Origin of the sequence: Marasmitruncus massiliensis (assembly GCF_900186535.1) — a bacterium.
Classification (GTDB): Bacteria; Bacillota; Clostridia; order Oscillospirales; family Ruminococcaceae; genus Anaerotruncus; species Anaerotruncus massiliensis_A.
On record NZ_FYDE01000005.1, the window covers coordinates 401412 to 459082 of the forward strand.

Here is a 57671-nt window from a genome sequence, read left to right on the forward strand (position 1 = left end):
TAATTTTGAATCGATAGGTCAAAATAGACAAAAATATAACAATCTGCGAAAATGAGGTCATAGCTGTATCAGAACACCATAAAGCCGAAACTATCTCTTACAAAAATCTTATCGATTGATGGGACAAGCTGTTATAAAAGGTCTCGCACAAAACTGAACAGGTCCAATAAAAACCGATAGTGACAGACACCCCCTGATGTAGTTGTTTTTCTACATCAGGGGGTGTCTGCAATGACGCAGCTCGGCATCATAACACATAGCTATCGCAGCGATCCGGAATTCACCGGCGTGTGGATTGCGATTTCTTCCATAATCGGCGTTGTCACAATTCGATTTTTTATGTGGATGCCGCAGAATGTTTTTATTTACAACTGAAGCACTCGTTTCTTGCCAGGGGTCTGACTTTCAGCCAGACCTTACTTTTAGGAGTCCGAAATGAACCCGGAGTTGACGGGTTTTCATCTTTCCGGGGGGCTACTCCTTATTTTCGTTCTTTTGTTTTACATAAACGGCCAGCATCTTTAGAAGGAATGCATCTTTAAAGTCGGCTGTGGGATCAAGGCCGGTCAGATTTTTTAATTTTGCCAGTCTGGCGCTGATTGTATTCCGGTGCAGCTGTGTCCGGGCTGAGGCCGCTGAAAGATTCATGCAGCTGTCGACAAACGCCTCACAGCAGCTGATTAATTCCATGGGCAATGAGCCGTCCTTACGGAGCAGCTTCCGCAGCGCCGGTTCCAACAGCTTATTTACGATTTGTGATTGCAGGTGGCGGCATACGGTTTCAAACAGCAGCGTATCCAGACTGTAAAACGGGGACGGCTTCCCTGCCTGCCGGCCTGCTTCGATCGTCTCCTCCGCCTCATGCCAGCTTTTCGCAGTTAAGCGTACCCCCGGGTAGAGGTTGCCGTAGGCAATGGAAAACGAAAACGCTGAAAAGTGGTTCAGCGTGTCGGCAAAATCACGGCAAACCACATCAAGTGCGAGATAGCTGCGGGAAAGGTCCTCTGTGGGCAAAAAAGACTTGATGATGAGAATCGTGTTCCGATCCGCCATATAAACGAGGTCTTGGGTGCTAAGATAGCGGTTGTGGCGGATACGGTTCACAACTTCTTCCCGGAGCTGTTCAATTGACGACTGGTATCCCAGGTTGAGGCTGATATTGAAATAACTGGTTTTGTGGTAGTGCAGCCGGATACAAATAACGGTGCGAAGCAGACTGGGCTCCAATTCATGACGATACATCAGTGGCAGCAGGACATCCATATCAATCGTCTGTGCCAGCATAAGTGCCGCAATTTGATCGATTGTGTCTAATGGAGTGGCTGACTGCTCTTTTGTGTAGGACTGATAGTCCAGCGCAGTTTCCAATGCCGTTTGCAGGGTATTTCCCAACTGTGCGGCCAAGGGCACAGGCGCATGCACAATAACGGCGCCCCAGAGCTGGCCGTTTTCAAGGATAGGTGTGCCAAAGGTAACAAAGTTTGCCGCCTCGTCCACGCCGGTAAATCTCCCGTTGTCGATGGTAGCCTGCCGGCGGATGCCGATGATATATTCCGCTGTACGCCCCACTGTCCCGACACGTTCCTCCTCTGTTGCGGCAAGTATGCGGGTGCTTGCATCGGTAATGTAAATGCGTGCCGAACCAGCACGGTATTTTTCCAGCAGCTGGTTGAGAAATTGAACATCCATCCTATTCCGCCATCCTTTTCCACGACTTTTAATATGTAGATTTTGCACTTATTTTTGCTTTAATTATAGATGATACAGGCAAAAAGCACAATTATTTTTTTAATTTCCCATATCGGGAAATAATTATGTGCATTTCGCACCGATTTATTTTCTTCTTATCAAATAAATAACATATATTATACATAAATTCAATTGATTTTTAAATTTTTTATGTGTATATTATACATGTCGACAATGTGGCCATATTGAAAGTGATTTACGTGTGATGGAAAAGGAGGCTTATTCATGTATTCGGTATTCCTGTTGATACTCAGTGTTGTGATCCTGATGGTGCTGATCTCTAAAATGCATCTGCATGCATTTCTCTCGCTGCTGTTGGTTTCCCTCCTGCTGGGTGTTGCCAGCGGCCTTCCGCTGGGGGACGTCGCTAATCTGGTCGCCGCGGGCTTCGGCGGCACGATGCAGAATATCGGCATCGTGATTGTTTGCGGCGTCATAGTGGGCGAAGTTCTGGAAGCCACTGGCGGAGCGCAGAAAATTGCAGATTCCATTTTAAAACTGGTGGGAATTAAACGAGCCACCCTTGCGACCGCCCTGACCGGCGGCGTCGTTTCGATCCCCACTTTTTGCGATTCCGGATTTGTTATTCTGAATCCTGTAATCAAGGCACTGTCGCGTACCGGAAAAATTCCCTACATGTGTCTCGTAACCGCGCTGATGTGTGGCTTGCTGACCACTCACTCGCTGGTTCCGCCTACTCCGGGGCCCATCGCCGCCGCCGGAATTCTTGGCGCGGACGTCGGAAAGGTGATGGTTTACGGCTTAATCGTTTCAGTCCCTGTTATTCTGATTACGCTTCTGTGGTGCAATTCCAAATACCTCAAGAACAAATATCCTGAAATAGCGCCTAACGACGACGATGATCTTCTTGCGAATAAAAAATTCCAGGAGGTTGTTGCGCACGCGCCATCCACATTTATGTCTTATCTGCCGATTGTGGTCCCCATTATCCTGATTGTGACGCGCTCATTTGTAGGCCAGTACGCCAATCAGGAGACGGCTGTCGCCCAGTTTGTCAACTTTATCGGGACGCCTTATATCGCGCTGCTGCTTGGTACCCTGCTGAGCTTCCTGCTGCCAAGCAAGCTGACTGCCGAGGTGACCGATACATGGGTCACCCGCGCGCTGAAAAACAGCTGTGAAATCCTGCTGATCACCGGCATCGCCGGCAGTTATGGAAAAGTTCTGCAGAATATGGGCGTGGGCGACGTTTTAGCCGGAATTATCTCGAATACAGGGCTGCCCAGCGTTCTTCTTCCGTTTATGATTTCCGCCATTGTACTGATTGCGCAGGGCTCCGCTACCGTCGCGTTGACGACTACCGCCGGTATTGTGCTGCCGCTGCTTCCTTCACTGGGAATCTCGCCGGAGCTTGCCGTTATCGCAATCGCGGGCGGCTCATTCTGTGGAGTGCTTCCAATGGGCAGTTATTTCTGGTGCGTTACAAAGCTGGCCGGGTATGACATTAAAAAAGGATATGTGGCCGTAACCGCTACCACCTTTATTATGGGCGGTGCAGCTTTGATTTCCATTCTGCTGCTTTCTCTATTTGTACATTAGACGGTTTCATGCATCGGCGGGACGGCATCCCGCCGATGGTTCGACCATGCACATAGCCATTCAAACCAAAAGGAGCCTGTTTATGATTGATATTGCAAACCAAGAGGTACTGGAAAATTACATGCTGGACCGCGAACTGACCGGCCCCGGCGACGGACATTCGATCCATTACTGTAAAGGGGGTGTTTCCGGAACAGTTGTATTCATTGAACGCCCGGGAAAGACCCCGCTCATTATTAAACAAGCTCTGGCGCAATTGAAAGTTGCTGAGACTTGGACGTGTGATCCCAACCGCATGGGGATCGAATATGACAGTAACAAGATTTATCATGAGCTCATGCCGGAAAATGCCCCGGAAGTATATTTCTATGATCAGGAAAACTACATCTACGGACGTGAGGCCGTACCAGACAACTGTGAAATGTGGAAAGCGGACTTGATGAGCGGCCTTCTTGATTTCGAAGTGGCGCGCAAATCCATCGAGACACTGGTTGTCGTGCATAACAAATGTGCGCGGAATACGCAAGTGGCGGAACGCTTTGCGGACAAATCCATCTTCTACGGCCTGCGCATCAGCCCATACATCGAGTTCATTATGCACAAACACCCACAGCTGAAAAGTGCCGCCGATCAGGTGATCCATGAGCTGATGGAAAGCAGCATTACCCTGGTTCATGGCGATTACAGCCCGAAAAATATTATGGTTGTGGGGCGCGGCATCAGCGTGCTGGATTATGAAGTGGCTCATTACGGCCATCCTGCTTTTGACCTTGCCTTTTTCTCCAATCATTTCATTTTGAAGTCCATCAAATTTCCTGAACTTGCCGGCGCTTTCTTAAATATGCTGCGCTATATGACAGATTTTTATCTGGACCATATGGACTTTATGGATAAAAAGAAATTTGAGGACTGCACAATCCGAACACTGGCACTGCTTATGATTGCCCGCGTGGATGGAAAGTCGCCCGTGGAATATCTGGTGGGAGATCCGGAAAAGCAGCAGATGGTACGTGATATCGCGTTTGACCTGCTGGATCAGAAGGCGGATTCTTTTTCAAAGGCGATTCCCATCATTGCATCCCATCGGCGGGCGTAATGTTTTCCTGCTGCAAGATTTGTTATTGATTTAAAAGCATAGGGAGGTTTTCAAACAATGAACGATTATGAGATTGTCAAAGTACAGGCGCGGCAGGTTTTTGACAGCCGGGCCAACCCGACCGTCGAAGTGGATGTCACACTTGCCTGTGGCGCCGTAGGACGGGGCACTGTGCCGAGCGGTGCTTCTACCGGCATTTATGAGGCATTGGAACTGCGTGACGGGGGAAAGGAGCTGGGAGGCAAAAGCGTACGCAAGGCCATCAAAAATATTGAAACCGAGCTGGCTCCCGCCCTGCTGAACCGCAACGCGCTGCACCAGGCGGAACTTGATCAGATGATGATTGCCTTGGACGGAACGCCCAATAAAAGCCGCCTTGGCGCAAACGCAATACTGGGATGCTCCATGGCCGTGGCCCATGCGGCTGCCAACGCGAAAGAAGAGCCGCTGTTCCGCTATCTGGGCGGGGCAAATGCAAAAACAATCCCTGTCCCGATGATTCAAATCATCGGAGGCGGCGCCCATGCGGTCGGTTCCATTGATATTCAGGATTTTCTGGTTATCCCGCTTCGGTTCAAAAGTTTTGAAGAGGGCTTTGCAGCCGTAGTCAATGTTTACAACGCTGCAAAAAAAGTCTTCACAAAGACAGGCCGGCCGCTGGCAATCGCGGATGAAGGCGGCTTCTGGCCTACAAATTTCACTTCAAACGAAGAAGGTCTTGCCCTGCTGACAGAAAGTATTCGTCTTGCAGGTTATGAACCGGGTGTCGATATAGGCATCGCGCTCGATATTGCATCGAGTGAGTTTTATGATAAAGACAAAGGAACCTACAAGCTCAGTCTGGAAAATCTGGAGCTGACCAGCGCCGAATTCGTGGACCTGCTGTGCGGCTGGGTGGAAAAATATCCGATTATCTCCATTGAAGACGGCTGCAGTGAGCTGGATTGGGAAGGCTCCGTGCTTCTTACCCAGAAATTAGGCAGGAAAATCCAGCTGATCGGGGATGACCTGTTTACCACCAATATTCAGCGTATCCGCACCGGCGTGGAGCGCGGCGCGTGCAATTCCGTCCTGATTAAAATGAACCAAATCGGGACCATCACAGAGACGCTGGACGCGATTGAGTACACCAAAAACAGCGGATACCTGCCTGTCATCAGTGCCCGCAGCGGGGAGACCGAAGATTCCACGATCGTACATCTTGCAATCGCCACCAATGCGGGCCAGCTGAAAGTCGGCTCAGTAGCACGCAGCGAACGCACTGTGAAGTGGAACGAGGCCATCCGTATGGAGGAACTGCTGGGTGACGAGGGCGTTTATCTCGGCGGGGATATTTTTAACCGGGTCATTAAATCATAATTACATGCAAAAAAGATGCGCAGGATTGCGCCTCTTTTTTGCATTTATGGTATAATAACCGCAAAGCGGCTATTATACCGGATTATGGCCAGGGCGATGCGTTCGCAAAGCTCGCTCCCGCCCCAATGGCCAATTATACCATATCTACAGCGTGGATATGGTATAATAACAATCATAAAACTGCTGCAGAAATACAAGTGGAAATGGGGGATTTTGTGCGGATACCGGAAATGACCAGCACCGAGCGTGTGATGGCAGCGATCAATGGGACTCCTTTTGACGTTTATCCGGCGATCAGCGTCACGTCTGTCGCCACAATTGATGGAATGAACCAAAGCGGGGCCTATTTCCCTTCTGCTCATACAAACGGCGCCGAAATGGCGGACCTGGCAGCTGTCGGTCACGATGAATACGGCTTTGATTCCGCAGCGCCCTATTTTTCAATCCACCTGGAGGCGGCGGCGCTGGGCGCGGATGTGGATTGGAGCGATCGTTTCGGCACACCGAGCGTAAGGGGAATCCTGCTGAGCAATCTGGACCAGCTCGACATTCCTCAGGACTTTCTGTCCCGCCCCCTGCCAATGCAGCTGCTGCGTGCCTTACGCATTCTGCATAAACGGTACAAAGGCGAAGTCCCTGTCATTGGAAAAGTGGTCGGGCCATGGACATTGGCATACCATCTGCGCGGTGTGGAAAACCTGCTGCTGGACACCATTCTGGAGCCTCAGAAAACAAGCAGCGCCATTGCCGCGCTGGCCGAAATATCCGTTCAATTTGCACAGGCACAATTTGAAGCGGGGGCGGATATTGTCGTATGGGCGGACCATGTCACTTCCGACCTCGTAAGCGCTCAGATTTATCGGGAGATTGTCTTCCCGGTCCATTGTATGGCAACCCGCAAGCTGGCTCCGTTGGGGCCTCTGATCCTGCATGTATGCGGAAATGTGGAGGACCGGTTTGATTTATTCGCCCAGGCGGGATTTACCTGCTTTCATATGGATTCGCGCAACAATATTCCCGCCATTGTACAGGCGGCCGGCAGGCGGATTCGTTTGGCAGGCTGCATCAACAATCCGTTCACATTGTCGCAGGGGACGCCCGGAGGTGTTCAGCGTGAGGTTGAGTATAATATGGCCTGCGGTATATCGCTGATTGCCCCTGAATGCGCTATTCCCACCAGTGTTCCGACTGCCAATCTCAAAGAGCTTGTCCGGACAGCGCATAGCCACCGGTTTGGCGGCGCGCCCAATATGCGGCCAACGCAAAAATCATCCTGAAAGCCCGCCCGGGTCAGCCAATGTACGGCCGACCCGGGCGGGCTTAAACTATTTAGATCATCTCTTTAAAGTATTCAGGATGGTCCCGCAGGATGGCCTGTTTATCCACTTTGTAGCGGGAAAGATGCAGTTCCATGTTCGCCATGGCCGCCTGTTCGTTCCCTGCGGCAATTGCTTCCAGCACGGCCCGATGATCGGCGACCGTCTTATTGTCCCTCAGGCTGGCAAGGCTCATGCGGCGCACCCGGTCAAAATGGATGGTGAAGGAATTCATCATGGCATAGGTCTGCTGCTTTTCGCAGATGGTAAACAGCGACCGGTGGAATTCATCATCCAGCTTCATCATCATGGATTCATCCGGATTTTCCAGATAAAACTCCTGCAGCTTCACACACCGCTCAAGCGCGTTGATCTCTTTCGGCTTTGCCATGGAACATGCAAGCTGTACGATTGCTTTTTCCAGCACAAGACGGGTGAAGCTGGCTTCTTCGACCATGCTGTAGTCTACCAAAGCGATCCGGCTGCCCTTTTGAGGGTAAATCTCTACAATCCTGCTTTTAGAAAGCTCAAACAGTGCTTCCCGCACGGGGGTACGGGACAGGCCCAACTGAGCTGCCAACTCGCTCTCGCTTACCATGCTGCCGGGTGCAAGTTCCAGCCAGATGATATTCTGTTTTATGATGCGCAGCGCATAATCCCGTCCGTTTTCACGAGGTTCTCTCTCGGTAACTATCATGCAGAAATACTCGCTTTCTTTTTCAGGTGATCTTAAATAATTCCATTATTTTTCCTTAGTATAGCAGAAATTCAGCTGTTTTTCATCAGGATCAGCTAAGAAAAAACAAAAATCAGGCCAAATATTTTTGCAGAGTTGCACGCACCGCGCCCGGACCTTTTAATTCTTCCACAAACATTGCTTCAATTTTATCACTCAATCCGGCTTTTACCAGATCCGTGCCGAAAATGACGTCGTTGCGCAGAATCTCTTTCAGCTGGCCGTGATAAGTTTCCGGTTTACCGACGACGATGTCTTTCAGCTTCGCCTGCAATTCATCCTTCATGGGATCGCTGCTCACTTCCATGGGCTCGCCTCTGTCATCTACTGCCAGCAGATAGCGCAGCCAGCCTGCCAGTGCCAGCGGTACGCTGACCAATTGGTTCAGGTCCTTGCCGGCGGCAATATAACTCTTAATGGTCTCGCCGAAGCGGATGCCAACCTTCTGGCTGGTATCGGTAGCGATGCGCTGGGGCGCATCCGGCATAAAGGGATTGGGCAGACGCTGTTCCACAACTTCATCAATGAAGGCCTTTGGTTGGAGAATCTTGGGATCTACCACCACGGGCAGCCCTTCCACATAGCCCAAACGTTTGATGAGGGCAACGATATCCCTGTCTTTCATTTCGTCGCAGATCAGCGTATAGCCAAGCATGCAGCCGTATACGCTCATGGCGGTATGCAGCGGATTCAGGCAGGTCGTGACCTTCATCTTTTCCGTATTATTTACGGTGTCGCGATCGGTCATGAAGACGCCTGCTTTTTCCAGGGCCGGCCGGCCGTTGGGGAACTGATCCTCTACCACGAGGTACTGCGGCCGCTCCGCGTTGACAAAGGGCGCAATAAAGGTATTCTTGCTGGTAACAATGGGAGTCATGCCGGATATGCCGGCCGCCGCCAGACTTTCTTCCACCATCTTATGGGGGCGGGGGGTGATCTTGTCGATCATGCTCCACGGGAAAGAAACCTGTTTTTCGTCCTCCAGATAGGCTACAAAACCGGCTTCCACAAAGCCGTTCCTTTCCCATGCTTTTGCGACGGTCAGCACGCTGTTGCGCAGTTTTTCACCGTTATGGCTGCAGTTGTCCATGCTGACCAGTGCAAGCGGCGCCTTATTGGCTTTATAACGATCGTATACCAGCGCGGTAATCATGCTCATGGCATGCCGCGCTTTATCGGGGCCTTCCTGCATGTCGGCAGCAACTACCGGCATCAGCTCGCCGGCCATATTGGCCAGAGCATACCCTTTTTCGGTGATCGTAAAGCTGACCATCTGCAGCTTTGGGTTCGTAAAAATCTCCTTCAGGCGGGCCATTTGACCCGCGTCGGAGCTATCGGCCCGCAGACCCTCGGCGATGCTTGCCACGATCTCCCGGCTGGTGGTGCCGTCCGGGTTCAGGGTGACGTTCAGCGTCATGTTATCGTAAGGGAGGTAAATTCGATCAATGATGTCGTAATCAAATGTTTCGGCGGCAATGATACCGCTGGCGGCAATGCCATTGTTCAAAAGCTCCTGCTGAAGACGGGCAATAAAGCCCCGGAAGATATTTCCGGCGCCGAAATGAACCCACACAGGATGCTCTTTCGTGGCGGACTTCATCTTGTCCCAGTCAAACTTTGGCAAAGTCACGCCGGCATCTGCCCAGGCTTGAGCATTGTTTTTAACGGACAGCGCGTTCAGTTCCAGCATACAATCCACTCACTTTCTTGCTTTTATAAATTTAGAAAAGAAATCACGCTTTGCAGTTTTTCACGATGGCTTCCCATAAGCCGTTCAGGTAGGTGGCACCCAACGCGCGGTCGTACAGGCCATAGCCGGGACGGCCAACCTCGTCCCAGATCATACGCCCGTGGTCGGGACGCACATAGGTATCGGGGCAGGTTTCGTAGATGGCTTTCATGATCTCGTACATATCCAAATCGCCGGTACTGGAGAGATGCGCACTTTCCCTGAAGCAGCGGTCGCTTCCCAGGTGTTTGATGTTGCGCACATGCATCGCGCCGATGCGGTCCATTTCGCCGAAATGACGGATGAGCGCCGGGATGTCATTGTTTACATTGCTGCCTAAAGAGCCGGTGCAGAGGCAAACCGTATTGCAGGGGCTGTCGTGAAGAGCAACGATTTTATCATAGCCGGCCTGATCGTGTGCCAGACGGGGCAGCCCGAAAATCGGCCAGCCCGGATCGTCCGGATGGCAGGCCATTTTTACGCCCACTTCTTCGCATACGGGAATGATGCCGTCCAGAAAATATTTGAAGTTTTCCAGCAGCTTTGCCTGGTCCACACCTTTGTACAGTTCCAGGGTTTTTTCCAGTTCGGAAAGACGATCCGGTTCCCAGCCCGGCAGAGTGAACCCGTTGCTCTGGGATGCGGTGCGTTTCACGATCTCGATCGGGGTGAGATCGCCAAGTTCCTTTTCGTCAAAATACAGACTATTGCTGCCATCTTCGGGGATTTCCCGGGCCAGATCGGTGCGCAGCCAGTCCAGCACCGGCATAAAGTTATAAATGATTACCTTAATACCGTATTTTGCCAGGTTGCGGATTGTGATTTTGTAATTTTCAATGTATTGGTCGCGTGTGGGCAGCCCCAGTTTGATATCCTCGTGAACATTCACGCTTTCAATTACTTCACATTCTAAACCGGCCGCATGTACCTCATCAACGTAGGACTTGATCTCATTTTCTTCCCATACCTCGCCGGCAGCTTTATAGTCCAGCAGACCCATAATGCCGCTCATGCCGGGAATCTGTTTAATTTGTTTCAGGGTAATTGAATCGCTGCCAGATCCATACCAGCGGAATGTCATTTTCATAGTGGGATTCTCCCTTCCAGTATTTTTTTAATAAGGCACAGAAACCGGGACCGGATTCTGCGCCTTAAAAAGCGACGAAGTCTTATCAAGCGCGAAGTTGCGCTTACGCGCCGTAAACCAGATTAGGCAGCCAAAGCACAGCCTGCGGGAACAGCACCATAAACACGACCACCAGAAGTACTGCCAGATAGAACGGCCAGCCGTATTTTACGGTCTCCTCAACCGGACAACCCATGATATCCGAGGTGGTGTATAAGGCAGTGCCCACGGGCGGGGTCATAACGCCAAAAGTAACGCAGGTCATCATGATCATTCCAAAGACGACCGGATCGACGCCAACGCTCTGCATAACGGGAAGCAGGATCGGCGTAAGGATCAGGGCGATTACGGTAGTTTCCATGAACATGCCGCAGAACAGGAGGAAAAGGATGACCAGCACCAGCAGGGCGGTGGGGTTAGAGGTGATGGCAACCAGACCGCCTGCAATTGTGGTGGTCAAATCGTCATACACTACGCCGTAGCCAAAAATACCGGAAAAAGCCAAAATAATGGTAATAACGGTAACATCCTTCACGGAATCCTTCATGGTAACCATAAAGGTTTCCCAGTTCAGCTCACGATAGACCACCACGCCCACAAACAAAGCGTACGCCACAGCGAACGCCCCGGATTCGGAAGGGCTCATAATGCCGAACCGGATCAGTGCGATGAGCATGAAGGGAAAGATCAGCGCCCAGATACTCTCGATAAGCGCCTTCCCGATTTCTTTAAAGCTGGCACGCTTTGCGTGTTCGGGCTTGTAACCGAAGTGCCGGGCAGAAAGGCTGCATGCGACCATCAAAAAGGCGCACATCAGAAATCCGGGGACCCACCCTGCCAAAAACAGACGGCCAATGGATACTTCACCCACAGTACCGTAGATAATCAGCCCCATGCTGGGCGGTATGGTAGCAACGATGAGACCGGATAAACCGTTAATGGCTGCGCTCCAGCCTTTTGCATAACCCAGGCGGTTCATCTCGGGGCCCAAAATGCGTGTTTCCATTGCGGCATCGGCCACAGCGGAACCGGATACGCCGCCCATCAGGGTTGACATGACGCAGGAAACCTGACCCAGATTGCCGTACATATGTCCGGTGCACACGTTTGCCAGCTTCATCAGCCGCTTTGTGATGCCACAGCTGTTCATCAGGTTACCCGCCAAAATAAACAGCGGAATTGCAAGCATCGTGAAGCTTTGGCTTGTGGAGATAGATTTCTGTACTAAAACGCTCATTGGCAGGTCGCGAACAACAAAAAATGTGAAGCCTGAAAGGCCAATCGAAAAGGCCACAGGCATGCCCAAAATCAAAAATACTAAAAAGACTGCAATCGCTATGCCCATTAGTTTGCCCCCCATTCGTTAACAGGTGTTTTGATGGCCTGTACCATACGGATCGCTTGCGAAACAATCATCAGCAGCGCACCGACCGGAACCGACGCGGTAACCCAGGCATAGCTGATCCTCAGTGTGGAGATGCTGCGCTGAATGCCGGTCATGACCATTGTGTAACCATATCGCACCAGTATACATAAAAACGCAAGGATGATGATTTGAAACAGAATGCTTAGCCATTTTTGAATTGTTTGGGGAAAATACTTCACGATAACATCGATTCCAATCAGGCGTGTGTTGCGAATTGCCAAATCACTGCCCAGGAAAATCATCCAGGCAAACGCCACCAAAGCGGCGTCCTGCGCCCAGTTCAGCGGATGCTTAAATGCGCGAAACATGGCAGATATGAAAACCAATGCCGCGATGCCGAAAAGAAGGACGATTGCAAATATCTGCTCAAATTTGCAGAATGTTTGATATATTTTTTTCATCTTCAATATCTCCCATAAGTAGGTTTCGGTTTATTGAATTCGAATAGAAAAAGAAAAGCCTGAACGAGCGGTAACGCCCGTCCAAGCTTTTGTTCCCTTGACTCGGGTTCCGGCAAATTTTGTTTAGGAAAACAAAATCAGGCTTCTTTGCCGATCTCAGCGTAGATCTTCTCGCGCAGCTCGGTCCAACCCATTTTCTCGTAAGCGGCCTTGGCGGCTTCCTTGAAAGCTTCTTTGTCCACTTCCACAATTTCCATACCGTTGTCTACGAGGGTTTTCTCCATCTCCGGCTGCAGGCTCTCTACCTTCTTGGCATTTTCATAAGCGCTGCCATAAGCGTCATTCAGAAGGATTTCCTGATACTCTGCGGGCAGGGAGGAGAACCAAGCTTCACCGGTAATCAGGCAGTTGACCAGATTGATGTGCTCGGTCTTATCCACGTATTTGCAGACCTCATAGATATGGGTGGAAACAGCGCTGGTGTTTTGCACTTCGCAGCCGTCGATGACCTTGGTCTGAATGCTGTTGTACACTTCGCTCCATGCGACAGAGTAAGCGGTAGCCCCCATGCTTTCGATGCTGTTGACCCAGGGATCAGCGCCGGGGGTACGGATGACCTGCCCCTTCAAGTCGGCGGGAGTGGTAGCTTTCTTGTTGGTCATGAAGGAGCGGGCGCCGTCATAAAAGTTAAAGCACAGTACGCGGATACCCTGATCTACCAACTCATCCTGCCAGCCCTGGAAAATGTCGGTATCCATTACTTTGCATGCCTCGTCATAGTTGTCGACCAGATATGCCATGTTGAAAATTCCCATGTCGTAAACATAGTTGCTCATACGGGCGGCATCGGTCAGAACAGCAATGTTCATGCCCTGCAGCGCCTGATCAATCATGTCCTCTTCCGCGCCCAGCTGGCTGGAAGGATAAATGGTGATCTTCACGCCGCCGTTGGTGTCTTCTGCAACCCTGTCAGCAATGGCCTGCAGTCCCTCTACGATAGGAGCGGTCTCAGCCTGGGTAGTGGAAACTTTCAGCTCATAGACCTTATCGGGCGCGGCATCCTTCGCGGAATCTGCGCTCTCCGAGGCGGCGGCAGAAGAACTGCCGGAAGCAGAACCGCCACAAGCGGCCAGGCTTAGTGACATCGTCATTGCCAAAACTAATGCAAGAGTCTTTTTCATGGGTAATAGTGTCCTCCTTATTCATATCTGCAAACGGCATAATGCCGAATACATCATTTAGTATGGTTTGCTGAATCCGGGTCAGTCCAGCGCAGGGGGCAGGCATTCTACCAAGTGGAAACTTTCACCTGCTAATTGGAGGTTTTGTACGCCCGCAGGTACAACCAGATAATCGCCCTGTTTCAGGGAAAGCGTTTCTTCTCCGTTGGAAGCGCTTCCGCTTCCGCTAAGTACGGCGAATGCCGAAAGCCGCTGCGGTCGTTGCAGAATGCATTTCCCTTCCACCAGCAGGCTGCGCATGGAAAACAGCTTTGTGTAACGCGCGTCAATGAGCGATGTTATGGTACAGCAGGGCAAGCTGGTTACTTGCGGCTCTACCTTCCAGCGTTTCCGGGTCTCCTCCAGTGAAAGCCCTTCATAATGGAAGCAGTCCAGCATTTTTTCAAATCCGACGCCCTGGTGGCACTGATTTAAATGGATGTGCAGGCCGCCGGGGGTCACAAGCTCGGTGCGCATGGTGTAATCGGTGGGCTCCTGCACTTCCGCCAGAAAGCATCCCTGTCCGATGGCATGGGGTACGCCGCCGCAGATGAGGTAAGAATCTCCCGGCTTCACCGGGATGCGATGCAGACATTCCAGCATACCGGAAATGTCCTGCTGATCAAACAAGGCCTTCCATCGCTGGCGGGTAATGCCCGGTTTGAAGCCAAAGTAAATGCAGGCGTCTTCGCCGCCCAGAATATACCACGCCTCGGTCTTGCCATAATCCGAATGAAATACCTGTTTTGCATAGTCCTTGTCCGGGTGCACCTGAATGGTAAGCCGTTCGCCGGCATCAATCATCTTAATTAGTATACCCAGAACACTGCCAAATTTTTCAGCATGTGCCGCGCCGAACCAGCCTTCCGGGTCTTCTTCAAACAACGTTTTCAGTTTGGGCTGTCCCGGCAGATTCAGCACCCGGCTCAGTCCTTCCGGGATTTTTTCCCGGCCGGGGTTGCTGGCCATTACCGTAGACGCAATCCAATCCTCGGGAAAGTTGCCGTCGGCTCCAGCGGAGCGGCCACGCCATTCATCAATACGCTTTCCGCCCTTGTATGTACGCCAGACGCGGGTTTCGCCCACCTGCAGCAGCTTGGTTTGCAATTGCTTCAATTTATGGGTCTCCCTTCCAATCTATAGCAGGTTATGAATGAACTATTTCAACTCTATGAACATTCTAAATAATAACACTAGTATACTAGAAAATCAATTATAAGTATCGCTAAATATCTGAATCGAGTTTTGTGCATATTATTTAAAAATTATGAGATTTACAGACCACGTGAAAATGCAGAGAATGGGTTTACAGTTTGCTTCGGGCGGATTTCCTATGAGCTTAAAAATGACATGCTTTGTCGGTTCATTTTTGTTGAAATAGTGGTAAACTGGAGTGGAGAAATCCAAAATAATGCAATCTATTTGAAAAGTGGAGGAGAACTGAGATGAATTATCAATGTACCCTGCTCGCCGTTCGTGATATGGAGCGATCAAAACGCTTTTACTGTGACCTTCTGGGTATGACGGTCACCGCTGATTTCGGAGCAAACGTCACGCTTTCAGACCGCATCGCGCTTCAGACGTTCGACACCTGGAAAAGCTTTATCCAAAGGGAAGAAAATAGTATTACCTTAGGGCATAATTCCACAGAACTATACTTTGAGGAAAGCAATATGGACGGTTTTCTGGCGCGTCTTGCCGAAACACCGGGTATTGAATATGTCCACACACCCCAAGAACATGCATGGGGACAGCGGGTGGTCCGCTTTTATGATCCCGACCGGCACATCATCGAGGTGGGTGAAAATATGGGCATGGTGGTAAAAAGGTTTCTCAACAGCGGCCTTTCGGCCGAGCAGACAGCGAAACGCATGGATGTGCCGGTGGAGTATGTGCAATCGTGCGTTGAGGGACTCTTTTAATCTGCATTCCAGGATGTCAATGAAATTTCTCCGGCTATGGCGGCTTTGTTATTTATAAGACAGCGAAGATTATCGCATACTTTGCGACCATACTATATAATATATAGAAAGGATAAGCCGGTAACATACCCGTACATACAAGATAAAAAAGGATGATGATTTCATGTATCACGCAGGGTTGTTCTGGGTTTCGGTGTTTCTTTCGTCCGCTTTTTCCTATCTGATTGGAAGCATCAGCTTTTCGATTCTGTTTACACGGCTTTTTTACAACAATGTGGATATCCGGACGCTGGGGAGCGGCAATGCGGGCCTGACCAATGTCCTGCGCTCTGTGGGGTGGAAGGCAGGCGTTTTTACATTCCTGTTTGATTTCCTAAAAGGAGCGGTTTCTGTGATTGCGGGCAGGGCGATTTTTCAGTATTATTGCCAGCAGAGCGGCGCACCCGCCTATTTTCAGCAGTACGGCGCGTTAATCGCCGGACTGATGTGCGTGGTCGGACATGTCTATCCGCTTTACTTTCATTTTAAGGGCGGAAAAGGGATTTTATCATCGGCCGCGGTAGTTGTCTTTTATGACTGGCGGCTGTTTGCGATTGTGTTCATCGTATTTGCGGCTGTGTTTATTATTTCAAAAATTGTATCTCTTTCCTCAATCATCGCGGCGTTCAGTTTTCCATTTGTGCACTGCCTGGTTCTTTCTTTCTGGGACTACCGCACCGGCAGATTTCCTTACGGAACACCCCCGATCTCTTATCTGTGGATTACGACGGCTCTGGCGGCAGGGATTTCCGGTCTGCTGATCTATAAGCACAAACCCAATATCAAGCGATTAAAGAACGGAACCGAAAAAAAGTTTACCTTGAAGCGGCAATCATAAAAGAACGGCCTGCATTATGCGGGCCGTTCTTTTATGTCTTTTCACAGGAGTTCTTTTGTCGCGATAATATTTGCCGGTGAACCGCACACGTTGGGGAGAACGACGTCCCCAAGATGTACCGGCAGGGTAACCGAGTGTCCTGCAACCTCGTTCAGGCAGTCGAAAATTTTGCTTTTATCAATCGGTTCGGAAGTCCTGACCGGAAGCGGATGGCGGCAGCCCCTCACCGGCATGAGCGCCGTAACCGTTCTTTTCGGCGCGGTCAATTCCTCCTGCGCGTATTTTTTTCCGACATTGCAGGTATACCCGCTGAGCGAATGGATTTCCCCGTTTTCCAGAACCGCGGAAATACGGCATCCGATCGGGCATCCGATACAAGTGATTTCCTTCACCATCTCATGACGCCTCCACTTTCACGGTAAGATCATCGGCATCCGCAATCTGCCTGAGCACTTCCGGCTTCAGTTTGAGGCTGACCATTTCCCCCGGTGTGAGGATGCGGCTGGTACGCCTGTAGATCTCTTTTTCACCCGCTGTCACACAGACTTTCGCGTTTTGATAGACGTTTTTGGGACGGAACATGAGGGTGATCGGCTGATCCGCGTTTCCCACATGGATTTTCTGCGGTACGGCGCCCGACACGCCGAACCCGCTGATGACCGGCACAGTTTTCAGGTCTTGGTTCAGGGTATCGGCGATATACCGCCATGCTGTCGCTCCTGCCTTTTCGGCTTCTTCCGAGACGAAATCCACCAGGTCATGCACATGCAGGACATTGCCGCAGGAGAAAATGCCTTCCACCGAGGTTTGCAGAGTTTCGTCCACCGTCGGGCCGCCGGTCGCGCCGCACAGTTCAATCCCTGCCATCCGGCTGAGCTCGTTTTCCGGAATCAGGCCGACGGAAAGCAGCAGCGTGTCGCACGCAAAATACTGTTCGGTGCCCGCAATTGGCAGTTTGGTCTCGGGGTCTACCTGCGCGACCGTTACTCCTTCCAGCCGTTCCCGTCCGGAAATATCCACCACCGTATGGTTCAGCAGGAGCGGGATATCGTAATCGTCCAGGCACTGCACAATGTTTCGCTTGAGGCCGGAGGAAAACGGCAGAAGCTCCACGCAGGCGAGCACTTTCGCGCCCATGAAGGTCATTCGTCTCGCCATAATCAGGCCAATATCCCCGGAGCCCAGAATCACAACGCGCTGCCCGGGCATGATCCCTTCCAGATTGACAAACTTCTGCGCGGTGCCCGCCGTATAAATGCCCGAACATCTCCAGCCCGGGATGGCAAGCGCCCCGCGGGGACGTTCCCTGCATCCCATTGCCAGGATGACCGCCTTCGCCTGAAAATGCTGCAGCCCGTTGCTGCGGTTGACGGCGGTCACCTGTTTCCCTTTGGTGATTTCAATGACCATGGTGCTGCACTGATAGGGTATTTGACAGGCGATGACCCGGTCGATATACTTCTGCGCATATTCGGGTCCGGTCAGCTCTTCCTGAAAGGTATGCAAGCCGAACCCGTTGTGGATGCACTGCCGAAGGATTCCCCCCAGCGTATCTTCCCGCTCCAGAATCAAGATATCCCGACAGCCCTGCTCGTAGGCGGAAACAGCGGCAGCCAGACCGGCAGGCCCGCCGCCGATAATCAGCAGATCGACATTACGCATGGCGCTGTTCCCTCCCTTCAAACAAATAGCTGTCCAGCAGCCTTGAACTTTCACCGAATTTCGTAATTTCCAGCGGCGACAGGTTCAGCTCCTCGCACAGGATCTGGACGGTCCTGGGCGTGCAGAAGCCCGCCTGGCACCGTCCCATGCCTGCCCTTGTCCGCCGCTTAATGCCGTCGACCGTCCGCGCACCCACCGGCCTGCGGATGGCTTCCCGGATTTCCGCTTCCGTCACGGTTTCACAGCGGCACACGATTTTGGCGTAATCGGGATTGGCGGCGATCGCCTTAAAGCGTTGGAGATCATCCATCTCCCTGAACTTCGGAATCGCTTTCCGGATAGGGTTGAATTTCGGGTTTTTTTTGGCCCCCAGCCGTTTCGCAACCAGATTGGAGAGGTCCAGCGCAATCGCGGGTGAGGAGGTCAGGCCGGGGGATTCAATGCCGCCCGCATTGAAAAACAGCGGCGCGTCCGGCGCTTCTCCCAGGATAAAATCGTTTTTGTCACTGTGGGCGCGGATTCCCGAAAAGGTGGTAATCACATCACGCAGCGGGATGTTCTCCCAGGTCATGCTGCCGAATTTCAGGGCTTTTGCAAGCCCTTCCGGCGTGGTGCGGCTGTCCGATCTGTCCTCAATATCCTCCGCGGTCGGGCCTACCAGAATTGTGCCGTCGACGGTCGGGCTCACGAGAATCCCTTTCCCGAGGTTGGTCGGCAGCTGGAAGACCGAGGCGTGAAACACGTCGGCGTATTTTTTATCCAGAATATAGTATTCCCCTCTGCGGGGCAGGATTTTAAAAGCATATTCGGATACCATGCTGTTGATGACGTCGGAGTAGAGTCCCGCGCAGTTGGCGACAGCTTTTGTCTCAAAGGTTCCCGCCTTGCTTTGCACAATCCAGCAGCCGTCTCCCCTTTCCATTCCGGTGACTTCGGCGTTCCGGTAAAACTGCACGCCGTTTTCCGCCGCGTTTTCAGCGTTCGCAATCGTCAGCTCATAGGGGCAGACAATCCCCCCTGTTTCCACCAGCAGCGCCGCACAGGCGTTTTTGCTGAGACCGGGTTCCCGCTTTTGCAGTTCTTCCCGGCCGATGACGCTGAGCTTTGGCACCCCGTTAAGTTCCCCCTGTTTTTTCAGCTCTTCCAGCTTGGGAATTTCATCCTCTGAAAAACAGACAACCAGGGACGTGTTCCATTTAAGCGGAACATCCAATTCGGAGCAAAGCTCCTGAAACATCCGGTTGCCCAGTACATTATATTTTGCCTTCAGTGTATGAGGCTTTGCGTCATAGCCTCCGTGCACGATCGCTGTATTTGCCTTGCTTTGTCCTTCACAGATATCGGCGGCTTTTTCCAGCAGGGCAATTTTGAGGTCATATCTGGCCATGTTTCGCGCGACAGAGCAGCCGATGACTCCGCCGCCGATCACAATGACATCTAGCATCTTCTTGAACACCACCTTTTGATTCCCCTGTTTCGGTAAAACAAAGAAATCAGATGTAAAAATTGAAAAAATTCCATAAGAATGCAGGGGCATACAGGACGATGTTTGCCCCTGCAGATTAAATCGCTTGGGTACTTACCAGGGAATGACGCTAAACAGGAGAACCGCGAGGATTCCGCCCACAATCGGGCCAAATACAGGGACAACCAGGCCGTAGCTGAAATTGGAGCTGCCTTTGTTTTTAATCGGCAGCACCGCATGCGCAAGGCGCGGGCCAAGGTCACGGGCCGGATTGATCGCATATCCGGTCAAACCGCCAAGGGACATACCAACGGATACGATGATTCCGAAAACGAGCAGGTAGTTCACGCCGACCGTGCCCGCGCCCACAACGTTTCCGGTGCCGAGGATGGCGAATACCAGCACAAAAGTACCGACCAGCTCGGAGAAGAAGTTCCGCGGGGTGTTCGGAATGGACGGGCCGGTTGAGAAGCATCCGAGGATGGTCCCCGCGTTTTCCGTCGCGTCGAAGTGATCCTTAAAGAGCAGGTAAACAATAATCCCTCCGCAGAAGCCGCCAAGCATCTGGGAAATGATGTATCCCGGTACCAGGCTCCATGCAAGGCCCCCGTTCATTGCGATTGCAATGGTTACCGCCGGATTAAAATGCGCTCCGGACGCCGCCCCGAAGATAAACGCGGGCAGCAGGACGGCAAGGCCCCATGCAAAGGTGATCTGGACAGAGCCGGCGCCTTTCATACCGGACTTTGTGAGTGTAACATTTGCAACAACACCGTCGCCGAGAATAATCAGAAGAGTCGTTCCAATAAATTCCGCAATAAATGGCAGCATGCGATTACACCTCAATTCTTGATATTTTATGGTTTACCGGGCTAACTTTTTGCCCAGCCCATTGCGCATTTGACTGCTTTGTTCCAGCCCGCAACCAGTTTGGCGCGTTCTTCTTCCTCAAGGGAGGGTTTAAAAATCCGGGAGATCTGCCAGTTCTTAATAACATCCTCTTTGCTTGCCCAGTATTTCACTGCCAAACCGGCCAGATAGGCGGCGCCCATTGCAGTTGTTTCTACGCACACCGGACGATGCACCGGCGCATTGATGATATCCGCCTGGAACTGCATCATAAAGTTATTGGCGCAGGCACCGCCGTCAACCTTAAGCGCGTTCAGCGTGATCCCCGAATCCTGCTGCATCGCTTTGAGCACGTCATGTGTCTGATAAGCCAGCGATTCCACGGTGGCGCGGATGATATGATATTTATTCACGCCTCTTGTCAGCCCGACGATTGCGCCTCTGGCATACTGATCCCAATAGGGCGCTCCAAGACCCGTAAAGGCCGGGACAACATACGCGCCGTTTGTGTCTTTTACTTTTGTTGCCATATATTCTGAATCCGGAGCGCTGTCGACCAGTTTCACCTGATCGCGCAGCCACTGGATGGCGGCCCCTGCCACAAAGATGGAACCTTCCAGCGCGTAGTTGACTTTTCCATCAAGTCCCCATGCAATGGTGGTGACCAATCCGTTTTTGGAGTAAACGGGCGTTTCGCCCGTGTTCATCAGCAAGAAGCAGCCGGTTCCGTAGGTATTCTTCGCTTCGCCCGCGTTAAAGCACGTCTGGCCGAAAAGCGCGGCCTGCTGGTCGCCCGCGGCTCCGGCGATCGGGATGGGGCTTCCGAAGAGGGACGCTTCTGTTTCCCCGTAGACACAGCTGGAGGGTTTTGCTTCCGGCAGCATGGATGCGGGGATATTCAGTTCGTTCAGGATTTCCTCGTCCCATTTGAGTTCCTGAATATTAAACAGCAGTGTGCGGGATGCGTTGGAATAGTCGGTGACATGAACTTTGCCTTTGGTCAGCTTCCAGATGAGCCAGGTGTCGATGGTTCCAAACAGCAGGTCGCCCGCTTCGGCTCTTTCACGCACACCAGGAACATTGTCAAGAATCCATTTCAGTTTTGTTCCGGAGAAATACGCGTCGATGACCAGACCGGTCTTTTGACGGAAGCTGTCGATCAGGCCTTTTTCTTTCAGGCTGTCGCAGTATTCGGAGGTGCGGCGGCACTGCCACACAATCGCGTGATAGACCGGATCGCCGGTGTTTTTGTCCCAGACAACGGTGGTTTCACGCTGGTTGGTGATTCCAATTGCCGCAATGTCCTCGGCGGATGCGCTGATTTTATGCATGGCCTCCTGCGCCACACCGATCTGTGTGGACCATATCTCCATGGCATCATGCTCGACCCAGCCGGGCTGGGGGAAATACTGCGTGAATTCTTTTTGAGCCACGCTGATCATTTCACCCTTCTCATTGAAAAGAATGCAGCGCGAGCTGGTGGTTCCTGCGTCCAAGGCCATAATGTACTGTCCCACTTTAATTCCTCCCGACATAAATTAACATTAGGATTTCGTCCAATATTTTGTGAAATTAATACAAAATATCTTGCAGAAATATCGTAGCATTGTTTAATATCGAAGTAAATGAACAATGAGGCCGTTTTGTCTATACAGTTTTCTGTTTTGTCTAATTAAAGAGCGGGGAGCCCCGATGAACAGGCTCTTTGCACAATTTAAGGTCATCTGAACGCGGTGCGGTTCATCGTTTCGTCCTATAAAAAGCGCTCATGATATGTTCGCAAATTGAAAAATAATAGAATAAGCGGCCGATCTTTTTGAATAGAATTAGAACAGAGCCGGGGTTCCCGGGATTTCACGTTCGTTTGCAGATGAATTCCGGACATACCCCCTAAGCAGGATTCCGCTGTTGGGTTCGGGTCGACAGACTGTATGCAAAAAAACAGGAGGCGAATTTTATGGACAAATCCTTTTTGGGCGCAATGGAGGCCATCACCGGTACGATTCATGAAAACAAGGAGTTCTTGACAGACTTGGACCGGGCCATCGGAGATGCCGACCATGGCCACAATATGGCGCGCGGGTTTCACGCTGTTATGGAAAAATTAAGAGCTTCGCCCCCCGCCGATCTGTCAACCGGGCTGAAAACGACAGCTATGACACTGATTTCCACTGTCGGAGGTGCGTCCGGCCCGCTTTACGGAACCGCTTTTCTGCGCTGCGCTAAGGTCATGCAGGGAAAGGACTCGATTGATAAAACCGATGCGGTGCAGCTCCTGGGTGAATCGCTGGATGGAATTGAAAGCCGCGGAAAAGCGCAGCCGGGTGACAAGACTATGATCGATGCGCTCAAACCCGCTTATGATACGTTTGCTGCCGCCTCAGAACAGAACCGGACTTTTCTGGAATGTCTGGAAGAAGCGTGCAAGGCCGCGGAAGAGGGAGTCAACTATACCAAGACTATAGCGGCCAGAAAAGGGAGGGCAAGTTATCTGGGGGAGCGGAGCATCGGGCATCAGGACCCGGGCGCCACTTCCGTCATGCTGATCCTGAAGGCGCTGACGGAATATTATAAAAGTCTGTAAGAACAAAGCCGGGATAGAAAAAACCGGCTGACAAGCGAAGTGCCGGCGAAAGCCGGCGGAATGGAGAGGCTTATGGTAGGACTTGTCATTGTGTCCCACAGTGCGAAACTTGCGGAAGGGGTTGCGGAAATCGCGGCCCAGATGGCGGGCAGGGAGCTGAAGCTGGTTGCGGCCGGCGGCTTGCAGAACGGCGGGGTCGGCACAGATGCGGTGCGTATCAGCAACGCGATTGCACAGGCGGACTCTGGGGACGGGGTGGTCATTCTGGCGGATCTCGGAAGCGCGATTCTCAGCGCTCAAACAGCGCTGGAGTTTTTGGAGGAACCGGCGCGCGAACGAGTCCGGATTGCGGATGCCCCGATTGTGGAAGGGGCGGTCAGCGCGGCGATTCAGGCAACCATCGGCTCGCCGCTCGGGGAAGTCGCGGACGCGGCCGAACAGGCGCGCACACTGCGCAAATTGTAAGGAACAGGGGCTAATGGGATGAGACAGGTTATGTTGACACTTACAAATCCGGCGGGGCTGCACGCAAGGCCGGCGGCGGAACTGGTAAAGGCGGCGGCCAGATTCAAGAGCAGAATCGTCCTGGAGGGAAACGGGAAAAAAGCCGACGCCAAGAGCATTATTCTGGTTCTGGGGCTGGGGCTCAGGCAAAACGATTCCATTACGATCCGCGCGGATGGCGAAGACGAGGAAGCGGCTGTACAGATGCTGGCGGAATTGGTAAAACAGCGGTTTCATGAATAGGAGGGCGCCGCGTCGTGAATGAACTTAAAACAATCCGTGCAGTAGGTGCTGTTGCGGGAATTGCCCGGGGGTATCTCCATTTTCTGCGCAGGGATCTTCAAAAGGAGCTGGAATCTTATCGCCAGCAGGACCCGCCGCTGGAACTGCAGCGGTTTTATTACGCGCGCGGCGTCGCCGCCGCGCGTACCGACCGACTGGTTGAAAAACTGCGGGAAGGACACCAGGAGGGGCAGGCGGCGATTCTGGAAACGCGCGGCCTGATCCTTTCAGATCCCGGTTTGGGGTCTCTGGTGAGTGAAAAAATACAAGCTTCCGGGCTGTCCGCCCCTGCGGCTGTCCTGCAAAGCTGCGAGGAGATGGCAGGCCCGATTTTGGAACTGGAGGACGCCTATCTGAGGGAACGGGCACTTGACATTCAAAATGCCGGGATACAGATTGCCGAAATCCTGCTTGGAATTCAGGAAACGGAACTCAAGACGCCCGCAATCCTGTTCGGAGAGGAAATCGACCCGTCGCTGATCATCGGCCTGTCGCAGGAGACCGCCGGGCTCATCATCGGAAGCGCCAGCATGACCTCACATGCGGTGATTCTCGCAAGGTCCAGAGGCACCCCGACACTGGTGGGAATCACAGACCTGCGCGAGCAGATTCCGGACAACACCCCGGTCATCCTGGACGGCGGGGAAGGGCTTCTGATTGCTAACCCCGATGAGCGGACGATTCAGAGCTATCAGGCAAAGATGGAGGAACAGCAGCGGGAGGAGCAGGAATACCGCCGCCTCGCGTCGGTTCCGGCCCGCACAAAAGACGGATTCAGAGTCACGCTGGCGGCCAATATCGGGTATCCCGAGGAGCTTGAACAGGCACAGCGGTACGGCTATGAAGGGGTTGGGCTCTACCGCACGGAATTTCTGTTTCTGGGGAAAGGCAGTTTCCCGACGGAGGAGGAACAGTTTCAAGCGTACCGGCGTGTCATCGAACGGTGCGAAAACCGCCGCTGCATCATCCGCACAATGGACATCGGCGGAGACAAGCAGCTTCCCTGTCTGGAAATTCCTCCGGAACGAAACCCGTTTTTAGGCTGGCGGGCGATCCGGATCAGCCTGAAGCGGACCGATCTGTTCCAAACCCAGATTCGCGCAATCCTGCGCGCCGGGGTTTACGGGAAAGCGGCGATCATGCTCCCCATGATTTCCGGCCTTGAGGAACTGCGTCAGGCGAAGCGGCTGATTTCACAGGCCGTGCATTCACTTGAGCAGGACGATATTCCGTTTGCTGAGGATATGGAAGTGGGCATGATGATTGAAACGCCCGCGGCGGCGGTTCTGGCAGGGCAGTTTGCCGAAGAATGCGATTTTTTCAGCATCGGGACCAACGACCTGACACAGTACACACTGGCTGTGGACAGAGGCAACCCTCTCATCAGCCAGCTTTACAGCTATTTTCACCCGGCGGTGCTGCGGCTGATCCGCCATGTGGTGGAACAGGCGCACAGCCGGGGGAAATGGGTCGGTATGTGCGGGGAAATGGCGGGCGACCCCGCTGCCGCAAGGCTTCTGTGCTCCTGGGGAATCGACGAGCTGAGCATGAGCCTTCCCCGGATCCCATTGGTGAAACAGGCGGTTCTCGCATGTGAAACGGACCGGCGCTGGGCCGACGCGGTACTCTCCCTTTCGGATGCGAAACAGGCGGAAGCCTATCTGAAAGCGCAAACAGAGTAAATCCGGAAAAGCAGGAACGTATGCAGAAGCAATTCACTTGCTGCTCATAAATGAAAAAAGGAAAGAGAGGCCTCTGTGATGAAGAAAATAATCAATCATCCGGCGAATGTGGTTGACGAAATGCTGGAAGGGCTTACATTGGCGTATCCCCAATATGTGCGCCGTCTGGAAGGGCTGAATGTGATCGTGCGCGCCGATGCCCCGGGCGATAAAGTGGCGCTGATCAGCGGCGGGGGCAGCGGGCATGAGCCGTCCCATGCCGGATGGGTCGGGGAAGGGATGCTGGATGCGGCGGTTGCGGGCGCGGTATTTACCTCTCCCACTCCCGATCAGATCTATGAAGCGATTAAAGCGGTGGACTCCGGAAAGGGCGTATTGCTGGTCGTCAAAAACTATACCGGCGACGTGCTGAATTTTGAGATGGCTGCGGAGATGGCCGAAGCGGACGGCATCCGGGTGGAGCAGGTCGTGGTAAATGACGACGTGGCTGTGGAAAACAGCACCTGGACCAGCGGGCGCAGGGGAATTGCGGGCACAGTGTTGGTACATAAGATCGCGGGTGCGAAAGCGCAGGCCGGAGGAACGCTGGAAGAAGTGAAAGCGGTCGCCGAAAAGGTGATTGCCAATGTGCGTTCGATGGGCATGTCCATTTCCCCGTGCACGGTGCCGGAAGCGGGCAAACCAAGCTTTGAGCTGACGGAAAATGAAATGGAAATCGGTATGGGAATCCACGGCGAACCGGGAACCCATCGCGAAGCCATCCATCCGGCGGATGAAATTACCGACCTGCTGCTGGAAAAGCTGTTCGCCGATCTTCCGCTGGGAAGCGGCGATGAGACTGCCGTTATGGTTAACGGCCTTGGGGCGACCCCGCTGATGGAGCTGTTCATTGTCAACCGCAGGGTCGCGCATGTATTTGCTGAAAAAGGAATCCGGATTGTCAAAACGTTTGTCGGAAACTATATGACTTCCCTTGAGATGGGCGGATTTTCTGTTTCAGTTGTGAAGCTGGATACGGAACTGAAGGAATTGCTGCTGGCGAAAGCAGACACACCGGCGCTTGCGCAGTTCTGATCTTATTGCTGCTGAATACCCGACAGTTCCAAGATGCCCCGGCCGGACTGGAAAACCCCGGCCGGGCAGCTGCCTGCGCCGGCGAGGCTGTGTTGTGTTCCGTTCAGCTGGAATTTAAGTGGAATCATCCGTATGACAGGGAGGATTTTCATGGTACGAGTATCTCAGACCAAAATACAGCTTGCAAATTCACTGAAAGAATTAATGAAAAAAGTACCTTTTCATAACATTACCGTGCAGAATGTCGCGGACCACTGCGGAGTCAACCGTCAGACTTTTTATTATCACTTTAAAGATATGTACGATCTGTTGGAATGGATCTATCAGAATGATATCTTCTGCGGATTTCAGGAGCTTTCGGGTAAAAACTGGCAGGCCGTGCTGCTGGATACGATAAAATACGCGAAAAAAAACAAGTCTTTTTTACGAAATACCAACCGGTCCCTGCGGAAAGAAACGATCGAAAAATATCTATATCCGTTTATCAACCAGCTGTTTGTGCTGATTTTTGACGATGTCTGCAAGGATGCCTATATCAGAACGGAAGAAAAGGATTTTATCCTCAAATTTTTTACGCATGCCTACGTTAATGTGATTATTCAATGGATTGGAAACGGCATGCAGGAGGAAGATTCCTTCCTGTTCGAAAAGGTGCAGATCCTGCGCAGGATGCTGCAGTCGTACCGCAGCTGTCAGGCAGTCCCCAACACGATTACCATTTATAACGGGCTGCAGAATATGGACATCAAAAATAGCAGGAAGACACTTCGGACAAACTATTCTTATGCTGCCGGAGGCCGTAAATAGTGACTGCAGCGGCCGCCGTAATATAGAAAAAAGCCGCCCATTTTCAGGGTGGCTTTCTTTTATCCATCGTACGTTCCGTTATTCGATCAGCCTGTGAAATTCCTGCATGATGCGAAAGAGTTCCTCCGAATCGATCTGCCCCGGCGCGGACGCTTTTTCCACCGTGCCGAAGGTCAGCGCGGACCCGGACCATTCCCCGAACAGGCGGCTGGCGACGCCCAGTTTCGTCATGGAGATTGCCGCGACCGGCCTGTCCGCGTAAATTTCACTCATTGTTACAGTGGCTTCGAGCAGCCTTAACACATCGGATTTACTGTGCGGTGTCACCGCGATTTTGCAGATGTCCGCGCCCGATTCCTGTATTTTTCTAAGACGGTCAATAATTTCCTGTGTTGGCGGAGTTCCGTCAAACTGGTGATTGGAACCGATCACTTTTGCACCGGCAGCATGAACGCTGTCGATGATTTCTTTGGCGGCTTTTCCCGACGAAAAGACCTCGACATCCACAAGATCGGGCAGGCCGGTCTCTGCGGCCGCCTGATTGATCTTCGCGTAACGATCCGGCTCAACGGCGAGGTTCCCGCCTTCTTTGGCGGTACGGACGGTAAACAGCAGCGGAATGTTCCCTAAAATGCAGGAGAGCTCCCGCAGAACGTCCGCAACCATTGAGGCGTCGGTGACAGTTTCGAACCAGTCGGCGCGCCATTCCACGATATCCGCCCTGCCATCAATGATTTTGTGCGCATCCGCAAGGATTTCCCGCTTTGTGCCCGCGACAATCGGGACGCAGATTTTTGGTACCCCATCCCCGATGATCACATGTTTGACTGTAACTGCCTGCATCTGTCTCTCCTCTTTCCTGCTCCAGTCGCTGACGGAAGCTGTCAAGGCCGGATTCCAGCACTAAAGGACATCCGGCTTGACCAATAGGAAAATTTTACTGTGATTTCGGCAGTTTGTCAATCTTCTCTGCGATTTTCAGTGCGCGTTGCTGCGCTGCGTATCCTCATCAAGGATATCGCGAAGCACAAGAAGCCCCCGCATGGTCTTCGGGAAACCGGCCGTGGGGGCAACCAGAAGCAGGGCGTGCTCGATTTCCTCGCGGGAACATCCGCTTTTCAGCGCTTTCAGAATATGCGTTGTCAGGGCATATTCGTTCTGGCAGTCGGTTGAAAGCGCCACTTTGATCAGCCAGCGCGTTTTTTCATCCAGCGGTCCACACTCTTCGTGGACCAGTCGGCCAAAATGCTCGTAAGCCTGATAAATTTCACCGTGTTTTGCAATCAGATAATCCAGATTGCGTTCGATCTCATCCCGATTGTCAAAATAATCATGCATTGTTTTTTCACCCTATTCTATCTATTTTCGGTATCAGCCGCGGCTGTTCATAGCCGCGGCTGATACCGAAAATAGTATGGGGAAAGCTCCGGCCTTATAAACTTGCCGCCAAAAAAATTCGCGCAATTTGAAAAATTGCTTGACAGATAAAATCTTTCGGAATATACTGGCTATACAGTCAATGATTTAGAGGTCAATAGTATGAAGAAGACATCCAGACAGATGCAAAAGGAACACACAAAGGAGCTTCTGCTCAAAACAGCCTATGAAGTGTTCTCCGAAAGGGGAATTATGAATACTCGCATGTCGGATATCGCGCAGGCGGGGGGCGTTTCACACGGCACGATGTTCGTCCATTTTCAGACGCAGGAAGCGCTGATTGAAGAGGTCGTTGACACCTATGCGCAGAAGATTGCCCTGCGCACCCACGAACTTGCGCAGTCGTGCGAAAGCGTGGAGGCAATTCTGCGCGCCCATCTCAGTGGCATCATGGAATTTGAGCCGTTTTACAGGCGGCTGGTCATCGAAAGCCCGCTGCTCCCGACCGGCGCAAGGGACTGTATGGTGATGATTCAGTCCGCTGTTTCCCTGCATTTCAGCTCGGCAATGCAGCGGCGGGAAAAAACAGCCGAAGAAGGCGATGTTCCTGTATCCATCCTGTTCAATATGTGGATCGGGCTGATACATTATTACCTTGTCAATAACGATCTGTTTGCGCCGGACGGTCATGTGATCGAGCGCTGGGGGGAAACCCTGCTTCAAAATTTCTTGAAGTTGCTGCCGAAAGCAGCTTTATCATAATTCAGAACGAGGAAAGGAAGCAGTTCAATGAAAACATGTATTGCCTGCGGCATGCCGATGACCAAGCCCTCCGATTTCGCGATGGGGGATGAAAGCAAGGATTACTGCGTCTACTGTGCAAGGCCGGACGGCACGATGCAGTCCTACCCCGAAAAGGTGGAGGGTACAACCGAATTTCTCATCCGCACACAGGGACTCGATCAGGAAGCGGCGCATGAAATGGCGATCAGAACGCTCGCCAAGCTGCCTGCGTGGAAAGGAATGGCGGAGGGTGCCTGCGAATAACCGCAGGCGCCTTTTTTAAAAACAGGCATAGGAAACGGCCCATATGAAAATATGGGCCGTTTCCTGTTTATGGGAGAGAGATTATTTGCCGATTTTTCCGGTTTCTTCGATTTCTTTCATCTGGTCGACGCGTACCTGATGCCGCCCGCCCTCATATACACCGGTAAGCCACTGTTCGACGATCATCTTTGCCAGATCACCGCCGACGACGCGGGAGCCCATTGCCAGCATGTTGGTATTGTTGTGTTGGCGCGAAAGCAGTGCGGAATAGGGTTCGCTGCACACAACGCACCGGATACCTTTCACCTTGTTGGCGGCAATTGAGATGCCGATTCCGGTTCCGCAGCACAGAATGCCTTTGTCACATTCTCCGCTAACCACCGCGTTTGCCGCCTTCAGCGCATATTCGGGGTAGTTGCAGCGCTCGGTGTCAAAGGTGCCGAAGTCCTTATAGGCCAGTCCCTTTTCCTCCAGATACTGCATAATCACCCGTTTGAGTTCAATCCCCACATGGTCGCTTCCCAAAGCTATCATTATCTGTAATCCTCACTTTCCAGTCGTTTGAATGCATAAATCCCCGCACCGATTACCCCGTTTTCCTGCTTCGGGATGGAATATAAAATCTCCAGATTTAGAGCAGGATAGGGTTTGCGCAGGTGGCGGTGGATGGATTCTTCCAGATACTGCATGGGGAAATCCGGCATTTGCGGGATTCCTCCGCCGATGATGACATAGTCGGGGTCGAAAATGTTGACTTCGGTGGCAATCGGGATCGACAGGCCGTCGATAAATTCCAGTATCGCAGGCTCGTCCCTGTGGCGGGTAAACATCTCCCGGATAGAAGTGTCCGGGAAAAGGTCCGACTGGATTTTCTCAAGCCGGACGCCGGAGGCAACAGTTTCGGCGCAGCCATAGTTGCCGCAGCCGCACAGGTCGGTGGCGCCGAGCATCGGTATGTGGCCAAGCTCCGCCGCAACGCCGTTTTTGCCGAGCAGCAGATTGCCGCCGATGGAAATCGCATTCCCCAAGCCGGTACCGAGATAGAATCCCAGAACAATTTTCTGATTTTCCAGATGATGGTGGAGAATGTCGTAGAGCATAAGAAAATTGACATCCCGGTTGATATACACGGGAATTTTGAATGCCCTTTCCATAAAGTCCGCCACGGCAATATTCTGGAGGGCACGGACGTTGGGGGTTGAGGTGACAATACGGCGGGTTTTATCGATTGTGGAGGGAAATCCCATAGAAATCGCGTCCGGAAGCTTTCCGTCCAGATGTTCATCGCAATACGCACGGATGCGTTCTTTGATCATGTCCATCGGGTCGGCACAGCAGAATACTTCCTGCGTCGGCTCAATGACGAAATGGGAAAGGCAGTATCTCTCATCCACCAGTCCGAAACGCATGTTTGTTCCGCCAATATCCATCCCGAGGATGAGTTTGTTCGCCATTCTCACACCTGCATTTCTTCTTTTGTTTCCGCCTGATACTGCATAAGCATCTTGTCATAGGCGGTATTGAGGTCCGCGTCCAGCCCAAACAGCCCGGAGGAGCCGAGAATGAACACATCCGCTCCCGCTTCCCGCAGGCGCCCAAAGGTTTTCACGTTACAGGACCCGTCAATCTGGATTTTGTAGTTGTATCCCTTCTTTTCCCGCAGGCGCTTTGCTTGGGCAATTTTATCAAGCATTTCCGGGATAAACGGCTGGCCCGCATACCCCACGTCCACAGTCATGATGGTAATCATGTCCAGACGGCCCATATAGTGTTCAATCGCCTGGAGCGGTGTCGCCGGATTGAGTACCACGCCTGCTTTGCATCCAAGTTCTTTAATGCGTGCCAGCACGCGAAACGCATCGGTATTGATTGTTTCCGCATGAGGCGCAATATAGGTCGCTCCGGCCTTCGCCACCGGCTCCAGCCAGTCGTTGGGGTTCTCGGTCATCAGGTGCACATCCATCGGCAGCTTTGCCGCGCGGCCGGCTGCCCGGATAAAATCCGGGGAGAGGGTAATATTTTTGCAGAAATGCCCGTCCATGATGTCTATATGGTACATATCCGCACGTTTGTTTAAGATTTCCAGCTGATTCTTGATGTCAAGAAAATCCATGCACATCAGGCTTACAGAGAATTCCGGTTTCATAGATAAATTCCTTTCATACGGCAAATGATTACTTGCGGATTTTGCTGCTGGCACCAAAGAACCGGTCAAGTGTAACGGCGACGATGATCAGCGCGCCCATCGCGATCTGCTGGTAATAGGAGGAGACTCCCACCATGTTCAGTCCGTTGTTGATTACACCGATGATCAGGCCGCCCACGACCACCTTCGGAATGACGCCCTGCCCGCCGAAGAAGCTCGTGCCGCCGATGACAACCGCCGCAATTGCGAAGGTTTCATAGCCGGTGCCCGCGTTTGGTTCCGCGGCGGCCAGACGGGCAATGTTTACCATTCCGGCAAGACCGGAGCAGACGCCCGAAATCACAAAGGCAAGTATTGTATGTTTTTTCACGTTAATGCCGGCGAACCATGCGGATTGCGAGTTTCCCCCGATTGCGTAGAGGTTGCGTCCGGCCTGCGTTTTCATCGTAAAGAATACAAGGACGAGGGCTGTCACCAGAGCGACGATAATCGGCATCGGGATGATACCGAAAATTTTGCCGCCCACTGCTTTTGTGAACGAAGCCGGCACCCCGGAAACTGTGCGCGCATTTGCCATAATCATGGTTATGCCGCGAAGAATAGACTGCGTGCCCAATGTAATAATGAATGGGGGGAGCCCTGTCAGGTTGATCAGCCCGCCGTTCACCGCGCCGATTGCCGCGCCAAGCAAAAGCGTCCCGATCAGAACCGCAACGGTGGGGTGATAACCCAGCACCATCAGCTTTGCGGTGATTACGCCGGTCAGAGCCATGGTGGAACTGACCGACAGGTCGATACCGGCAAGCAGGATGGAGAAGAACTCACCGCAGGCAAGCAGGATGGTAATGGCGCTCTGTTCCACAATTTTAACGAGGTTGGTTCCGCTCAGGAAAGCCTTGGGCTGCATTGCGCCGAATACCAGTACCATTAAAATCAAAATGGATACCGTGCTGTACTTATCCCAAAAGTCGCTGAATGTCATTTTCGTTTTTGAAGCTGAATTATTCTGCATATTCATTCCCCCCGGCTTCATTCATATCAACTGTAGCCGCCTTTACAAGTTTTTCTTCCGTTGCTTCCGCGGCGCTGAACTCTGCGCTGATTTTTCCCTCGTTCATCACGATCATCCGGTCACAGACGGAAAGCAGTTCCGGAAGCTCGGAGGATACGACGATAACACCAATTCCGTTTTCGGTGAGTGTCCGCATCAGCTTATAGATTTCCGCTTTTGTGCCCACATCGATTCCCTTGGTCGGTTCGTCAAAAATAATCAGCCTGACGCCCGCGGCCATCCATTTCCCAAGAATGACTTTCTGCTGATTGCCTCCCGAAAGCTGTGTAATTCCCTGCTCCAGGGACGCGCACTTGATCTGAATAGCGGTTCGCTGCTCCTCCGCGACCTTCTGCTCGTCTTTAAAATCCACAAGGCCCCACAGTCCGCCAAAGCCTGTATGTTTGAGCTGGCGTGCGATGGAGATGTTGCGCTTGATGCTGAAGTTATGGAAAAATCCCGTTTCCCGCCGGTTTTCCGTTACCAGCCCGATGCCGCATTTCAGCGCGTCATAGGGATTTTTAATATGCAGCCGTTTGCCCTGCAGATAGATTTCCCCCGAAGAAATGGGGTCGGCTCCAAAAATGGCGCACATTGTTTCGCTCCGCCCCGCGCCGATCAGCCCGGAAAACCCGAGCACCTCGCCTTCGCGCAGGTTGAAACTGATGTTTTTGACATATCCGTCCCGGCGCGTCAAATTTTTGACCTCAAAAATCACCTTGCCCAGTTCATGGATATCGCCGCTGCCCAGATATTTGTCCTTCAGCTCCCGCCCAACCATCATGGTCACCAGTTTGTCCATGGTAATATCTTTCACGTCATGTGTGCCCACATAGGTGCCATCCTTGAGTACGGTGACACGGTCGCCGATCTGCATGATCTCCTTGAGCTTATGCGAGATGTAAACAATCCCCTTGCCTTCGGCTTTCAGCCGTTCAATGATTTTGAACAGCCGCGCCACCTCGTCATCACTCAGGGAGGAGGTTGGCTCATCCATTACGATGACCTGCGCATTGAAGGCAACGGCTTTCGCAATTTCCACCATCTGTTTTTCCGAAATGCTCAGGCTCCCCACCAGCGCAGAGGGCTTCCGGTTCAGGTCGATGCTTTCCAGCAGTTCCCGGGTCACCTTGCGCATTGCTTCTTGATCTATTACGGTTACGCCTGCGACCTTTTTTTTCAGCATCTTTCCTACGAAAATGTTTTCCTGAATGCTCAGCTCGTTAATCACACTGAGCTCCTGATAAATGATGCTGATTCCGCTTTCCGCGGAAAGCTTCGGTGTCAGACGGTTATATTCTTTGTCATGAATGGATATGGTGCCCTCGTCCGGTTCGTAGGCACCGCTCAGAATTTTCATCAAAGTCGATTTTCCAGCACCGTTTTCGCCCAGCAGGATATGGACTTCGCCCGGCCTGATATCAAAGGAGATATCGCTGAGGGCCTTGACGCCGGGGAAGCGCTTGGTAATATGGCTCATCTTTACAAGTGTATCCATAGCATCCTCTTCTTTACATCGGATTCTTTGGGAAGCTCCTGTCCCCGGGTTCCCGGGGACAGGAGAAGGAGAAAAGAGAACAATCAGTCTTTCTTGATCAGGATTGCGTCGATTCCTTCGGTGATGGGTTCCGCGTCCTTGTCGATCTGGCCGCCCTTCTCGACTGCTTCAATCAGCATCTGCAGGCCGCGCGCACCGATCTTCGCCGGGTCCTGCGCAACAGTTGCGGCAAGTTCGCCGGCCTGAACGGATGCCATTGCATCGTCGTTACCGTCGGTGCCTACAACAAGAATGTCTTTACCTGCATTCTTGACAGCTTCCAAGGCGCCCATCGCCATTGTGTCGTTGCAGCAGTAAATACCCTTCAGGTCGGGATATTTATTGATATAGTTGGTTGCAAGGTCATAAGCCTTGGTACGGTCCCAGTCGGCAGGCTGGCTCTCAACAAGTTTCAGCCCATCGGCGGAGAATGCTTCGGTCGCACCCTGCTTGCGGTCTTCTCCGGAAGCGGCGCCGGCTTTGCCTTCGATGATTGCAACTTCGCCTTTTCCGCCGATCTGATCAACAATGTACTGCGCACCCACACGGCCGACAGCAACGTTATCGGTGGAAACAAACGAATAGACAGCGCCGCCGAGAGCTTTCAGGCCGTCCATGTTGATCTTTTCATCGATGTTTACAATATAAATGCCTTTGGAAGTTGCGTCAGCAACCGCGTTATTCAGGTTATCAGCGGAAATCGGCGCCACGGCGATTGCTTTGTAGCCTTTGGAAATGGCATTTTCCAGCAGTGTAACCTGTCCTTCTACATCGTCTTCGGTGTTTGCAGCATAGATATCCACTTTGACGCCCTGCTTTTCTGCTTCTGCTTCCACGCCTTCTTTCATAGTCTGCCAGAACTGGCTGGAAAGCACTTTCAGGACAACTGCATATTCCGCGGTCCCGCCGGCTGCCGGAGATGCTGTCTCGGAAGCAGCTGCGCTGCTTGCCGGAGCAGCTTCGCTTGGAGCGCTGCTTTCATTTTTGGATGTGGAGCCGCCGCAGGCGGCCAGGGAACCTGCCATGGCGATTGAGAGAATCGCCGCGGTCATTGTTTTTAGAACTTTACGCATTTTCATTTCCTCCTTAGATTTGTTTGTGTCAATCCTGTTTATATAAATGAAATAAACAGACATCGTTCATGCATTATTCCGGCTAGAGTAATCGTTTTCGCACTCGGCACAAAATAATAGCACTTTAGTTTCCCCAAATTTTGTGAGAAAACGCAGTTGAATAAACGAGTAAACGTTACCGCAAAGGCTATAATGTTGCTATCTGTCAAAATCAAATCAGGTTGTATCTCTGCGAATCAGTTCAACCGGAAGCAGGTACCGGTTTCTTTCCAACGGAGCCCCATCAAGGATCGAAACAAGCGTATTAGCCCCAAGCAGCCCGAATGAATTCACAGACTGCCGGATCGTGGTGAGCCGGGGGCTGCACATAGACGAATAGGAAATGTCATCGAATCCTACAATGCGGACGTCCTCCGGAACAGATTTTCCCTGCTCCCGAAGCAAATCCAACAGGCCGTATGCCAGGCGGTCGGTGGTGCAGAAAATGCCGTCTATTTCCGGATGTTCTGAAAACAGTTCCATCATCCGCTGATAGCCGCTTTCTGCGTCGGCCTGAACAGCCTGCGCGACATGAATTTCACTTTCCGGGACACCATACGCCTTTAGCCCCCGCCGGAACCCGGCAACCCGGTCCGCATGGGAGGAAATTTCAAAGCGGTACGTGAGTGCCGCGAAATGCCGCGCGCCGCTTTTCATCAGCTCATCGGCCGCATAAACACCGCCGTTTTCATTATCGCTTTCAATCAGGACAAATTCGCCTTCGCGCGAAGAGAACGGGGGCTTGCGGTCGATATAAACGGTAGGCACCTGCAGAACCTGCTGCTCATCTGCGAAGTCACCCGAGATATAGATCAGCCCGCTGACCTGCTGGGACTTGAGCATAGTGATATGCCGCCGCTCAATGTCGTATTCTTCATTGGTATTGCAGATCATGGTAGAATAGTTGAGTTCAAACAGATTGTTTTGCAGTTCAAGCGTAACCTTGGCGAAGAATTCGTTGGTAATATCGGGTACGATGATCCCCACAACCTGCAGTTTGTTGGTCCGCAGGCCGCGGGCAAGCTGATTCGGCTGATACCCATACTGTTCGATGATCTGCTTGACGCGTTTTTCAGTCTCGCTGGAAAAGCGCCCGTTCTGGTTAATTACTCTGGAAACCGTTGCAACGGAAACTCCGGAAAGCGCAGAAATTTCTTTAATGGAGATATTCCGTTTTGGCATCTGCGGTTCCTCCAATCGGCAAACAGTAAGGGTAAAGGTTTACTCAATCATACTGACTTCCCGTGGGGTTGTCAAGACTCATCCAGCAAGATTGTATAAACCACTAAATGTTCTTTTCGGCATTTAGTCAATTTGATCTCTCCGAACTCATGATATCTGTGTAAAAAAGGACGCCGCGGGTTAAAGCTGGCGAGAAAGAGCGATGGACCTATTTCTTAAAAATGCTTCGCCGGTTGACGTCAAGCTGTGCCGAAGAGATATGGATGATTGTCTCCTCCGCGGCGGATAGAAAGGCAACGGCACAGACCAGCCAAAGCAGCGAAATCTGATTCCAAATCAAAAGGATTGGCGCTGTGAAAACAAGGAATCCCGTCAGTTTGTTTCCCCATGTATGCAAAATCGCGAAGGAACGGTATTTACACGCGGCGATTGCCATGTTTACAAAGCGGACAAGCGTGATGAGCACAAGGCAAGGGACAAAACGGCGGATTTCTCCGCCGTAATGCATAACCGCCCAGATGATGACGGCCGCAAAGAAAAGCAGGTCCGCGGCGGAATCCAGCCTTGCGCCGAGCTCGCTCTGCGTCTGCGTTTTGCGCGCGATATAGCCGTCCAAAACATCTGTAAAACCGCAGAGAAGGTAAAGAAACAGGAACAGAGTCTGCCGTTGTGCCGCGAAAAGCAATGGCAGAAAAAGTACGATTCTTACAGCCGTAATGATATTTGGAATATGTTTCAATCCGATCACCTTTTTACTTGATTTTTATTTCTCTGTAATGAAACAGGACATTCTGCTGTCTGGTTTTCAATGCTATGATCATGCTGTCAAAGAAAAACAAGAAAAGAGGATAGCAGCATGCAGTATGAAATGGCGGAGTTGGATCAAAAGATTATAGTAAGGGTATGCGCCCGCACCCAAAACAGCGACCCGGCAGGCGCGGTTTCTATTGATGTGGCTGTCAAATAACGGAAGGATTAAGATACTTGAAGCGATGCCTCAAAAGGAAGAATTGGTGCGTTTCTCAACCTGTGGATAACGTTTTAAATTTCATTTTTAAGAGCGTGATACCATTCATGCTCTTTTTTCCCAGTATATCATTCATGTGGTGTTGCGAAAAGGATATTTAATTTTGTTAAATTTATATCAAAAAATTGTCATCCTGTACCAATATTTTACCTGAGGTTTGTATTTTCTTCTGATTCTTTTGAGATTTCTTGACAAACTCAAAAATAAGTATAAAATTGCATTAGTCAATCGATTGCCATAGCAAATTGTTTGACTGATAGAGGAGACACCATGAAAAACAATGTAACGATTTATGATATCGCAAAGCGATTGGGAATATCCCCCAGCACGGTTTCGCGTGTGCTGAACAATTCTTCCCATCCCGTAAAGCAGGAAGTCCGCGAGCGTGTGCTGGCCGCCGCAAAAGAGATGGACTATGTGCTCAACGCACAGGCGCGCAACCTGAAAAAACAGATGAACCCAACCGTCGGTGTGATCCTTCCCTCTATCGCAAATCCATTTTACCCTTCGATTGTGCGGGGCATTGAAGACGAGGCTATGCGGCGCAACTATTATATCGCGATTTCCAGCTGTGACAAAGACCCCCGCCGCACCGACCAGTATGTGCAGAGCATGTTGGAGCAGAATATGCGCGGGATCATAGCCATCTATCTGGAATATCTGCCGCAGAGCCTTGCCAATTATGTGCAGCGGGGGGGGCAGGTCATCAGTGTTGTAACTGACGGTGTACTGTGCGAAAACGCGCATAACATCGTGGTTGATAAGGTCTTGGAAGCGCGGCAGGCAGTGGAACACCTGATCGGGCTTGGCCACCGCCGTATTGCAAATCTGATGAATGAACTTGACAGCCAGCTCCGCCGCAAAAGGCTGGAAGGCTATTTTACCGCGCTGAAAAATGCCGGCATTGAAATCAAGAAAGATTACCTCTATATATATGGGCAGGACATCCCCGCCTTTGGGGATGAATCTGCGGAAAGTGTAAAAGTCGGCTATGAGCTGGCCCGGAAAATGCTTGAACGAACCCCTGAAGTCACCGGTATCCTGTGTATGAACGATATGATGGCGTTAGGCGTCATCAAGGCGCTGAGGGAGAACGGCAGGCAGATTCCCGAGGATTATTCGATTGTCAGCTTCGACGACCTGTTTTTTGCCGACTGTATCGAGCCGAGCCTCACTACCATGCGGGTGGAAAAATACCAGTGGGGAAAGGCGATGGCCCGCTACCTGTTTGAAATCTTGGAGAATCCCGGTGCGGAATCAGGTACTGCCATGAAGGTGCAGAAAGTTCTGACGCCTTCCGCTCTTGTTGTTCGCGGCAGCACTGCCCCGCCCAGATGCGAAAACTAGGGGTATCCTTCCGGCAGAGCGATTTTTGAAAATCTGTCGGGGTTGCTCGTAAGAAAAAAGGAAATCGATTGCCTAAATAATACTTTTGCTATTTTATTTTGAGAATGTAATTCTTTTGAGAATGTAATTCTTAAAAAAGGAAATCGATTGCCATTAATTCTGGTCCAAAGAGGCGCAAGCCTCTGGAAAATATAATTCCCCTAATCAGGGAAAGGAGAAAACGTTCATGAAAAAGCATGTATCAGTCTTTGCTATGATGATCGCACTTTCCATGCTGGCTACCGGATGCGGCGGTTCAGCCGCGTCAACCGCACCCGCGGTTTCCTCCGCGCCTGCGTCTTCTTCCGCGAATGCCGAATCCGCGGCATCTTCCGCGGATTCCAAAGCGGCTCCGCAGGTTGTCCTGATCGGCGCTCACGTCAACACGGTGGACAGTTCCTATCAGGCGGGCATGGAAGCCATGAAGGAAAAGCTGGAAGAACTCTCCGGCGGCACCATGACCATGGAGATCCACGGCAACGGCGAGCTCGGCGGGAACGAAGCCGAACTGGTTGAAAAAATGGCGACCGGTACTGTGGACATCATTGTTTCCGCGCCGAATTTCGTTGCCACGAGCGGCGTACCCGAAGCCGACCTGTTTAGTATCCCGTTTCTTTACTCCAGCCTTGACCACTGGAAAAAAGTAGTTACCGGCGAAGTAGGGCAGACCATTTCCGACAAGATCGACCAGGCAGGCGCATTCCATTCCCTCGGCTACTGGAGCTGCGGCACCCGCCAGTATTTCGGCGTAAAGCCCATTACGCAGGCTGCCGACCTTAAGGGTGTTAAAATCCGTGTGCAGGATTCCGAAGCGGTTCGTAACGTCTGGAGCGCGCTTGGCGCAAACCCCACCACGCTTGCTTACAACGAACTGTACAGCGGTTTGCAGAACAACGTCATCGACGCCGCGGAAAATGACCTTGGTAATATTCTGCTGCAGAAATTCTATGAGGCCGGCCCCTATGTCTCTTTGACCAACCATGATATTGCGACCCGCATCTATCTGATGGGCGCGAACAACTACAACACCCTCACCGACGAGCAGAGAGCATGGGTGGACGAGGCCGCGAAATACAGCTGCGAACAGGAATGGGCCTTTGATGAAAAGCTGAATCAGGATGCGCTCGAGAAGATTAAGGAGAACGGCGGTATCGTAAATGAGCTTGACACCTCCGAACTGATCAATCTCTGTGCAGATGCGCGTGCCAAAGCAGCTGAAAAGCTTGGCGTTTCCGATCTGCTCGATAAAATCAACGCGGCGGCTTAATCAGAAAAAATCTGCCCTGCAGCGGCGAAACGCTGCAGAGCAGATTTTAAAAACAGTCATTTCATTCAACACACGGATAGGAGTTGAGTTCCTTGCTGAGAAAGATCTGCAACTTGTTTGAAAAGGCAGAAATTTTCCTTGGCGCTGCTGCGATTGTATTGTTTTTCCTGTGTACCGCATGGCAGGTAATTTCCCGTCTGATCGGGGTGCCCGCGGCATTTACTGAGGAAATCGCCAACACAAGCTTTGCATGGGCGACTTTTATGGGAGCGGCTGTACTGCTGCGGCACAATGAGCATTTCAGCTTTTCCGCTTTCAGTGCCAAGCTGAATGGCAAGGCATTTCTGGTTAACGAGTCCATCATTCTGATTCTTCTGCTTGGGTTCAGCGCTTTAATTGCTGTTCACGGCACACAGCTGACCATGCAGTTTGCCACATGGAGATTTACGTCGCTGCCCAAGGTCAGCAGGGCATGGGGCTGGCTCTGCATGCCGGTATGCGGCTACACATCTGTTCTGTACTGCGTTGAGAATATCATCAAATTCGTAAAAGACCCGTCCAGCAGAAAGATTCACGATGAGCTGGAAGAAATTGAAAGCGAGGTGGCGTAACCATGTGGGTTTTAGTAATCGTATTTCTGCTGCTGCTCGCAATGGGCATGCCCATTGCTTATATCCTGGGCGTAGTAGCGGTAGTCGGCATCTCACAGCTGGGGAGCATCCCGCTCATCACGGTTGTGCAGAAGATGTTTACCGGCCTGAACAGCTTCACGCTGCTGGCGGTTCCCCTGTTTGTTCTGGCCGCCAATATTATGAACCGCGGTAAAATCAGTGAAAAGCTGATCGAATTTTCCGATGGCGTTGTGGGGCATTTTGCGGGCGGCCTTGCCTATACGAACGTGCTGGTCTCCATGCTGTTCGCAGGCATTTCCGGCTCCTCCCAGGCCGACACCGCCGGTATCGGCAAAATCCTGATCCCCGGCATGATCAAAGAGGGCTATTCCAAGGAAACCTCGGTTGGCGTTACGGCGGCGTCCTCTACCATAGGAATCATCATTCCGCCCTCCATTCCGATGGTCGTTTATTCCAGCGTGGCGGGTGCTTCCATCGGCGCGCTGTTTCTGGGCGGCATCGTCCCGGGTATCCTGATCGGTCTGGGGCAGATGTTTATCATCTGGATGGGCAATAAGAAATATCACTACCCCAAGCATGAACGCCTGACATTCAAAAAAATGCTGCGGCTGACACTGGTAAGTGTTCCTGCCCTGCTTACCCCGGTTATCATCATCGGTGGAGTGTCTGCGGGTATCTGCACCGCTACGGAAAGCGCCTGTGTCGCCTGTATCTACGCGCTGATCCTTGGTGTATTTGTGTTTAAGACCATTACGCTGAAGGATGCCAAACCGCTGCTCCTGGATACGCTCAAAGTCAGCGGCGCGTCGCTGTTTGCTTTGGCAACCGCCAATGCGCTCGGACAGCTGCTCAGCTACTACAATGTCAATCAAATGGTGGGCAGTTTCTTCACCAGCAACCTCAACAATAAATTTGCCTTCCTCATCGCGGTTATTCTCTTCTATTTATTCCTTGGGACGTTTATGGACGCAATCCCGGCCATGATCCTGTTTGTTCCGGTGCTGCTGCCTGTAGCAACATCTTTCGGAATCTCCGCCGTACAGCTTGGCCTTATCATCGTTATCACGCTGGCTGTGGGACAGGTTACACCGCCTTACGGCCTCTGCCTGCTGATCGCCGGCAAAATTGGCAATATGCCTGTACATAAAGCATTTGTGGCAGTTGCCCCCTATATTGCGGTGTCCGTGGTTGTGGTCACAATCATTGCGTTCTTCCCGGATATTGCGTTTGGTATCCCAAAATTGCTGCAGCCCACATGGTTTTAAGACAAGGAGACTCATTGAATGGAAAAAACAAAAGTTGCGGTTGTCACGCTGGGTGATACCCGCAGAGAATTTTACCAAAAGCGCGCGCAGATTGCCGAGGCGGAAATTGCCAAGGTAAAAGAGGTCTTCGGCGGCAAATACGACCTGTTTATGCCGGATATCGTATTTGATACCGAGGAATGCCAGATAGCCGCGGACCAGATCCGCAGCCGCGGCATCAGCGCTGTAATTCTGCACGTTCCGATCTGGGCAACACCCAGCCTTGCATTTCGCATTGCGTACTGCACGGAACTTCCGGTTCTGCTGCTGGGTAATAAAAAGCGCGATACGTCAAGCCTCGTAACACTGCTGGCTGTGGCCGGTATGCTGGACCAGACCGGCAAAAGCTGTATCCGTGTTTCGGGCGAGTTCTTTGACGATACCATCCAAAAGCAAGTGGACGATTATGTTGCGGCCTGTTCGCTTGTGGACGGTATCCGCCGCTCAAGCTACGGCATGATTGGGGGGCGAAGCATCGGCATCGGTACCACGGTTGCTGACCCGAGCCAGTGGCAGGCCGTTTTCGGCACGGAATTTGACCACTGCGACCAGTTTGAAATTGTCTACCGTGCGCAGACACTGGATGACGCAAGGGTGCAGCAGCATCTGGATTGGGTCAAAGCCAACATTCACACAATCGAGTTCGGCGGCCTTTTCACAAAGGACACCCTTGAACTTCAGGTGCGCAGCTATCTGGCGCTCAAGGATATGGCGGCTGAGAAACATTACGATTTTATGGGAATCAAATGCCAGCAGGACATGAGCGACCATTTTGTCCTGCAATGCCTCGGTGTGGCCCTGCTCAACAATACCTATGACGCGGAGGGTCCCAAGCAGGCAATTCCCACCTCGTGCGAATGCGACTGCGACGGCGCCATGACCATGCGCATTCTGAACCTGTGCGCAAAGGGCCAGCCATCCTGCCTGCTCGATATTAAATATTTTGACGGCAAGGAAAAAGAGTTCGTCCTGGCCAACTGTGGCAGCGTTGCCCCCTATTTCGCAGACCCCGATGATTCCGGCAGCGCCTTAAAGAAGGTTGCTCTGCTGCCCCATATTTTCGGCCTCGCGGGCGGCGCCTCCATCCAGATGATCGCCAAACCCGGAAAGGTGACTGTCGCCCGCCTGTTCCGCAGCAACGGCAAGTATGTGCTGGGATGCTTTGAGGGCGTCACTGAAATGCGTCCCCTTGAAGAACTGAAAAAAACCACCTGGTGTTATCCCCACGCGTTTGTACGCGCCGATGCGGACTATGAGAAGTTTTTCCAGACCATCAACTCCAACCATCTGCACATGGCTTACGGGAGCTATGCAAAGGTGCTGGAACTGTTCTGCCGGATGGTGGGTATCGAATATATCTGCTACAACAAATAGGCGCGTCCGCAAAAAGGAAGTAGGCTATGCAAATTGATATGCAGGTCCTGATCAGACAGCTTGAGACCTTTCTGGTTCTGATCTTGTTCGGGTTTCTGGCAAACAAAATACATCTGCTTACAGATGAACTGCACGACAAACTCAATTCGATTCTGATGCGGGTTGTCATACCGGCGCTCCTCATCTCCACCATGGCGGGCGGCAGCGGGGAGGAGAATTTTCGTCTGCTGCTCCCCATGCTGGCGGGAGGCGTTCTGCTGTTCGGTTTTCTGGCGGCTGCCGGCCTGCTCAGCGCCAAGCTGATGGGATTTTTGGGAGATAAGCGGGATGTCCAGATCGCCGTTATGTCATTCAGCAGCCTTGGGTTTTTCGGAATTCCGCTTGTGTCCGCGCTGCTTGGCGGCACCGGGACCGCTGCGTTTGGGATTTTCTCCATCGTGGATAACCTTACCGTGTGGACCATCGGGCTGGTGCTCTCGCGCGGAGAATCTGGGAAAGGAAGCGGTACGTCCTTCCGGCAGAGTTTTCAGAAATTCATCCAGCCGGCGACCATTGCCGTTTTTATCGGCCTGCTGCTGATGGTCTTGCGTGTTCCGTCTGACAACCTGTTGATGCAGTCGCTTTCGGGCATCGGGAACTGCTCCAACCCGCTTGCAATGCTGTGCATCGGCGCAAGCATTGCGCGAAGCGACCTGCGCCGTCTCTATCTGGGTTGGCCTTCGCTGAGCGTCGTACTGGTTAAAATGATTCTCAGCCCGCTGCTGGTATATCGTGTTGCCGTATGGCTCGGTGTGTATCCGCCCGCGGCCGTCTCTCTGACGCTGATCGCGTGTCTGCCTTCCAGCAGCATGTTTTCCCTGATGTGCCGGGACAACGGCAACACAGAGGTGGACTATGCAACGCAGGCAGCCATTATCACGGTGTTTTGCAGCCTGTTCACCATCCCGCTGGTGGCATGGCTGCTCCGGTAGTATGGCTTGAAAAGTGAGGAGCAGCCGGCAGGATTTCTTTTGGAATCCTGCCGGCTGTGTGCCGTTAAAATGCGGCTTCTTTTATCTGCCCCTTGAAAAAAGAGAAAAAATAAAGTATACTATAAGAAATGCAACTATGGGGTTGTGGAAGATGACAATGTCACTACGCAGCTCCTTATTTTTTACAGGCCGTGGTTTATCACATTAAATCGGTGCTTTTTTTGCAGAATGGTGTTTAGTTTGATTCATTTTTGGAGGGCAGACCATTGGATAATCTGTTGGAAGTGCGCAACCTGAATGTAGATTTTTCTAACGGTGACGGACAGATCAGGGTGATCTCAGATCTTTCGTTCACCCTTGTCCGCAACGAGGTTTTGGGCATTGTGGGAGAATCCGGCAGCGGGAAAAGCGTAACCTCCCTTTCCGTGATGCGGCTGCTGCCGACGGCCGGTGCGCAGACGCAGGGAGAAGTCCTTTTTGAGGGGAAAGATCTGCTTTCCGTCAGCGAACAGGAAATGCAGCAGATCCGGGGGAACCGGGTTGCAATGATCTTTCAGGAGCCGATGACTTCCTTAAACCCGATACATACCTGTGGGAGGCAGATTACGGAATCGATTCTGCTCCACAGCAAAATGACTAAAAAAGAAGCGCAGGCAAAGGCGCTGCAGCTGCTGGAGCTTTGCGGCATCCCGGATGCTCCGCAGCGGCTGAAGGAATACCCGCACCAGCTTTCGGGCGGGATGCGCCAGCGCGTTATGATTGCGATTGCGCTGGCGTGCGATCCCGATCTGCTGATTGCCGACGAGCCGACCACCGCGCTGGATGTGACCATCCAGGCGCAGATTCTCAAGCTGATGAAGGACATCCGCAAACAGCGGAATATGAGTGTCATTATGATTACGCATGACCTCGGAATCGTATCTGACTTCTGCGACCGGGTGGCCGTCATGTATACGGGCGAGATTGTGGAGACCGCTCCGGTGAAACAGCTGTTTCGTGATCCGCTCCACCCCTATACAACCGGTCTGATCAACGCGCTGCCCAGACTTACCGGGCCTGCCGGCAGGCTTGAGGCAATCGAGGGCATGGTGCCCGACGCCGGTCAGATGCCGGAGGGCTGCCGGTTCAATCCGCGCTGCAAACAGGCTACCGAACGCTGCCGGCGGGAGCATCCGATGCTGAAAACGCTTTCGGACGGCCGCTGTGTGCGGTGTTTCCTGTTTGAAGACAAGGATCAAGGAGAAAAGCAACATGGAGAATGAAGTTCTGCTGAAAGCGGAGGGTGTAAAACAGCATTTCACCGTGAAAAAAGAAAAGGGGCGCAAAGCGACCCTTTATGCGGTCGACGGCGTGGATCTTTCCATTTATAAAGGCGAAACCTTCGGCCTTGTCGGAGAATCCGGCTGCGGGAAATCCACCCTCGGGAAGATGTTTCTGAGGCTTTACCCGCTGACAGCCGGAAAAATCAGTTTTGACGGTGCCGACATTTCGGGGCTTAAGGGCAAAGAATTGAAGAACTTCCGGTGCAAGTCCCAGATGATTTTTCAGGACCCGTCCTCGTGCCTCAACCCGCGGCGCAAAATCATGGACATCCTTCTGGAGCCGTTCATCATACATAACCTGTACACAAAAGAGGAGCGCCGCCAAAAGGTGCTGGAGCTGTGCGACATGGTCGGGCTTTCCCAGACCTATCTGGACCGCTATCCGCACGAAATGTCCGGCGGGCAGAAGCAGCGGGTCGGGATTGCGCGGGCGCTCGCCCTGCAGCCCAAACTGATTATCTGCGATGAGCCGGTCTCGGCGCTGGACGTGTCGATTCAGGCACAGGTCATTAACCTGCTGGAGGACCTGCAAAAGCAGCTCGATTTGACCTATCTGTTCATCTCGCACAATCTCAGCGTGGTGAAGCACTGCTGTCAGCGCATTGGCGTGATGTATCTCGGAAAAATCGTGGAGCTTGCCCCGGCGGAACGCATCTACCAGTATGCGAAGCACCCGTATACCAAGGCGCTGATTTCAGCCATTCCGCTGATTCATGACGGCAGCGGCGAAGCGGGACCCGAACGGATCGTGCTGTCGGGCGATCTGCCAAGCCCGATCAATCCGCCGCTCGGGTGCGCGTTCCACACGCGCTGTCCCAATGCCACCGAGCGGTGCAGGCAGGAAAGGCCGGTCTTAAAAGAGCTGGAACCCGGCCACTTTGCGGCCTGCCATCTTTATTAAAACAGGATCAATAAAGGAAGCCATCCTTTATGATATAGGAGGAATAAGATGAAAAGAATACTTGCAGTTTTAGTGACATGTACCCTTCTTTTAACGACTGCCTGCGCCAGCGGGAGCAGCGGGCGTGTGACATCCCAGCCGGAAGCGGGAGCATCAGGATCCGATTCGCAAACGGCGCAGCCCAAGACCGTCGTGATCGGCGCGCAGTCCGACCTGATTACGCTTGACCCGGGCAACATGTATGAGCCGTACGCGAACATGATTTCCTACGCGGCTTATGACATGCTCTACCGCGTGAAGTCCGGCACGATGGGAACCCCGGAGCCGTCGGTTGCAACCGAGGTCACGATTGACGACACCAAAACCGTTTATACCTTCAAGCTGCGCGACGACGTGGTTTTCGCAAGCGGGAACAAGCTGACCTCCAAGGATGTCGCCTGGAGCGTCAACCGTGTGCTGAATATGAAGGACAGCAACGCCTATTCAAACGTCAAGAACGTGAGCAAGGTGGAAGCGCCCGATGACTACACGGTCGTGTTTACCCTCGCGGAGCCGGACGCGTCGTTCCTCGTGAAGTTGACCTCCAACGCGTTCTGCATCCTTGACAGCGAAGTGGTCAAGCAGCACGGAGGCTCCGATTCCGGCAGCGACACCGCCAAAACATGGCTCGACACGACCTCCGCAGGCTCCGGCCCGTATGTGATCAAGAGCTGGACGCCCAAGGAGCAGCTTGTTCTGGAGAAAAACTCCAACTATTGGGGCACAGCAAGCAACATTGACACCATCATCCTGAAAGAAATGCCCAGCGTGGACGCGCAGATTACCGCTCTGCAGAATGGTGAAATTGATATCGCGCTCGGACTCAACTCCGAAACAGCCAAACAGCTTGAGGGTAAGGAAGGCATTACCATTTCAAACGGTGCCACCGCCCTGATGACCTTCCTGGTCATGAGCCGCGACCAGTCCCTTTCTCCCGAAATGTCCAATCCCAAGGTGCAGGAAGCCGTCCGCTATGCGCTGGATTATGAGGGCTATCTGACACTGGGCGGCGAAGGCTGCACCATCCCGCTGAACTTTGTTCAGGACGGCTTCTCCGGAGCGCTGACCCGCGATTCCGGCAGCCGCGATCTCGAAAAAGCGAAGGCTTTGATGGCGGAGGCCGGCTATGCCGACGGCTTTGACATCACGCTCACCTGCGCGAACAACAATTCCGAAGGTCTGGAATGGTCCACCATTGCGCAGAAGGTGAAGCAGGATCTTGCGGAGATCAACATCAACGTGAATATCGAAACCCTTGAGGCAACCCTCGTGTATGAAAAGATGCGCGATGCTTCTATGCCGCTCTATGTGATGTTCTGGTCGCCCGACTATTACGACATCAACAACCAGTTTGCGTTCCTGCCGGGAACCGGCGAAGACGGAACCGCCTACGGCAACCGCACAAAGTGGGAGCTGACCGCCGAGAATCAGCCGCTTTGGAATCTGGCGAACAAGATTCAGACCGAAACCGACCCCGACAAGCGTGCCCAATATTCCGAGGAGCTTCAGAAGCTGTTTGACCAGGACAACCCGTTTGCGTTCCTGCTGCAGCATCCCAAGACCTTCGCGTATAACTCGAATACCCTTGACAACGTAACCTATAACGACCTGTGCAAAATTCAGCTTTGTGACCTGACGGCGAAGTAAACAGCCGCTTTTCAGGCGCAAATCATCTGAACCTGTCCCTGATGCCGTGCGGGAACCTGCGCAGGCGCGCTTTCCCGCATGGCATCAGATTTACTTTCATCAAACAGAAAGGAAGTGCCCGCTTGTTCCGGTATATCATCAGACGTCTGCTCCTGATGGCCGTTTTGCTGCTTGGGGTTTCTGTCATGGTTTTTCTGATTTCGCATATGGTGCCCAGCAATCCTGTCGCGGCCAACCTCAGCCAGACCGCCCTGAACGACCCAGAAATCGTTGCGGCATATGAAGCAAAATGGGGGCTTGACAAGCCATTATATGAGCAGTATATCGTTTATGTTTCCAATATGTTGCACGGCGATTTCGGCACTTCCATCCGGACCGGAAGACCGGTGCTTCAGGATTTGATGCAGTATTTTCCCGCCACGGTGGAACTGTCGGTCTTCGCTATGATCATCGCCATCCTGCTGGGCGTAAGCTTCGGCATTCTGTCCGCGATCTTCCAGAATAAGCCGGCTGATCAGATTCTGCGTGCGATTTCCGTAAGCGGAGTCTCCCTGCCGAGTTTCTGGTTCGCGCTGCTGGTCATGTCGGTCTTCTGCGGGAAACTGAAATGGTTCCCCAGCGGCGGGCGCATCGACCCGCGCGTTTTTAACCCGACAGGGGGAACCGGTTTATATGTCATTGACGCTATCTCGTGGGGAGACTGGGGAATGCTTGCCGATTCGATGGCGCATCTTGTTCTTCCCGCGATTGTCCTCGGATTTTTTACCATGGGCCTGATTACGCGCCAGACCCGCTCCAACCTGCTGGAAGCAATGTCGATGGACTACATACGGACCGCGCGCTCCAAGGGGATGCGCGAAAGCAGGGTCGTCATCGCACATGCGCTCAACAACGCGCTCATTCCGGTGATTACTGTCAGCGGTATGGGGTTCTGCAACCTGCTCGGCGGTATGGTGTTTGTGGAAAAAATCTTTTCGTGGCCCGGCATTGGTCAGTATGCCTACCTGTCGGCCACCACACTGGACTTTCCCGCGATCTGCGGCGTTTCCCTGCTGATTGCGGTCACCTATGTTGTGATCAATCTGCTGATTGACATTCTTTATGGTGTCATTGATCCGAGAATCCGATATCAGTAGGAGGGAAAACACAGGATGAATACGCTAAAACAACTATTTAAACAGAAAAACTTCATGTTCAAGCTCGGCATCGTCATCTGCGCCGCATGGATTCTGGTGGCAATTTTTGCCCCGGTGCTTGCCCCCTACCATCCCATCACCGATCAGAATATTGCGAACCGGTTTCAGCCGCCGGACATGGAACACCTGTTCGGGACGGACAGCCTCGGCCGGGATGTGTTCAGCCGCGTGCTTTACGGAAGCAGGATTTCTATTACAGCCGGCATTGTCACGGTAATGATTTCATTCGGAGTCGGAATCCTGTTCGGCGGCATTTCAGGCTATCTGGGCGGAATCGCGGACGACGTCATGATGCGTTTCAGCGAAATGGTACAGTCCTTTCCGCCGCTCATTCTCGCAATGGTGATTGCGGCTGCTCTGGGACCCAATATCAGCAACTCGATTTTTGCAATGGCTATCATCTGGTGGCCCAACTATGCGAGGCTGACAAGGAGCATTGTCATCTCGGTGAAGGAAAACGATTATGTTACCGCGGAGCGGATTCTCGGCGCGTCGCATCTGCGGATTCTTTATAAAGAAATTCTGCCAAACAGCATCGGCTCGATGGCGGTCATGTCCACGCTCGACCTCGGCAACGCGATCCTGATGTTTTCCGGGCTGTCCTTTCTGGGGCTCGGCGTCCAGCCGCCGATGGCGGAATGGGGCGCGATGGTGAGCGACGGTGTCCTGACCTTTAACTACTGGTGGATTTCCACCTTCCCCGGGCTGGCGATTTTCAGCGTCGCCATCGGCGCCAACTTTATCGGCGACGGGCTCAGGGATTACCTCGACCCCAGAATGCGCAAACGGGTCTAAGAAAAAAGGAGACAGTCAATCATGGAAAAAATCAGTCTTGATCAGATCCCCGTAACCGGACTTCCGCTGTATGAGATGCAGCAGCTGTTCCGCGTTTCCGGCAGCTACAGCGATGTAAAAATCAGCTATATTACGCTGCTCCCCGGCAACCGCGTGCCTGTCAGCGGGACGGGGGCGCATCAGGAGGACGAATATTCGTTCTTTCTGGAAGGAGAGGTCTATACCGAAAGCGGCGGTTTTCAGGGAATCTGCCGCAAGGGGGACGCCACGCTGATTCCCAGAGGGGAAGCGCACTGGTGTGAAAACCGCACAGATAAACCATGCAGGCTGGTCTGTGTTCTGATGAAATAGCGGGAGATGGCTTTATGAATCAACAGCGGCTGAGCCGTGTCACAGCGTATATGAAACAAGAGGGTCTGGAGCAGATTATCGTTTCCTCAACGGCTTCTGTCTATTACCTGACCGGTTGCTGGGTGGAGCCGCATGAGCGCATGCTCGCACTGTATCTCGACGCGTCAGGGAAAGCGGTTCTGTTCGCAAATGCGATCTTCGGGCTTTCGGATACGCCGGAACTGCCCCTTGTCTGCCATACAGACTCCGACAACCCGGTAGAGGCGCTTGCAAAGGCGATAAAACCCGGAAAACTGGGAATCGACAAGTTCTGGTTCAGCAAATTTCTGATCGGCCTGATGGGGCTGCGCGGGGATATTGTGCCTGTGCCGGGTTCTGCTCCGGTTGACCTTGCGCGCAAACGTAAGGATGCGGACGAGCAGGAGCGTATGCGGGCAAGTTCCCGTGTCAATGATCTGGTTGTCGGGTCGGTTATCGGAATGATCAGGGATGGAATCACGGAAAATGAACTTGCCGGACAGGTTAATAAACTGTTTCTCCAAAACGGCGCGGACTGTGAGGGAACGCAGCTCGTCTGCTTCGGTGCAAACTGTGCCGATCCCCACCACAACGCGGGCAATACGGTTCTGAAGCCGGGAGACAGTGTCATTTTCGATATCTTTACCCCTATCGGCCGCTACTGGTGCGATATGACCCGTACGGTTTTCTACCAGACCGTTTCCGAAAAACAACGCGAAGTCTATGAACTGGTGAAACGCGCCAACGAGACGGCGATTTCCAGAATCAAGCCGGGGATGCTGCTTTTCGAAATCGACCAAACAGCGCGGGAGATCATTGCGCAGGGCGGCTACGGCCCCTATTTCACCCACCGGCTGGGGCATGGAATCGGGCTGGACTGCCATGAACCGCCCGATGTGAGCAGTGCCTCGAATACCCCGCTTGAGGCAGGGATGGTCTTTTCCGTGGAACCCGGGATTTATCTGCCGGGTGAGTTCGGTGTCAGAATTGAAGACCTTGTGCTGGTAACAGAAGACGGCTGCGAGGTGCTCAACCGTTATTCAAAGGATTTGCAGGTAGTCGGCTGAACGGTTATCGGCAGGATTGTGATTGTCATGAGGTGAACCATGATTTCAAAATTAAGCAGGTGCCCCTTGTTTGCCCAAATGACTGCCGATGATATCGGCCATTGCCTGGCGTGCAGCCGTTCTGAACTGGTGGCCTATGAAAAAGACCAGCCGATCTTTTTTCAGCAGGATAAGCCTCAAAAACTGTTTATTTTAGTGGAGGGGTCGGTCGCCATCTGCCGGGACACCGCGTCGGGCCAGAGAAACAGGATTACGACCATCAGCCAGCCCGGCGAACTGTTCGGGGAGGTGTTCCTGTTCCTGAATAAGCAGGAATACGACAATTATGCTGTCGCTGTCAGTCCGTCAAAGGTTTTGCAGATGCCCAGGGAATATCTTTTTCACAGCTGCGGCAAAAACTGCGATTACCATACGCTGCTGATTTCCAACATGCTGTCGGTCCTTGCGCAGAAAGCGTACTACCTCAATCAGAAGCTGCAGATTATGGCCAGCCCCACCCTGCGCCAGAAAATTTCGAAAATCCTGCTGCAGAATGCTTCTGCGGACGGAACCGTAGCTCTGCACATGAACCGGGAGGAACTGGCGGACTTTTTGAACACCGCCCGGCCTTCGCTGTCCAGAGAACTGATGAAAATGCAGACGGACGGGCTGTTGAAAATCGACGGGAAGCGAATCCGGGTTCTGGATTTTGAACAACTGCAAAGAAATTTATAAAAAGATGAATTCCGTAACATTGGTTACGGAATTTTTTTGTTTCTCCTGATAAGATAAGGCTATCGAAGCAATCTGCCGGAGCAGATGCCCGGCAGTCATTTCATAAAAACAGATCAGGAGGAATCAAACATGGAAAACAAAATGTTCTGCTATCAGTGCCAGGAAACCGCCGGATGTACCGGCTGTACACAGGTGGGTGTCTGCGGAAAGAAACCGGAAGTCGCTGCCATGCAGGATCTGCTGGTTTATGTGACCAAGGGAATTTCTGCTGTCACGACCCGTCTGCGCGCACAGGGCAAACCGGTCAGCCGCGAGGTCAACCATCTGGTAACGCTGAACCTCTTTACCACGATTACCAACGCAAACTTTGATGAGGATGCAATCGTTGCCCGCATTGTAAATACCTTGGAACGCAAAAAGGAACTGCTCGTACAGCTCGGCAGCGCCGAGAATCTGCCCGACGCGGCTGTCTGGGAAGCCTCCCGCGAAGAATTTGCCGGCAAAGCGGCAAAAGTCGGTGTGCTTTCCACGCAAAACGAGGACATCCGCAGTCTGCGTGAACTGATTACTTACGGCCTGAAAGGGCTTTCCGCTTACAGCAAGCACGCAAACGTTTTGCTGGAAGATAACGAGGAGGTTGACGCGTTCCTGCAGAGCGCGCTGGCGAAGACGCTGGATGACACGCTGGGTGTCAGCGAGCTGGTTGCCCTGACGCTGGAAACCGGAAAATACGGTGTGGACGGCATGGCGATGCTTGATAAGGCAAACACCACCGCCTACGGCAATCCCGAAATCACCAAAGTGAGCCTTGGCGTCGGGAAAAATCCGGGCATCCTGATCTCCGGACACGACCTGCGCGATATGGAGATGCTGCTCAAACAGACGGAAGGCACCGGCGTGGATGTTTATACGCATTCCGAAATGCTGCCTGCCCACTACTATCCGGCTTTCAAGAAATATCCGCATTTTGTCGGCAACTACGGAAACGCGTGGTGGAAGCAGAAAGAAGAATTTGAAAGCTTCAACGGCCCGATTCTGATGACGACCAACTGCATTGTTCCCCCGAAGGACAGTTATAAAGACCGGCTGTACACCACCGGTGCCGCCGGATTCCCGGGCTGTAAGCACATTCCGGGCGAAATCGGCGAGGAAAAGGACTTCTCCGCCATCATTGAACACGCAAAGAAGTGCGCGTCCCCGACCGAGCTGGAAACCGGCGAGATCGTCGGCGGATTCGCCCACAACCAGGTGCTTGCTCTGGCGGATAAGGTTGTCGATGCGGTTAAAACCGGCGCGATTAAAAGGTTTGTTGTCATGGCGGGCTGCGACGGCAGAGCCAAATCCAGAAACTATTACACTGATTTTGCAAAGGCCCTGCCCAATGACGCGGTGATCCTGACCGCCGGCTGCGCAAAATATAAGTATAACAAGCTGAATCTGGGCGACATCGGCGGTATCCCCCGCGTGCTGGACGCCGGGCAGTGCAACGACTCTTACTCTCTCGCTGTGATCGCCCTCAAGCTGAAAGAGGTATTCGGTCTGGACGATATCAACGACCTGCCGATTATCTACAATATTGCCTGGTATGAGCAGAAAGCTGTGATTGTCCTGCTGGCCCTGTTGTATCTCGGTGTTAAGAACATCCACCTTGGCCCCACTCTTCCCGCGTTCCTTTCTCCCAATGTTGCAAAGGTACTGGTGGAAAACTTCGGCATCGCCGGCATCGGTTCCGTTGAGGACGATCTGGAGCTGTTCTTCGGGAAATAGGAACCCTCTGCCCCACCCCGGTGGTTGGAAACGATAGAAAGATCTCCGTGCCAATGATCATTGGCACGGAGATCTTCTAAAAAATTTTAATTAAACTCTTTGATAATTCGATTTTTAGCCGATATAGTAATTAAGAACCGAATATTGTCGAAAATTGCTTTTTCTCATTTCCCTCCTGCCAAAACGCCGCCAATTGCCTGGCGGCGTTTTGGCGTAATGAGATCAATGGCGTTGAGGTTAATTCAAAATATCGCTGATCTCGTCCAGTAAGTTCTGAACATCGGTCTTTTTATCCAAACGCGTATCCTGAATGTTGGCTGCCTCTTCAAGCGCGGCGATTGTGGCGTCATAGTCCATATCTTTGATATTCTCCTTATTCGCCGTCAGGATCTCTTTGATCATCCCCTTTGTGTCCCCATAGGAGGCGCGGACATCTTTGATTTCCTGCCGCAGAGCCTGAACCTGCTGCAGCTGCTCTTCGGTAAGATTCGGGGTTTCTCCGGATTTGCTGGCCCTGATGATTTCTTTGATTGCGGCGCGGAGTTCTTTGTTGGATTCCGAAAGTGCTTTCAGCCCGGCGCGGTTATCTTTGATTTGCTGTTTTTGCGCGGCAATAGATTCCCGGAATGCCTGCCTGGCTTCTTTGTCGGAATCTGCGGCAAAAGCGGGCAGAGACATGCCGCAAAGGATTGCGGCGGCACATAAGACGGACAATGTTTTTTTCATGATAACGCTCCTGTTACTTTAAATTGGGAAACGGCTGCTCAAAAGGCTCCTGTTTCCCTTGCATTCAGCATAGCATCTGCGGCAGGGTTAAATCCACGGCAAAAATGCGGCAATTGTGTGGTTAAATTTAAAATCATCTATAAAATGTTCATGTGCAGGACAGAATTTGCACTCTCCAAATACAAACCCTGTCCTGCATTACATGGAACAATTTTATTTTAACACCAGTCATGGAATCATAAAACGGCAAAAATGCGGCAATTTTGCGGCAAGTATTTACGGGAGGACTGCCGGATGCTATAGTGAGTCTATTAAGATAAAAGGAGAACCGGGATGTCCAAGCGAATTTATATAGCAGATGATGAAAAGAATATCCGGCTGCTGATCCAGACCTTCCTGTCGAAAGAGGGCTACGAAACAACCTGTTTCGCGGACGGAACCAACCTTTTTTCCGCTTTTACAGAAAATCCGCCCGACCTGATTATTTTGGATATTATGATGCCGGGCATTGACGGATTGAGCCTGTGCGCGATGATCCGGCAGAAAAGCGACATCCCACTAATGATCGTTTCCGCCAAAGACAGTGAGCTGGACCGGATTACCGGTATTAATCTGGGCAGCGACGATTATCTGGTGAAACCTTTTTCGCCGCTGGAACTGGTGGCGCGCGTAAAAGCGCTGTTTCGGCGTATGGAAATGAGCAAAACTTCTGCCGCCAATCCGGAAATTTTGCATTACGGCGACCTTGAACTGTCGCTCCAGAAACGCATCGCAAGGAGAGGGAACGATCTGTTTTTGGCAACGCCTACCGAATTCGATTTTTTGACTTACCTGATCAAAAACAGGGAACGCGCGGTAAGCAAGTCGGAACTTCTGAAAGTCCTGTGGCAGTTTGACTTTGACGCGGATACCCGCGTTGCGGACGATCTGGTAAAAAGGCTGCGCAGAAAACTGAAAGAGCAGGACAGCTCTGTTCAGATCGAAACGGTATGGGGTTTTGGCTTCCGGCTTAGCGGGGGGGGGGAGACAGATGAGAAAGATGAGCATCAAAAGCCGGATTTTCCTCCCGGTGCTACTCCTGCTGCTGCTTTTCCCGCTGGCTGCGTATCTGGTTTTTGATGTAACGGCAAAGGCCTATGTGCAGGGGTTGGCGGAAGCGGATCTGAAAAAAATGCTGCAGACCGTCCAGCCCCTTGCGGACCAGATCTTTCAGGCGCCGGCGGGTACAGACGCCGTGACGCGCAGAGAGCAAAGGCGCGAAGAAATCGCGCAGGCGAAAGAGTTTCTCGACCAAATGAAGACCCTGCTGCGCAAGGAAAAAAACGACACCTATCTGATCATTTTAAACGCAAAATTTGAGCCGGTTTATCCAAAAGAATTTGATAGCCAGCCGGGTACCGAAAGTCTGTACGCCCATTATGCGGCGCAGTTGGCGGACGGCGGACAGATTGTATCGGAAAAACACACCGAGCGCCTTACGCTGGACGATCGGCAGTATATTGCATATTTCCAGCAGATGGACAACGCGAGGGCCCGGGCAAATTATCTGATCGCTTATACTCCGGTGAATAATACAGACTCCCTGCTCAGTGGCGTCGCAAAGCTGGTGCTGCTGATTACCGCGTTTCTCGCGGCGCTGTCGCTGCTTGCCATGTGGCTGGTAGCGGGGAGCATTTCCCGGCCGATCAGGCGGCTCTGCAACCATGCGGCACAGATCGGCGCCGGCGATTTTCGCTTGTCGGAAGAAAAAAGCAGCCTGAAAGAAATTGATGCGCTGAACCTTGCAATGAACCAGATGTCGCAGCAATTGAGTAATTATGACACGGCGCAAAAAACCTTCTTCCAGAATGCTTCACACGAGCTGAGGACCCCTTTGATGTCCATCCGGGGATATGCGGAAGGAATCCAATGCGGTGTTTTCAGCAATCATCAGGAAGCGGCAGGGGTAATCGTATCGGAAAGCGCCCGCTTGACGGAATTGGTTGACGGCTTGCTGACGCTGTCCCGTCTGGACAGCGCAAAACAGACTCTGGACCTGCAGCCTGTTCAGCTTTCCGACTTCTTAAGCGGCTATTTAAAAAAGATTGAGGGACTGGCGATTGGCCGCGGAATCACGCTGTCTCTGAAGGAACGCCCCGCGATTTGTGCACAGGCGGACGGCGAGCTGCTTGGAAAGGTCTTCCTCAACCTTGTCTCCAACTGCATCCGCTATGCGAAAACAACTGTCGGGGTTGACGTGAAAAAAGAGGGACGCTTTGCTGTGATTACCGTGGAAGACGACGGGCCGGG

Annotated in this window: 57 protein-coding genes (1 of these 57 only partly in view); 32 read left to right on the top strand and 25 right to left on the bottom strand. The window is 52.3% G+C overall.

Annotated elements, in window-relative coordinates:
• Positions 1-231 precede the first annotated feature (231 nt).
• A complete protein-coding gene (locus tag C1A10_RS18485) occupies positions 232-375 on the top strand; it encodes a hypothetical protein (protein ID WP_180951083.1) in 144 nt (47 codons plus the stop codon).
• Between the two features lie 99 nt (positions 376-474).
• Here C1A10_RS18485 and C1A10_RS09930 read toward each other — a convergent pair whose 3' ends face one another.
• The gene (locus C1A10_RS09930; RefSeq protein WP_101910114.1) at positions 475-1689 is read right to left on the bottom strand and encodes a PucR family transcriptional regulator; all 1215 of its coding nucleotides are present in this window, start codon (positions 1687-1689) and stop codon (positions 475-477) included.
• A 285-nt stretch (positions 1690-1974) separates the two neighbouring features.
• Here C1A10_RS09930 and C1A10_RS09935 point away from each other — a divergent pair, with 285 nt between their 5' ends.
• The 4 genes from C1A10_RS09935 to C1A10_RS09950 all read left to right on the top strand — a co-directional run bounded on the left by C1A10_RS09935 (position 1975) and on the right by C1A10_RS09950 (position 7041).
• Positions 1975-3309, top strand: coding sequence for a GntP family permease (locus C1A10_RS09935; protein WP_101910115.1), 1335 nt, complete (start codon positions 1975-1977; stop codon positions 3307-3309).
• A gap of 82 nt (positions 3310-3391) precedes the next feature.
• Positions 3392-4405 carry a phosphotransferase gene (locus C1A10_RS09940; protein ID WP_180951084.1) on the top strand — a complete coding sequence of 338 codons (1014 nt, stop codon included), beginning with the start codon at positions 3392-3394 and terminating at the stop codon, positions 4403-4405.
• A 57-nt stretch (positions 4406-4462) separates the two neighbouring features.
• Complete coding sequence (gene eno / locus C1A10_RS09945) at positions 4463-5764, top strand: phosphopyruvate hydratase (protein ID WP_101910117.1); 1302 nt, start codon at positions 4463-4465, stop codon at positions 5762-5764.
• Between the two features lie 38 nt (positions 5765-5802).
• Positions 5803-7041, top strand: a complete 1239-nt coding sequence (locus C1A10_RS09950; protein ID WP_242968906.1) for a uroporphyrinogen decarboxylase family protein — start codon at positions 5803-5805, stop codon at positions 7039-7041.
• 52 nt (positions 7042-7093) lie between these two features.
• Here C1A10_RS09950 and C1A10_RS09955 read toward each other — a convergent pair whose 3' ends face one another.
• The 7 genes from C1A10_RS09955 to C1A10_RS09985 form a co-directional block, all read right to left on the bottom strand.
• Complete coding sequence (locus tag C1A10_RS09955; RefSeq protein ID WP_101910118.1) at positions 7094-7777, bottom strand: GntR family transcriptional regulator; 684 nt, start codon at positions 7775-7777, stop codon at positions 7094-7096.
• A 112-nt stretch (positions 7778-7889) separates the two neighbouring features.
• Complete coding sequence (locus tag C1A10_RS09960; RefSeq protein WP_101910119.1) at positions 7890-9506, bottom strand: mannitol dehydrogenase family protein; 1617 nt, start codon at positions 9504-9506, stop codon at positions 7890-7892.
• Between the two features lie 43 nt (positions 9507-9549).
• Positions 9550-10632, bottom strand: a complete 1083-nt coding sequence (gene uxuA, locus C1A10_RS09965; protein ID WP_101910120.1) for a mannonate dehydratase — start codon at positions 10630-10632, stop codon at positions 9550-9552.
• A 103-nt stretch (positions 10633-10735) separates the two neighbouring features.
• Complete coding sequence (locus C1A10_RS09970) at positions 10736-12016, bottom strand: TRAP transporter large permease (protein ID WP_101910121.1); 1281 nt, start codon at positions 12014-12016, stop codon at positions 10736-10738.
• Complete coding sequence (locus tag C1A10_RS09975) at positions 12016-12498, bottom strand: TRAP transporter small permease (RefSeq protein WP_101910122.1); 483 nt, start codon at positions 12496-12498, stop codon at positions 12016-12018. Before C1A10_RS09975 ends, C1A10_RS09970 begins: the two co-directional genes overlap by 1 nt.
• Positions 12499-12635: 137 nt before the next feature.
• On the bottom strand, positions 12636-13679 hold the full coding sequence (locus C1A10_RS09980) for a C4-dicarboxylate TRAP transporter substrate-binding protein (RefSeq protein ID WP_101910123.1): 1044 nt from the start codon (positions 13677-13679) through the stop codon (positions 12636-12638).
• 81 nt (positions 13680-13760) lie between these two features.
• Positions 13761-14834, bottom strand: a complete 1074-nt coding sequence (locus tag C1A10_RS09985) for a type I phosphomannose isomerase catalytic subunit (protein WP_101910124.1) — start codon at positions 14832-14834, stop codon at positions 13761-13763.
• 329 nt (positions 14835-15163) lie between these two features.
• Between C1A10_RS09985 and C1A10_RS09990 the strand changes: the two genes are divergently transcribed.
• Positions 15164-15640 (top strand): VOC family protein, encoded by a 477-nt coding sequence (locus C1A10_RS09990; RefSeq protein WP_101910125.1) that lies wholly within the window; start codon positions 15164-15166, stop codon positions 15638-15640.
• 163 nt (positions 15641-15803) lie between these two features.
• On the top strand, positions 15804-16517 hold the full coding sequence (gene plsY / locus C1A10_RS09995) for a glycerol-3-phosphate 1-O-acyltransferase PlsY (RefSeq protein WP_101910126.1): 714 nt from the start codon (positions 15804-15806) through the stop codon (positions 16515-16517).
• Between the two features lie 41 nt (positions 16518-16558).
• On the opposite strand, the gene C1A10_RS10000 is transcribed toward plsY, so the two are convergent.
• From C1A10_RS10000 to glpK, 5 genes are all read right to left on the bottom strand, one after another.
• Positions 16559-16912 carry a DUF1667 domain-containing protein gene (locus tag C1A10_RS10000; RefSeq protein WP_101910127.1) on the bottom strand — a complete coding sequence of 118 codons (354 nt, stop codon included), beginning with the start codon at positions 16910-16912 and terminating at the stop codon, positions 16559-16561.
• A gap of 1 nt (position 16913) precedes the next feature.
• Positions 16914-18179 (bottom strand): NAD(P)/FAD-dependent oxidoreductase, encoded by a 1266-nt coding sequence (locus C1A10_RS10005; RefSeq protein WP_101910128.1) that lies wholly within the window; start codon positions 18177-18179, stop codon positions 16914-16916.
• Positions 18172-19623: an NAD(P)/FAD-dependent oxidoreductase gene (locus C1A10_RS10010; protein WP_101911625.1), complete on the bottom strand. Its 1452-nt coding sequence runs from the start codon at positions 19621-19623 to the stop codon at positions 18172-18174. Before C1A10_RS10010 ends, C1A10_RS10005 begins: the two co-directional genes overlap by 8 nt.
• A gap of 135 nt (positions 19624-19758) precedes the next feature.
• Positions 19759-20475: an MIP/aquaporin family protein gene (locus C1A10_RS10015; RefSeq protein ID WP_101910129.1), complete on the bottom strand. Its 717-nt coding sequence runs from the start codon at positions 20473-20475 to the stop codon at positions 19759-19761.
• Positions 20476-20516: 41 nt separating this feature from the next.
• Positions 20517-22010: a glycerol kinase GlpK gene (gene glpK, locus C1A10_RS10020; protein WP_101910130.1), complete on the bottom strand. Its 1494-nt coding sequence runs from the start codon at positions 22008-22010 to the stop codon at positions 20517-20519.
• A gap of 440 nt (positions 22011-22450) precedes the next feature.
• Between glpK and dhaL the strand changes: the two genes are divergently transcribed.
• The 6 genes from dhaL to C1A10_RS10050 all read left to right on the top strand — a co-directional run bounded on the left by dhaL (position 22451) and on the right by C1A10_RS10050 (position 27426).
• Entirely contained in the window at positions 22451-23077 is a 627-nt protein-coding gene (dhaL, locus tag C1A10_RS10025; protein WP_101910131.1) for a dihydroxyacetone kinase subunit DhaL, read from the top strand.
• Positions 23078-23149: 72 nt separating this feature from the next.
• Positions 23150-23542 (top strand): dihydroxyacetone kinase phosphoryl donor subunit DhaM, encoded by a 393-nt coding sequence (dhaM, locus tag C1A10_RS10030; RefSeq protein ID WP_101910132.1) that lies wholly within the window; start codon positions 23150-23152, stop codon positions 23540-23542.
• Between the two features lie 30 nt (positions 23543-23572).
• Positions 23573-23824 carry an HPr family phosphocarrier protein gene (locus C1A10_RS10035; protein WP_242968907.1) on the top strand — a complete coding sequence of 84 codons (252 nt, stop codon included), beginning with the start codon at positions 23573-23575 and terminating at the stop codon, positions 23822-23824.
• A 14-nt stretch (positions 23825-23838) separates the two neighbouring features.
• Positions 23839-25545, top strand: coding sequence for a phosphoenolpyruvate--protein phosphotransferase (gene ptsP, locus C1A10_RS10040; protein WP_180951085.1), 1707 nt, complete (start codon positions 23839-23841; stop codon positions 25543-25545).
• 78 nt (positions 25546-25623) lie between these two features.
• On the top strand, positions 25624-26619 hold the full coding sequence (dhaK, locus tag C1A10_RS10045; RefSeq protein WP_101910135.1) for a dihydroxyacetone kinase subunit DhaK: 996 nt from the start codon (positions 25624-25626) through the stop codon (positions 26617-26619).
• A gap of 150 nt (positions 26620-26769) precedes the next feature.
• A complete protein-coding gene (locus C1A10_RS10050) occupies positions 26770-27426 on the top strand; it encodes a TetR/AcrR family transcriptional regulator C-terminal domain-containing protein (protein WP_180951086.1) in 657 nt (218 codons plus the stop codon).
• A gap of 78 nt (positions 27427-27504) precedes the next feature.
• Here the strand turns inward: C1A10_RS10050 and aroD are convergent, their stop codons facing one another.
• Positions 27505-28269 carry a type I 3-dehydroquinate dehydratase gene (gene aroD / locus C1A10_RS10055; RefSeq protein ID WP_101910137.1) on the bottom strand — a complete coding sequence of 255 codons (765 nt, stop codon included), beginning with the start codon at positions 28267-28269 and terminating at the stop codon, positions 27505-27507.
• A gap of 135 nt (positions 28270-28404) precedes the next feature.
• On the bottom strand, positions 28405-28764 hold the full coding sequence (locus tag C1A10_RS10060) for a carboxymuconolactone decarboxylase family protein (RefSeq protein ID WP_101910138.1): 360 nt from the start codon (positions 28762-28764) through the stop codon (positions 28405-28407).
• 201 nt (positions 28765-28965) lie between these two features.
• Between C1A10_RS10060 and C1A10_RS10065 the strand changes: the two genes are divergently transcribed.
• Positions 28966-29565: a TetR/AcrR family transcriptional regulator gene (locus tag C1A10_RS10065; RefSeq protein ID WP_101910139.1), complete on the top strand. Its 600-nt coding sequence runs from the start codon at positions 28966-28968 to the stop codon at positions 29563-29565.
• Between the two features lie 27 nt (positions 29566-29592).
• Positions 29593-29850: a zinc ribbon domain-containing protein gene (locus tag C1A10_RS10070; protein ID WP_101910140.1), complete on the top strand. Its 258-nt coding sequence runs from the start codon at positions 29593-29595 to the stop codon at positions 29848-29850.
• 81 nt (positions 29851-29931) lie between these two features.
• Here C1A10_RS10070 and rpiB read toward each other — a convergent pair whose 3' ends face one another.
• The 8 genes from rpiB to C1A10_RS10110 all read right to left on the bottom strand — a co-directional run bounded on the left by rpiB (position 29932) and on the right by C1A10_RS10110 (position 37617).
• Positions 29932-30387, bottom strand: a complete 456-nt coding sequence (gene rpiB, locus C1A10_RS10075) for a ribose 5-phosphate isomerase B (protein WP_101910141.1) — start codon at positions 30385-30387, stop codon at positions 29932-29934.
• Positions 30384-31304, bottom strand: a complete 921-nt coding sequence (alsK, locus tag C1A10_RS10080; RefSeq protein ID WP_101910142.1) for an allose kinase — start codon at positions 31302-31304, stop codon at positions 30384-30386. The genes rpiB and alsK overlap by 4 nt, the downstream gene beginning before the upstream one ends.
• 2 nt (positions 31305-31306) lie before the next feature.
• Entirely contained in the window at positions 31307-31996 is a 690-nt protein-coding gene (alsE, locus tag C1A10_RS10085; RefSeq protein WP_101910143.1) for a D-allulose 6-phosphate 3-epimerase, read from the bottom strand.
• 28 nt (positions 31997-32024) lie between these two features.
• Entirely contained in the window at positions 32025-33008 is a 984-nt protein-coding gene (alsC, locus tag C1A10_RS10090) for a D-allose ABC transporter permease (RefSeq protein ID WP_101910144.1), read from the bottom strand.
• Positions 32998-34545: a sugar ABC transporter ATP-binding protein gene (locus C1A10_RS10095; RefSeq protein ID WP_101910145.1), complete on the bottom strand. Its 1548-nt coding sequence runs from the start codon at positions 34543-34545 to the stop codon at positions 32998-33000. The genes alsC and C1A10_RS10095 overlap by 11 nt, the downstream gene beginning before the upstream one ends.
• An 83-nt stretch (positions 34546-34628) precedes the next feature.
• On the bottom strand, positions 34629-35657 hold the full coding sequence (alsB, locus tag C1A10_RS10100; RefSeq protein WP_242968908.1) for a D-allose transporter substrate-binding protein: 1029 nt from the start codon (positions 35655-35657) through the stop codon (positions 34629-34631).
• A gap of 216 nt (positions 35658-35873) precedes the next feature.
• Entirely contained in the window at positions 35874-36878 is a 1005-nt protein-coding gene (locus C1A10_RS10105) for a LacI family DNA-binding transcriptional regulator (protein ID WP_101910146.1), read from the bottom strand.
• Between the two features lie 208 nt (positions 36879-37086).
• Entirely contained in the window at positions 37087-37617 is a 531-nt protein-coding gene (locus tag C1A10_RS10110; protein ID WP_242968909.1) for a CDP-alcohol phosphatidyltransferase family protein, read from the bottom strand.
• 558 nt (positions 37618-38175) lie between these two features.
• Between C1A10_RS10110 and C1A10_RS10115 the strand changes: the two genes are divergently transcribed.
• From C1A10_RS10115 to C1A10_RS10155, 9 genes are all read left to right on the top strand, one after another.
• Positions 38176-39252 carry a LacI family DNA-binding transcriptional regulator gene (locus tag C1A10_RS10115; RefSeq protein ID WP_101910147.1) on the top strand — a complete coding sequence of 359 codons (1077 nt, stop codon included), beginning with the start codon at positions 38176-38178 and terminating at the stop codon, positions 39250-39252.
• Between the two features lie 226 nt (positions 39253-39478).
• On the top strand, positions 39479-40558 hold the full coding sequence (locus C1A10_RS10120) for a TRAP transporter substrate-binding protein (RefSeq protein ID WP_101910148.1): 1080 nt from the start codon (positions 39479-39481) through the stop codon (positions 40556-40558).
• 92 nt (positions 40559-40650) lie between these two features.
• On the top strand, positions 40651-41169 hold the full coding sequence (locus C1A10_RS10125; RefSeq protein WP_180951088.1) for a TRAP transporter small permease: 519 nt from the start codon (positions 40651-40653) through the stop codon (positions 41167-41169).
• Positions 41170-41171: 2 nt separating this feature from the next.
• Positions 41172-42455, top strand: coding sequence for a TRAP transporter large permease (locus C1A10_RS10130; RefSeq protein WP_101910150.1), 1284 nt, complete (start codon positions 41172-41174; stop codon positions 42453-42455).
• An 18-nt stretch (positions 42456-42473) separates the two neighbouring features.
• Positions 42474-43868: an L-fucose/L-arabinose isomerase family protein gene (locus C1A10_RS10135; RefSeq protein WP_101910151.1), complete on the top strand. Its 1395-nt coding sequence runs from the start codon at positions 42474-42476 to the stop codon at positions 43866-43868.
• A gap of 26 nt (positions 43869-43894) precedes the next feature.
• Positions 43895-44839 (top strand): AEC family transporter, encoded by a 945-nt coding sequence (locus tag C1A10_RS10140; RefSeq protein WP_101910152.1) that lies wholly within the window; start codon positions 43895-43897, stop codon positions 44837-44839.
• A gap of 266 nt (positions 44840-45105) precedes the next feature.
• Complete coding sequence (locus tag C1A10_RS10145; protein ID WP_242968910.1) at positions 45106-46101, top strand: ABC transporter ATP-binding protein; 996 nt, start codon at positions 45106-45108, stop codon at positions 46099-46101.
• Complete coding sequence (locus C1A10_RS10150; protein ID WP_101910154.1) at positions 46091-47062, top strand: ABC transporter ATP-binding protein; 972 nt, start codon at positions 46091-46093, stop codon at positions 47060-47062. The genes C1A10_RS10145 and C1A10_RS10150 overlap by 11 nt, the downstream gene beginning before the upstream one ends.
• Before the next feature lie 48 nt (positions 47063-47110).
• On the top strand, positions 47111-48748 hold the full coding sequence (locus C1A10_RS10155) for an ABC transporter substrate-binding protein (RefSeq protein WP_101910155.1): 1638 nt from the start codon (positions 47111-47113) through the stop codon (positions 48746-48748).
• 11 nt (positions 48749-48759) lie between these two features.
• On the opposite strand, the gene C1A10_RS18770 is transcribed toward C1A10_RS10155, so the two are convergent.
• Positions 48760-48954 (bottom strand): hypothetical protein, encoded by a 195-nt coding sequence (locus tag C1A10_RS18770; RefSeq protein ID WP_242968993.1) that lies wholly within the window; start codon positions 48952-48954, stop codon positions 48760-48762.
• Here C1A10_RS18770 and C1A10_RS10160 point away from each other — a divergent pair.
• The 6 genes from C1A10_RS10160 to hcp all read left to right on the top strand — a co-directional run bounded on the left by C1A10_RS10160 (position 48934) and on the right by hcp (position 54656).
• Positions 48934-49884 (top strand): ABC transporter permease, encoded by a 951-nt coding sequence (locus tag C1A10_RS10160; protein WP_341456906.1) that lies wholly within the window; start codon positions 48934-48936, stop codon positions 49882-49884. The genes C1A10_RS18770 and C1A10_RS10160 overlap by 21 nt on opposite strands.
• 15 nt (positions 49885-49899) lie before the next feature.
• Positions 49900-50739: an ABC transporter permease gene (locus C1A10_RS10165; protein WP_101910157.1), complete on the top strand. Its 840-nt coding sequence runs from the start codon at positions 49900-49902 to the stop codon at positions 50737-50739.
• A 21-nt stretch (positions 50740-50760) separates the two neighbouring features.
• Positions 50761-51090: a cupin domain-containing protein gene (locus C1A10_RS10170; protein WP_101910158.1), complete on the top strand. Its 330-nt coding sequence runs from the start codon at positions 50761-50763 to the stop codon at positions 51088-51090.
• 14 nt (positions 51091-51104) lie between these two features.
• A complete protein-coding gene (locus tag C1A10_RS10175; protein ID WP_101910159.1) occupies positions 51105-52175 on the top strand; it encodes a M24 family metallopeptidase in 1071 nt (356 codons plus the stop codon).
• A 39-nt stretch (positions 52176-52214) separates the two neighbouring features.
• Positions 52215-52889, top strand: a complete 675-nt coding sequence (locus C1A10_RS10180; RefSeq protein WP_101910160.1) for a Crp/Fnr family transcriptional regulator — start codon at positions 52215-52217, stop codon at positions 52887-52889.
• A 129-nt stretch (positions 52890-53018) separates the two neighbouring features.
• On the top strand, positions 53019-54656 hold the full coding sequence (gene hcp, locus C1A10_RS10185; protein WP_101910161.1) for a hydroxylamine reductase: 1638 nt from the start codon (positions 53019-53021) through the stop codon (positions 54654-54656).
• Between the two features lie 237 nt (positions 54657-54893).
• Here the strand turns inward: hcp and C1A10_RS10190 are convergent, their stop codons facing one another.
• A complete protein-coding gene (locus C1A10_RS10190; protein WP_101910162.1) occupies positions 54894-55382 on the bottom strand; it encodes a hypothetical protein in 489 nt (162 codons plus the stop codon).
• Positions 55383-55715: 333 nt separating this feature from the next.
• On the opposite strand from C1A10_RS10190, the gene C1A10_RS10195 reads away from it, so the two are divergent.
• The gene (locus tag C1A10_RS10195; RefSeq protein WP_101910163.1) at positions 55716-56501 is read left to right on the top strand and encodes a response regulator transcription factor; all 786 of its coding nucleotides are present in this window, start codon (positions 55716-55718) and stop codon (positions 56499-56501) included.
• On the top strand, positions 56413-57671 hold the 5' portion of the coding sequence (locus C1A10_RS10200) for a sensor histidine kinase (protein WP_101910164.1). The gene runs 208 nt beyond the window's last position; the window shows 1259 of its 1467 coding nt (coding positions 1-1259); its start codon is at positions 56413-56415; the stop codon falls past the right edge of the window. The genes C1A10_RS10195 and C1A10_RS10200 overlap by 89 nt, the downstream gene beginning before the upstream one ends.

Excerpts from the sequence above, each read along its gene's own strand:
- C1A10_RS10010 (WP_101911625.1), bottom strand. The coding sequence starts at position 19,623 with ATGCTAGATGTCATTGTGATCGGCGGCGGAGTCATCGGCTGCTCTGTC.
- plsY (WP_101910126.1), top strand. The coding sequence starts at position 15,804 with ATGTATCACGCAGGGTTGTTCTGGGTTTCGGTGTTTCTTTCGTCCGCT.
- C1A10_RS10115 (WP_101910147.1), top strand. The coding sequence starts at position 38,176 with ATGAAAAACAATGTAACGATTTATGATATCGCAAAGCGATTGGGAATA.
- C1A10_RS10190 (WP_101910162.1), bottom strand. The coding sequence starts at position 55,382 with ATGAAAAAAACATTGTCCGTCTTATGTGCCGCCGCAATCCTTTGCGGC.
- C1A10_RS10130 (WP_101910150.1), top strand. The coding sequence starts at position 41,172 with ATGTGGGTTTTAGTAATCGTATTTCTGCTGCTGCTCGCAATGGGCATG.
- C1A10_RS10135 (WP_101910151.1), top strand. The coding sequence starts at position 42,474 with ATGGAAAAAACAAAAGTTGCGGTTGTCACGCTGGGTGATACCCGCAGA.
- C1A10_RS09935 (WP_101910115.1), top strand. The coding sequence starts at position 1,975 with ATGTATTCGGTATTCCTGTTGATACTCAGTGTTGTGATCCTGATGGTG.
- C1A10_RS18485 (WP_180951083.1), top strand. The coding sequence starts at position 232 with ATGACGCAGCTCGGCATCATAACACATAGCTATCGCAGCGATCCGGAA.
- C1A10_RS10120 (WP_101910148.1), top strand. The coding sequence starts at position 39,479 with ATGAAAAAGCATGTATCAGTCTTTGCTATGATGATCGCACTTTCCATG.
- C1A10_RS10015 (WP_101910129.1), bottom strand. The coding sequence starts at position 20,475 with ATGCTGCCATTTATTGCGGAATTTATTGGAACGACTCTTCTGATTATT.
- C1A10_RS10140 (WP_101910152.1), top strand. The coding sequence starts at position 43,895 with ATGCAAATTGATATGCAGGTCCTGATCAGACAGCTTGAGACCTTTCTG.
- alsC (WP_101910144.1), bottom strand. The coding sequence starts at position 33,008 with ATGCAGAATAATTCAGCTTCAAAAACGAAAATGACATTCAGCGACTTT.
- C1A10_RS10150 (WP_101910154.1), top strand. The coding sequence starts at position 46,091 with ATGGAGAATGAAGTTCTGCTGAAAGCGGAGGGTGTAAAACAGCATTTC.
- C1A10_RS10035 (WP_242968907.1), top strand. The coding sequence starts at position 23,573 with ATGTTGACACTTACAAATCCGGCGGGGCTGCACGCAAGGCCGGCGGCG.
- dhaM (WP_101910132.1), top strand. The coding sequence starts at position 23,150 with ATGGTAGGACTTGTCATTGTGTCCCACAGTGCGAAACTTGCGGAAGGG.
- dhaK (WP_101910135.1), top strand. The coding sequence starts at position 25,624 with ATGAAGAAAATAATCAATCATCCGGCGAATGTGGTTGACGAAATGCTG.
- C1A10_RS10005 (WP_101910128.1), bottom strand. The coding sequence starts at position 18,179 with ATGCGTAATGTCGATCTGCTGATTATCGGCGGCGGGCCTGCCGGTCTG.
- C1A10_RS10060 (WP_101910138.1), bottom strand. The coding sequence starts at position 28,764 with ATGCATGATTATTTTGACAATCGGGATGAGATCGAACGCAATCTGGAT.
- alsB (WP_242968908.1), bottom strand. The coding sequence starts at position 35,657 with ATGCGTAAAGTTCTAAAAACAATGACCGCGGCGATTCTCTCAATCGCC.
- eno (WP_101910117.1), top strand. The coding sequence starts at position 4,463 with ATGAACGATTATGAGATTGTCAAAGTACAGGCGCGGCAGGTTTTTGAC.
- aroD (WP_101910137.1), bottom strand. The coding sequence starts at position 28,269 with ATGCAGGCAGTTACAGTCAAACATGTGATCATCGGGGATGGGGTACCA.
- C1A10_RS09970 (WP_101910121.1), bottom strand. The coding sequence starts at position 12,016 with ATGGGCATAGCGATTGCAGTCTTTTTAGTATTTTTGATTTTGGGCATG.
- C1A10_RS09960 (WP_101910119.1), bottom strand. The coding sequence starts at position 9,506 with ATGCTGGAACTGAACGCGCTGTCCGTTAAAAACAATGCTCAAGCCTGG.
- C1A10_RS10195 (WP_101910163.1), top strand. The coding sequence starts at position 55,716 with ATGTCCAAGCGAATTTATATAGCAGATGATGAAAAGAATATCCGGCTG.
- C1A10_RS09980 (WP_101910123.1), bottom strand. The coding sequence starts at position 13,679 with ATGAAAAAGACTCTTGCATTAGTTTTGGCAATGACGATGTCACTAAGC.
- C1A10_RS10065 (WP_101910139.1), top strand. The coding sequence starts at position 28,966 with ATGAAGAAGACATCCAGACAGATGCAAAAGGAACACACAAAGGAGCTT.
- C1A10_RS10165 (WP_101910157.1), top strand. The coding sequence starts at position 49,900 with ATGAATACGCTAAAACAACTATTTAAACAGAAAAACTTCATGTTCAAG.
- C1A10_RS10160 (WP_341456906.1), top strand. The coding sequence starts at position 48,934 with ATGGTTTTTCTGATTTCGCATATGGTGCCCAGCAATCCTGTCGCGGCC.
- C1A10_RS10070 (WP_101910140.1), top strand. The coding sequence starts at position 29,593 with ATGAAAACATGTATTGCCTGCGGCATGCCGATGACCAAGCCCTCCGAT.
- C1A10_RS10155 (WP_101910155.1), top strand. The coding sequence starts at position 47,111 with ATGAAAAGAATACTTGCAGTTTTAGTGACATGTACCCTTCTTTTAACG.
- C1A10_RS10095 (WP_101910145.1), bottom strand. The coding sequence starts at position 34,545 with ATGGATACACTTGTAAAGATGAGCCATATTACCAAGCGCTTCCCCGGC.
- C1A10_RS10050 (WP_180951086.1), top strand. The coding sequence starts at position 26,770 with ATGGTACGAGTATCTCAGACCAAAATACAGCTTGCAAATTCACTGAAA.
- C1A10_RS09975 (WP_101910122.1), bottom strand. The coding sequence starts at position 12,498 with ATGAAAAAAATATATCAAACATTCTGCAAATTTGAGCAGATATTTGCA.
- C1A10_RS10180 (WP_101910160.1), top strand. The coding sequence starts at position 52,215 with ATGATTTCAAAATTAAGCAGGTGCCCCTTGTTTGCCCAAATGACTGCC.
- hcp (WP_101910161.1), top strand. The coding sequence starts at position 53,019 with ATGGAAAACAAAATGTTCTGCTATCAGTGCCAGGAAACCGCCGGATGT.
- C1A10_RS09930 (WP_101910114.1), bottom strand. The coding sequence starts at position 1,689 with ATGGATGTTCAATTTCTCAACCAGCTGCTGGAAAAATACCGTGCTGGT.
- C1A10_RS10105 (WP_101910146.1), bottom strand. The coding sequence starts at position 36,878 with ATGCCAAAACGGAATATCTCCATTAAAGAAATTTCTGCGCTTTCCGGA.
- C1A10_RS09940 (WP_180951084.1), top strand. The coding sequence starts at position 3,392 with ATGATTGATATTGCAAACCAAGAGGTACTGGAAAATTACATGCTGGAC.
- C1A10_RS18770 (WP_242968993.1), bottom strand. The coding sequence starts at position 48,954 with ATGCGAAATCAGAAAAACCATGACAGAAACCCCAAGCAGCAAAACGGC.
- C1A10_RS09955 (WP_101910118.1), bottom strand. The coding sequence starts at position 7,777 with ATGATAGTTACCGAGAGAGAACCTCGTGAAAACGGACGGGATTATGCG.
- C1A10_RS10170 (WP_101910158.1), top strand. The coding sequence starts at position 50,761 with ATGGAAAAAATCAGTCTTGATCAGATCCCCGTAACCGGACTTCCGCTG.
- C1A10_RS10175 (WP_101910159.1), top strand. The coding sequence starts at position 51,105 with ATGAATCAACAGCGGCTGAGCCGTGTCACAGCGTATATGAAACAAGAG.
- dhaL (WP_101910131.1), top strand. The coding sequence starts at position 22,451 with ATGGACAAATCCTTTTTGGGCGCAATGGAGGCCATCACCGGTACGATT.
- uxuA (WP_101910120.1), bottom strand. The coding sequence starts at position 10,632 with ATGAAAATGACATTCCGCTGGTATGGATCTGGCAGCGATTCAATTACC.
- alsE (WP_101910143.1), bottom strand. The coding sequence starts at position 31,996 with ATGAAACCGGAATTCTCTGTAAGCCTGATGTGCATGGATTTTCTTGAC.
- C1A10_RS10000 (WP_101910127.1), bottom strand. The coding sequence starts at position 16,912 with ATGGTGAAGGAAATCACTTGTATCGGATGCCCGATCGGATGCCGTATT.
- alsK (WP_101910142.1), bottom strand. The coding sequence starts at position 31,304 with ATGGCGAACAAACTCATCCTCGGGATGGATATTGGCGGAACAAACATG.
- C1A10_RS09990 (WP_101910125.1), top strand. The coding sequence starts at position 15,164 with ATGAATTATCAATGTACCCTGCTCGCCGTTCGTGATATGGAGCGATCA.